Below are 57671 nucleotides of genomic sequence, written 5' to 3' on the forward strand. Positions count from 1 at the left end.
GGGTGCGCAATTCGTGATTGACCGAGGTGACAAAGGCCGTGCGCGCCGCCACCAGACGCTCTTCGGCAGAGATATCCTGAAGCACGTTATAGGCGATGTAATCCCCGTGCAGATGCAGTTTCATCACCCGGCATTGCACCGCCACACTCTCGTTCTCTCCCGAGGGGATCTGAACACGGTGAACGGCCACGTCTTCGTCCATTTGCGAGAAGGGAGGGATCATGCCGCGCAGTTTTTGAACGGCGTCGATATCCGATGAGACGCCCATCAGTTGCCGCGCCTTGCGGTTGGAGCGGTGCAGCTTGTTGTTGTCATTGTAGACGATCAGCCCGTCCCCGACATTCTCGAAAATCGCGTCGAATTCGCTCTGCGCCACGCGAATGCGCTCGCGGTCGCGTTCGGAATTGCGCAGGGCCTGCGCCAATTGGGTCGACTGCCGTCTGGCGCGGATCGCCGCGTTGATCACCGTCAGGAACAGGACCGTCGCAAGGCCCGCAAAGACCACCGTGCGCTGCCAGTAGCTTTGCATGACCGCCTCTTTGCTGCGCGTCACGTCGATATAAAGGTCGAGCGCCGGAATTTCCTTGCGCGCGCGGAACACCGGCGTGTCAGGATCACGCTGGGGCCGCCCCGAGGCAAAGGCGCGCTCTCCGTTGGAGGTCACCACCTCGACGTACATGTCCTGTTGCAGCCCGTCCAACGCGAGCAGCTGGGAGTAGTAGTCCTCGCCCAAGGACGACGCCAGCACCCCGCGCGGTTGACCGTCGATGCCGATCAAGGGCCATGCAATCGGCGTCAGCCGCCGCCCTGTGGCGCGCGATACGATAGGCACCCCGACCGTGTATTCATCAACATCAAGCCCGATCGCTGCCTGAAAATAGGCCCGGTCCCCAAGGTACTGCCCCATCAGAGGTTTGATCGTGGCCCAAAGCACGACCCCATCCGCACCAATCAGCACCAGCGCATCGACCTGTTTGGTCTCTTGCACGGCAGAATTCATCAACGCGCCATATTGCGCTTCGAATTGATCCGGGTCGCTCAGACGCGCGGTCGACAGCTCGTCGATGAGCCCCCACATCCGCACATTCGCAACCGAAAGGGAGGCATCGACCGCCTGCTCATAAAGCTCTGCGAAATGCTCAAGCTCCACTTCCGCGCGGGTGGTGGCGCGGTTGTAGTCGGACCATGTCAGAAACGCGAGCCCCACGAAATAGATCAAAACGACCGTTGAGATCAGCCCCAAAAACAGGGTTTGCGAACGCGAGGAAGGCTCCGCTTCGACTTTATTGGTGGGCTCAGTGCTGACCATTCCTTGGCAGATGTCCTATATCGTTTGCGGCAAGGCAGATCGTGCCCGTCGCGCTTGTTTTTCCAGCACTTTCGACGCCCTGAATGCCCCGCGCAAGCGACGTGGCGACAGCCGCGTCGGAGGGCGGTACGACACAGGCACTGACGCTCAAAGGACGGGATGTCCAGCCTTCTTTCACAGAGGCCGACGCCTCTGCCACGGCAGAGATAAACTGCTGCGCCCGCGCTTCAAGCTGCGCGTGGTCGGCATGAAGCGAGCCGTAGACGAACAGGTCATCCTCCCAATGGGCGAAACCGTCCCGTGCGGGGATATCGACCTTGCCAAAAAGCCCGGCCACAAGGCGCTGAAGCTCTTGCCGCTGGCCACGCGCCGCGTCTGATTGATCGCGGTCACCGTCGATCCGAAACACGATCAGACCAAGGTCTTTTTGCATCGCGGGGGACAACGACATAAGGTTGCCCTGAAAGCCGCCCTTGCTGCCAATAAGGCTGGGCACCGTGGCCTCTGAAAAGCTCTGCACGGCACGGCGGCGCGCGCCCCGGTTTTCGCCCGACCGGCGGCGGTCCAACTCTGATTTCAGGCGCAGGCAACTGCGCATCCGGGCCTGAAGCTCGATCTGGTTGAAGGGTTTGGTGACATAGTCATTGGCCCCCGCCATGAAGGCTTCGGAAAGGGAGCCCATATCTGTCCGGCTGGTCAGCATAATGATCGGCACATCGCTCCATCTGTCTAGGGCGCGGATACGGGCACATAGTTCGATACCATCGATATCGGGCATCATTATGTCCATCAGGATCAGGTCTGCGGCGGCCTCATCGCTTTCGATCGCGTCAAGTGCCGCGCGGGGATCGATGAAGCTGACGACATCGTCGAACCCAAGCTCCGAAAGCGTGGCATTGATGAAATCCTGCGCGATGTCCGAGTCGTCAACTGCGATAATTCGTGGGCTCATGATTTTAATTCCACTCGTTAATTCTTTCAAAAACAAGCCATTGGCTGTTTTGAAAAACCTCCTCATACCCCGGCAGCTGCGATAGTCTCAACTGCGGGAACCTGCGCAGAATTCTGTCTGCTGTGATCTGCCCCTCGGCCTGCCGCGGGACGACGATATAGTTTGTCCGCGGCACGCCCCCCTCAAGCGCCCAGTCGTAGGCAGGCTCTCCGGCGATCACCAGCCGGTCGATATTCCCCAAACCGACCACGATCTGAGGGTTTTTTTCAACATCTACCATAATTTCAGACTTGTCGCGCAAGAATGAAACAACTTCCTGCGTGGGGCGCGACGCTGCGTTCTCTTTCCCAAGCATGGCATTGGTCCAAACGCGGGTTTCGTTATGGGCGACATGGCGCATGACAAGCGCAGAGGTCAGCAGCGACAGCGCCATCAGGGCGATGGCAATGGGTTCGCGCAGCGGCAGGTTGGGCCAGAAGCGGATCGCGGCGACCAAGACGCCCAACATGGGCGCCAGCGCCATGGCCGGGTCGCCTTCGACGTGGAAGAACGTGTTCAGCGTATACCCGCCCAGCACCGCGCCCACGGCGGCCAGCAGCGGCATGAACAGGCGCGGGATCAGGATGTTGCGCAGGATCGCGACAATGGCCGCGGGGCCAAGCCCGGCCAGAATGACCAAATGCTCGCGCAGGGTCAGCGGCGTCGCGGTTTCCGACAAAAGCGGGATAAGGCGGCTGTCGAAGATCATGCTGACAAACATCAGCGACACCACGGCGGCAAGCACCGGATAGAACATCGCCACAAGATACCCCGTGGAAGAGGCTGCAATCATGCTGGGCCGCGCCGCCACGATCATGAAGGGCATCGCGCCCAAGCAGAGCATCAGACCGTAGCTGTCCGAAAGCGCCACCACCAAAAGCCCCACGGCCACTTTCATCATGTCCGGCGCGTTGCCGGTCAGCCGCAGATTGACGATGCCGCGCGCGAACAACCATGTGCCCAAGATACAGAACATCGTTTCAGGCCCATCGGCCAAGGCGCGTAGGAAGAAAGGGTTCAGCGCCAGCAGAAGCACGACCACAGCCGCGGTCACAGCCGAAAACTGCCCCGTATCGCGCAGATTGAGGAACCACATGACCAGCAGCCCCGCCCCCACCAGCGCAGAGAGCACGAAGGGCACTGGCACCTGTGTGTCAGGCAAGACCGCCTGCCCCAACAGTGACAGCGCATAGGGCACGGGCGGATAGAAGGCATCCGTCGCCTTGAAATGCACCGGCCCGTCGATTTGCACGATGGACTTGGCCCAGAGGTCGGTCACATCCATCGACATAAAGCCATGCGCCTCGGTCCAGCCGAGGCTGAGCAAGAGCATCAGCGCCAGCACGACAAAGCCAAAAGACCAAGAAGCCGCGCGGATCATTGTGCAGCCTCCGTCGCTTCGGCGCTGGCTTCGGCGACCTCATTGGCGGTGTGTTTGGACAGGCCGTGCTGGGTCTTCTCCCAGTAGAACGGGTTGAAGATCAGTTGCGACAGCGCCTTGTAGGACGCCACGGTCATCAGCACCCAGTAGCCCACAACCGTGATCCCCCAAGGGGCCAGATCGGTCCACCTTCGCCGGAAGGGCGCGACCATCGTGAGGTAGATCAGCAACCCGTTGCCCGCCAAAAGGTTGACCAGCGACAGGTAGAGCACCGGCAGCGGGAAATAGGGGGTGATCACCTCGGTCCCGAAGATCAGCCAGATGGCAAAGATCGACCAGAACACCGGGTTCAACAGGCCCGACAGCACCGTGCCCCCGATGAAGAAGATAAAGCCAAAGACCCCCGCACTGCCCACCGATTGCCACAGGTGGATCGGCCTGCGGCTGTGCACAAGGAAGGTCTGCATATAGCCTTTGATCCAGCGCGAGCGCTGGCGCACCCAGTTCGGGATCGAGACATTGGCCTCTTCAAAGGTCGTGGAGTCGATGACGCCGACGCGGTAACCCTTCTGCGTCAGGCGAATGCCCAGATCGGCGTCTTCGGTCACGTTGAAGGGATCCCATGCGTTCAACTCGCGCAGCACGTCCATGCGGAAGTGGTTCGAGGTGCCGCCCAGCGGGATCGGCACGCCCAAACGCTCCAACCCCGGCAGCATCAGGTCGAACCACAGCGAATAGTCCAAGGTGAACATCCGCGTCAGCCAGTTTTCCCGCGCGTTGTAGTAGTTCAGGCGGCACTGAATGCAGGCGGTATTGGGCGCGGATTGGTTGAAGGCGGCGATGACCTTTTTCAATTGATCCGGCTCTGGCTTGTCCTCGGCGTCAAAGATCACGAGGAAATCGCCCTGCGCATAGCGCAGCGCGAAGTTGCAGGCCTTGGGCTTGGTCTGCGGATGCGAGGCCGGGACGCGGATGATCTCGAACACGCCTTCGAGGTCCAGCTTGCGCGCCGCGTCGATCGTCTCGTGGTCGCCCTCTTCCAGCACGATCTTGATGTCGAGCTTGGCCAGCGGGTAGTCGAGATTGCGCAGCGCTTGGGCAAGGATCGGCAGCACCTCGGGCTCGCGGAACATCGGCACCAACACGGTATAGATCGGCAGGTCTTCGTCGCGCAGCAGCGACGCCTCAGCCGCGATGGCCCGCGATGAGGTCTCCTGCGCCGCACCGCCCAGCCAGACAAGCAGCGCCTTGAACAAGAAGTTTCCGGTGTAGAAAACGGTCAGAAAGACGTTCAGCACGATCAGCGTGATCACTGGCGAAAACGCCAGCCCCAGCAACAGGGCCGAGACCAAGAGGTAAATCACCAAGATCTGCGGCGGGGTCACGACATTCTGCGCCGACATGTCGGGGTCAAGCTCTGCCAAAGCAAAGACCGCCTCATGGGAATGTTTCTCGCGGAAGGCGCGTTGTAGCTGCCATGACACATCGAAATGCGATGCCACGACGATGGTCACGCCGGTGCCGTAAACCTCACGGATGTGCAACAGTGTGCGCGGCCCGGGCCGCGAGGTGGCCACCGTCAGGGTGCCATCCTCTGCCCGGCCAATCGGCACCGTCATAAACTGGTTCATCACAACCGGATCATACTGCCGGATCAGATCATCATCGGCGCGGTCTTCGATCAGATCGACCAGCGTCAGCCCGTGGTAAAAGGCGATCTCCCGGTAGAGTGTCTGCGTGGTCAGCCAGCGCCGCGACAGTAGGACCTTGACCAGAGAGACGTTCCAGTCTTCGGCCAAATCCTCTGCCGCGTCGAGCTGTTCAGCCGTCAGCGCGCCACGGTCAAGCAGCAGCGAACCAATGGCTTCGCTTTCGGCATCCAACGCCACGGTGACTTACGTCTCGTCTTTGCCGCGACGCGCGCGGTAGACGCGCTGGAAGACGATCAGCACAAGCAGCGTCACCAGCACCCAGATGGCCCCAACGATCCAAGGGCGGTACTTGGCCAACATCTGCGCAAGGCTGGTGCGGTCAGGGTAGACGACATCAACCAACGGGCTTCGGTCAGTGGCAGTGGCAAGGATCACCCCGTCCTGCCCGATGAGAGCCAGATCGCCCCGGTCCAGCATCATGGGCCGTTCGGGCGTCAGTTCCGGCGTCGGGCCATTGCCCGGACGCAGCCACAGACCACGGGTATCGCCACGGGTGACGATCTGTACCACACCAAGGCGCGACAGGTCTTCGCCCGAATAGATCAAGTTGTCTTGACGGTCGCGCAGCTCAATGCGGCCCTGATCAAAGGTGATCAGCGGGTCGCCATCTCCGGGGTTTTGCTCAGAGATCACAAAGAAAGGCTCGTCCCCTTCAAGCGCGTCAACCGAGGCGCGGGGCAGGATGGTGGCACGGTCCGGGATCACGCTGCCCGCAACGCCTGCGAGCCACGGCAGGGTTTGCGCGAAATCGAGCGAAATCGCGGGGTCGAGCACGACCTGAACGCCATTGCCGAACTCTTGTCGCAGGGCAAAGAAATCCTGATCCTGGGGCGCGGCATCGGAAAGCAACAAGGCGCTGCCGGGCAGGATTTGCGCGGGATAGCCCTGCGGTTTGAACCGGCATTCGCCGCCCGTGGGCTGACGCTGGATCGACACGCGCAGCAGGTTGTCGCGCCCCAGCAGGCCGCTGGGCACAGAAAAGGTCAATTGCTCGGGCTTGCCACTACCAAGGGGGCGGTTGCCCAAAAGCGTGTCATTCAGAAAGACCGAGGCCGTTGCCCCGCGCCCTTCGGGATCAAGCGCTGCGGCCAGATGCAGGTTAACACCGGCCACGCCCTTGCCCGCCGGAAGATCCGAGGACTGGAACGGAACAAAGAAGTCTTCGGTCGAGACCACGGCGCGCGGGGTGAGATCGGCCTGCAAAGCAGAGAGCGGCAAGCGGTCATCGAACGGAGCCTGAGCCCCCGCCACATCGACCACGGTCGCATCCGTGTTCGACAGGGCCGACCATTCCGACATCATCTGCCACAGCCCCACCTGCGGATCACTGCCGCGCAGGTTCAAGACCGGCAGGCCCGCTTGGGTGTCCACGGCCATCTCACTCGCCACGCCAGAGGCGGTCACGTCAAGCTGGATGACACCTTCGGACCATGCGCCCGTCGGGCTTGCCGTTTCGTCGCCAAAGATCAGTCGCCCTGCCTCGGCGTCAAACAACGCCGCGGCGCGGGTCGCGGCAGCCAGAGCGGCGAGGGAATCGTTTCCGTTGATCGCAAGGCGCGTATCCGCAGGACGCAGCCCCGCGAAGGCAGCCGATGTGTCGATTTCCGAGGGGTCCAGTTGCAACGTCACGGAAGACGCCGCCGTAATCTCAAGGAAATCCCCCGAGGCGCGCTCGTCCACGCAGACCCGATCACTGAGGGCGCCGGAATAGGACAGGCCCACGGCGATAAACCCGCCTGAGACATCTTCGGGGCTGAGCGGCACGGGCAGGCTCAGGCGCCCTGCCCCATTCGGCAGCGCCTGCGATGTCACGGGGCGGCCCGCGACCGAGACCTGCAAATAGCGGTCCACGTCGGTGGTGGAGGCGTGTTCAAGCGCTAGCTGCAAGCTGCCCGAATTCAGCGCATCCGCGTCGGGCAGCGGAATATAGATCGTCGCGTTTCCAGACAGTTGGCGGAAAGAAATGCCGTTTTGAAACCCAAGCTCCGCCAGATCAAAGGTCCGGGCGATCAGCCCCTCTTGAACCAACTGCGCGGGGGCATTTGCCGTTTCCTCTCCCGTGGTCGTTTGAGCGTGAACTTGAAACGGCAGCAAGGCCGCCAACAAACCAATTGCGGGATACTTCATGGAAAGGCTTTCTTAGATTTTTTCGACGACGCTATTGGCATCGGCCAGAGCCGTCTCAATTATACGAACATCATCGGCTGACAAGGGCGAAGAGGACTCATCGGCATCTTCGGCGACGCGCAGCCCCTTGCGCAGACAGTCTTCAATTTCAAGGTAATCCAGCATCGCGGCGTTCCCGGCCAGATCGTGCAGCATGCGGTGGACCTTGCGCGCTTTCGTCTCGCGCGGATCGGCCCCGTCCGTCTCGCGCAGCGCGTCAGAGACGGCCTGCAAGCGATCCGGGATCCCTTCGATAAAGCGTTTTCGCGTGGCGGCAACGCGCTGTTCATATGTCTCGGTAGGTGCCACAGATTGTCCTTCGTACCAGCCCGCAGCCGGGCATAGATCGCGCGTTTATATTATTGTTCGAAACCTGTCAGAATTATGGCCCAGCGGGTGAATTTCTACGTTTTTAAGAGAAAAAAGCGAATTTCGGGCCGTTGAATTTGGGCAGCCTCTGCGCCGCCCGCCGACCCGCTTCGCAGGACGCCGCCCCAGCCGAGATAGAAGACGGGCGCGACATGTCGCGCCCGTCTCTTGGTATCAGCTTTCCAGCGCTGCGAGGATCGCGTCAGGGGTGATCGGCAGATGCCGTACCCGCGCGCCAGTGGCGTTGAAGATCGCGTTGGCAACCGCCGGCGCGATGACCGTGGTGCCCGGCTCGCCAAGACCAACGGGCACTTCCGTGCTCTCGACAAAGGCCACTTCGACATCCGGCACATCAACCATCCGCAACGGCGTATAGGACCCGAGGTTGAGGTCAACGACATTGCCGTCTTCGATCCACGTGCCTTCGTGCAGCGCCATGGACAGGCCCCAAAGCGCCGCGCCTTCGCATTGCGCGCGCGCCCCGTCGGGGTCGACCACGGTGCCACAATCGAAGGCCAGCCACATCTTCTCGACAGCGACCTCGCCCGTTTCGGCATCCACCGCCAGTTTGACCGCGGCTGCGGTCCACGTCGGCATGCTGCGCGATTGGCCAAAGGTGGTGGCGATCCCGATTGCCGTGCCCTCGGGCAGGTCGGTCTTGCCATAGCCTGACATCTCGGCCACGCGCTGCAAGACAGCCGCCTGACGCGACGCACCGCCCACCGCATTGGGCGCAGAGCCCGCGTTGATGCCTTCGGCCTTCAGGTGATCCAGACGGAACTGCAACGGATCGGCATCAACTTTATGCGCGGCCTCATCCATGAAGCTTTCGACAGCAAAGTTGGTCCAGCCCGGCCCGACCGAGCGCAGCCAACCGGGACGGAAGGTCGCGTTCGCCAGATCGTTCGAGATCGCCCGCACACGGTGTGCGCCAACGGTATACCAGTGATCGGCACCGTCGATTGCAAAGGGATCGTAAGGCTCTTCGTTGACACCTTTGGGCATGAAGCCCGGTGCCATCACCTGCGTCGGCCAACCGGCGGCGGCATGGTGTTCCATGCCCGTGACGGCTTTGCCATCGTCAAACGCCATGCGCAGTTTTTGCACCGAAGGCGAGCGGATGCTGTCGAACTGGGCGTCTTCCTCGCGGGAGAAGACCAGCTTGACGGGCTTGCCCACAGCTTTGGAGGCAAGTGCTGCAGGGACGATGTAGTCGCCATTCAGACGACGGCCAAAACCACCACCCAACATATAGCTGCGCATGACGATCTTGTCGGCAGGCACTTCAAGCGCCGTGGACAGCGTGGGCAGGATCAGCGATTGCCACTGATTGCCCGCGTGTGTTTCCCAAATGCCATCGGCGTTCTGGAAGACGGTCGCGTTCACTGGCTCCATCTGGAAGTGCAGCACGGACTGCGTGGTGTACTCGGCCTCCAGCGTCTCGGCAGCGGCGTCGAAAACGGCGCTGGTCTCGGGCTGTTCGGTGTGCAGGATCGACCCGGCATCGCTTCCGATCAACTCGCGGGAACGGGCTTGGATGTCATCCTCGGACACATCTGCCGTCTCGCCTGCGGTCCAATCGACGCTGATCTCATAGGTGGCCATCCGCGCGGCGTGAAGTGTTTTGCCCAGCACCACGACCCAGCCCGGTACGGTGCCCGACGGATCATCCAGCACCACGGTCTCAAGGTAGCCTTTAACCTCTTTCGCGGCGCTGTCATCGACAGAATTGACCTTGGAGCCATAGCGCGTCGGCGGCAGCATCGGCACGCCGTAGACCATGCCATCGACCTTGGCATCCAAGCCATAGATCGCCTGACCGGTGGTTTTCGTATCCAGATCAAGCGGATGCACGTCCTGGCCCACAAGGCGCAGATCGGCATGAGGTTTCAGCGGCAAGGCTGCCAATTCGTCTTCGGTAAAGCTCCGGTCGAGCCCTTCGGCCACCAGATCGCCGTAGCTGATGCTTTGCGTACCATCGGTCACGGCACCGTCGCGCGCGGTCAGGCCAGAGGCGTCAACGCCCCATTTGGCCGCTGCCGCTTCGATCATCGCGGTGCGCCCAGCAGCGCCTGCCTGACGGTAGACCGGCCAGCTTTGCCAGATCGACCAGCTGCCGCCGGTGACCATCAGGCCCCATTTCTCGGCTGAATCGACGTGGGTGATGTGCACATCTTCCCACGCCACTTCCAGCTCATCCGCCAGAATACGCGCGATGGCGGTGCCGACGTGTTGGCCCATTTCGGCGCGGATGATGTTGACGTTGACCTGACCCTCGGCGTCGATCCAATACCACATCGACGGCTCGAAGGGCTGGCCGTTGGGTGCGATCGGTGTGCCGTCCGGCACGGCGGGGTTCATCGCGGCGTTCGACGCCTGCGGAAAGCCAAAGGCAACGCCCGCGGCGGTCATGGATACCAGAAACCCACGGCGGGTCATCTGCGATTGATTGTCAGAGCCTTTCAGGCGGGACATAAGATTAGCCATTGTCGGAGCCTCCCATTGCGGTGGCGGCGTCGCGCACGGCTTGGCGGATACGGGGATAGGTCATGCAACGGCAAAGGTTGCCGGTCATCACCGCGTCGATGTCTTCGTCGCTGGGGTTCGGCGTGTCTTGCAGCAGCGACGCCGCCTGCATGATCTGGCCCGACTGGCAGTAGCCGCATTGCGGCACGCGCAGGTTACGCCATGCTTCTTGAACGGGGTGCTTGCCTTCTTCGTCCAGCCCTTCGATCGTGGTGACCGACAGGCCCTCTACATCCGCGAGATAGGTGATGCAGGACCGTGTGGCGGTGCCGTCGATATGCACGGTACAAGCGCCGCAGGCACCGATGCCGCAGCCAAACTTGGTGCCGGTAAGACCGATTTCATCGCGGATCGCCCACAACAGGGGCATATCCGGGTCTGCGTCGACAGAGATCTGCCGCCCGTTCAATTCGAATTTTATCATGAAGTGGTTGTCCCTTGGGGTATGCTTTGCCTGAGGGGAGCGCACGTATAGCTGCCCTGACGTGAGGGGCTGTACATAAGTCTAATGCCCGGCAATGACAGCCGCAGACTGCTACAATCACGGAATTGTTAGACCGGGCAACCGCGCGCAAACCCCCGCCTTAAGGTAGCCCCTGCGCGCGTCTTAGACGTGCTGCCCGCCATTGATCTCAATCTCTGTCCCCGAGACATAAGAGCTTTCTTCGCTGCATAGAAAATAGATCGCCCGCGCGACTTCCTCGGGCTGGCCAAGGCGGCGCATGGGAATGCTGCGCACGATCTTATCGGTGCCTTCGCTGAGGATCGCGGTTTCCACCTCACCCGGTGCGATTGCATTGACCCGAACGCCAAGCGGGCCGAAATCATGGGCCATCTCACGGGTCAGCGCGGCAAGCGCCGCCTTTGACGTGGCATAGGCCGCACCGGCGAAGGGATGCACCCGCGACCCGGCGATAGAGGTCACATTCACCACCGATCCGCGCCCAGCAGACAGTTCATCCTGAAGCCCCCGCGCCAGCACCACGGAGGCGAAGAAATTCACATGAAACACCTGCCCCCATGTCCGCAAATCGGTGTCGAGCGTGCTGAGCCGCGCGCCATCTTCACCCTTGGGGGACACGCCCGCATTGTTGACCAATGCGTGCAGGGGGTTGCCGTTCAGCAGCCGCTTGACCTGCGCGACGGCCTCGATCGTCTGGTTGGGATCGCTGAGATCGACCTGAACATGGTCCTGCGCCCCACCGGGCCAAGGGCATTCGGGCGAAAACGCTTGACGCGAACAGCCGATCACCCGCCAGCCCTTGCCTGCGAAAGCCTTGGCCGTGGCATGGCCGATGCCCCGGCTCGCCCCTGTCAAAAGCAGCGTCTTTTGGTCGTGAACCGCAGTATCCATCGCTTGATCCAAATCTGGCGTAACGCCTGAAATAGCGCCCTAGTCGGCAGCCGCCAGCGCGCGTTCATAATCCTGCCCCGGAATAGCGTCGAGCAGGCTGCGCGTATAGGCGGTATCGGGATCGTGCAACACTTTGCTGACCGGCCCGGCTTCGACGATCTGGCCCTTTTGCATGACGATGATCCGGTCACAAATCCGCGCCGCGACGCGCAGGTCATGGGTGATAAAGAGCATCGACAGGTTCAGCCGTGTTTTCAACTCGGCCAGCAGATCAAGCACCTGCGCCTGAATGGACACGTCGAGCGCCGAGACGGCCTCATCCGCGATGATGATCGACGGCTCCAGCGCCAGCGCGCGGGCAATGCCGATCCGCTGGCGCTGCCCGCCTGAGAACTCATGTGGGAAGCGTTTCATCGCGCTTTCGTCCAGCCCGACCAGTTCAAGCAGTTCACGCGCTTTGGCCTTTGCCTCTTTATCCGGCGTACCATAGGCGATCAGCCCTTCGGTCAGGATACGCGAGACACGGGCGCGCGGGTTGAGCGACGAAAACGGGTCTTGAAAGATCATCTGCAACTTGCGCCGCTGCGCGCGCAGTTCCGCGCCTGACATATGCGCGATGTCGACGTCATCCATCAGCACGCGGCCCCCGTCGGGATCAAGCAGACGCACCAGACAACGCCCGACGGTGGATTTGCCCGAACCGGACTCTCCGACGATGCCAATCGTCTCGCCTGCGTAAAGCTCAAAGCTCACGTCTTGGACGGCCTTCACCACCCGGCGTTTACCAAAGAGCGTGCCGGAGCCGGTCGAAAAGGTCTTCTGCAGCCCTTCAACCTTCAGCAGCGCTTTGCGCTCGACCTGCTTGGGCGCATCGGTCTGGGTCAGCCGGGGGATCGCGTCGATCAGGGCGCGGGTGTAGGGGTGCTTGGGTTTTAGCAGCACCTCCTGCGCGGGGCCTGCCTCAACGATCTCACCTTTTTTCATGACAATGACCCGGTCGGCGATATCGGCCACCACGCCAAAGTCATGGGTGATGAAGATCACCGCCATGCCGCGCTTGCGCCGCAGGTCTTCGATCAGCGTGAGGATCTGCGCTTGGGTGGTCACATCAAGCGCCGTCGTCGGCTCATCCGCGATCAGGATGTCCGGCTCCAGCGCCAAGGCCATTGCGATCATGACCCGCTGCCGTTGCCCGCCAGACAGCTGGAAAGGATAGGCCCGGATCGCCGCTTGGGGGTCTGGAATACCCACCTCTTCCAGCAGCTTCAGTGCACGGGCACGGCGTTCGGCCTTGGCAAGCGCGCCATGTGCCTCAAACACTTCGGCGATCTGCGCGCCGACCCGCATCAGCGGGTTCAGCGCGCTAAGCGGCTCTTGAAAGATCATCGAAATACGGCTGCCACGCAGGCTGAGCATCTCTTTCTCGGAAAGGCCAAGGATCGACTGCCCATCAAAGATGATGCTGCCCTTGTCAGGCACAACCCCCTGCGGCAACAGCCCCATCACCGCATTGGCCGACATAGATTTGCCCGACCCGCTTTCGCCGACGATGCAAAGGATCTCTCCCGGCGAAAGATCAAAATTGATGTCCTTCGCGGCATAAAGCCGGTCGGCCCCAATCGGCAGGGCGATAGACAGGTCACGGATGCTAAGCAGGGTCATTCGGATTTCCTCGTCAATCGCGGGTTCAGCGCGTCGTTCAGGCCTTCGCCGATCAGGTTCAGCGCCAGCACGGTCAAAAGGATCGCCATCCCCGGCAGGAAGGACAGCCACCATGCGGTGCGGATCACGGTGCGCGCGGCACCGATCATATAGCCCCAAGACATGATGTTCGGATCGCCCAGCCCCAGAAAAGACAGCGAGCTTTCCAGCAAGATCGCCTGCGCCACCATCAGCGAGGCCAGCACGATGATCGGCGGCAGCGCGTTGGGCAGGATATGGCGGGTGATGATCTGAAGGTTGCCGAGGCCCGACAGGCTCGCCGCCTCGACAAACTCGCGGGTTCTGAGCGACAGCACCTCGCCGCGCACCAGACGCGCCACTGGGGGCCATGACACGATGGAAATCGCGATGATCACGAAAGTCAGGCTGGGCTGAAAGATCGCCAGCAGCACGATCGCAAGCGCAAAGCTAGGGATGGTCTGAAAGAACTCGGTAAAGCGCATGAGCGCATCATCAATCCGACCTGCGAAATACCCCGCCGCTGCGCCAACTGGCACGCCAATCGCCAGCGCCACGATGGTTGAGACCAGCCCGACCAGCAGGCTCACATAAGCCCCATGCGCCAGCCCCGCCAGCACGTTGCGGCCAAGGGCATCGGTGCCCAGCATCAGCCCGTCTTGGGTGAATGGCGGCAAAAATGGGCGCTGCACCATTTTCCACGGACTTTGCGGGAAAAGGATGGGCGCAAGGATGGCAGCGGCGATGACGAAGGTCAGGATGACCAGACCAATGACCGCGCCCCGGTTATAACTGAAACGTTTCCAAAAGCTCATCATGTTGTCAGCCTTATCCGCGGATCAACAATGACATAGATGACATCCGTGATCAGGTTGAACACCAGCACCATGGCCGCCGAGATGTAAAAGACCCCGAGGATCACGTTGTAATCCCGCTGGTTGATCGCCTCGAACATCAGCCGCCCAATGCCGGGCCATGCGAAAACGGTCTCGGTCAGGATCGCCCCGCCAAAGATCTGCCCCGCCTGAAGCCCCGCAAGCGTGATGACCGGCAAAAGCGCATTGCGCAGGATGTGCCGCCGCTGGATCACACCGCGGGTCAGCCCTTTGGCGCGGGCGGTTTTGACGAAATCGAGCCGCGAGACCTCGAGCATCGAAGCCCGCGTCATGCGCATGTAGATCGCCATGAAGAACAGCCCCAACGTCGAGGCCGGGAGCACAAGGTGTTTCGCCACATCAAGCACATGGGCCATACCGGTATAGCCCGCGCCAATGGTTGAGTAGCCAAAGCCCGGCAACCATTCGAGCCAGACGGAAAACACCAGCGTCGCCATCAGCGCCACCCAGAACAGCGGCGTGGCATAAAACAGCAGCGCGAAGGTCGAAATAAGCGTATCACCCCACCGCCCCTGCCGGGCGGAGGCCGCGACACCGGCGGTCACGCCCAGCACCAGCGACAACACAAAGGCCACGCCGGTCAGCAACAGCGTCGCAGGCAGACGGTCACCGATCATCTCGGCCACCGGCATCTGTTGGCGGAAGGAATAGCCCAGATCAAGCTGCACCGCGCCTTTGATATAAAGCCACAGCTGCATGTAGAGCGGTTGGTCCAACCCGAAACGCGCCCGCAGATCCGCTAGGAATTTCTCGTCTGCCGCCCCGGCTTCGCCCGCCATGACCGCCGCAGGGTCACCCGGTGCCGCATGGATCAGCAGGAAATTGAAGACAAGGATCGCCAGCAGGATAAACACCGCCTTGACCAACCTGCCCAATATGAAACGTATCACGCTATCCGCCCCGTGTTATTCTAAAATGCGCCCGAGCCGCCGAAGCGGCTCGGGCCTTGAGCGTTGTCGCTCTTTTTATTTGTCGATCCACACGTCGCGGAAACCGTCGTTTACACCAAAGGCGGTGTTGACGGGGTTTTTGACGTCACAGCGGTAGATCGTGGGGAAACCCAGTTCCAAAAGCCAGATGTTCGGCACGTCCTCGACGATTTTGTCTTGGATTTCCTTATAGGCGGCCTTGCGCTCTTCGGGGCTGGCCATCAGCGCCGCTTCGGCGAACAGCTTGTCCGTCTCGGCATTTTGATAGTTTGCCACGTTGTTCCAAGGCGAACCGGGAGCGGCATTGTCGCCCATATAGGTCCGCGAAACACCAAGTGCCGGATCGCCGTATTGGTAGAGGTAGGTAAAGGCGAGATCATAGTCCCGGTCCGCGACCTTCTGGTTCCAACCCGCTACGTCCGACGGGACAATCTCGGTCGTCATACCGATCTCGCTCAGGTTCTGTTTGACCGCTTCGGCCCAGCGCTGCCAAGTCTCACCATAGGGCAGACCAAGAATGCGGATGGTTTCGCCGTCATAGCTGCTTTCTTCCAGCAGGGCCTTGGCCTTTTCCGGGTCAAAGGTGATGTCCGGTGTCTCACCATCATAGAACCGTGTGGAAGACGACAGGGGCCCGGTCGAGACCTTGCCCAAACCATTCCACAGCGCGTCCTTGGCGAACTGGCGGTCGACGCCATGCATGATCGCCTTGCGCACCTTCACATCGTCGAGCGGCTTGTTGTCGTTGTTCACCCACATCCAAGACAGCGGGCCAAAGTATTCCCAGCCTTTGTCGGTGATGCAGGTGTTGTCCATCGCCTGAATGCGCGCCACGTCGAAGTTTTCGACCGAGCCGCCGGGCAGCACGTCGACCTTGCCGGTCTCATAGGCCACCGCGCGCGACGCCGCGTCGGGGATCACGTGATAATAGACTTCGTCGACGTAGGGCTTGCCCTCCATGTAGTAGTCTTCGTTCTTCACCAGATGGATGAAGCTGCCCTTTTCCCATTTGTCGAATTTGAAGGGGCCGGTGCCGATGGGCGTGTTATTCGCCTCATTGTTCGCGAAATCCGTGCCCTCATAGATGTGCTTTGGGATCATCGGCGCGGTGCCGGGCTCAAAGATACCAATAAAGGGGCCGAAGGGCTGCTTTAGGTTAAAGACAACCGTGTGATCGTCGGGCGTCTCGATGCTTTCAACATGCTCCATATAGGTCCGCATTCGCGAATGGCTTTCGCGCAGGAACTTATCCATGGAGAATTCGACATCCGCCGAGGTGAAAGGCTCTCCGTCATGGAAAACCACGCCTTCGCGGAGCTTAAAGGTATAGGTCTTGCCGTCCTCTGAAATCTCCCAAGATTCAGCCAATTGGCCTTCGGGCTTCAGATCGAAATCATAGCGCAGCAGGCTTTCATAGATATCGCCGCCGACCATCTGCGTCGGGCCGTTCTGCACGAGGCCGATCATCAGGCTGGGCGGTTCGGGCTGGATCACGACGTTCAGCGTACCGCCGGACTTTGGTTCGCCATCCTGCGCGGCCAGTGGTCCGGCCAGCGCCAGCGCCAGAACGGCTGCGGTTAGTTTAGTGGTGTGTAGCATGTAAATCCCCATTGGTTTTGCTTTGACTCGCCCAGTGACAGCGTCCGATCTGGTGTCGGCTTCTTGCAGTCGCTTGGGTGATGGCCGCGCGATGCGCAGCGCTTGAATTGCTCATTCGTCTACGGTGAACGATTGGATGTATCTGATGATCCCCTCCTTTGCGTCATCTATGTCTGCGCGCATCTCCGCGGCAGCCGCCGCAGGATCGCGATTTTCACAGGCGGCAATGATCGCCTGATGATGCCGGACCAGCCCCAGTTGCTCCCGCGCATAGTACCCGGCAATCAGCGGCCCCATGCGCAGCCACAGCCCGCTGAGTATCGCCAGCAGAATGGGCATCTCAGCCGCCTCCACCAATGCGAAATGGAACTCCTGATTGTACTTGACCGCCTGCGGCCAACGCCCAGCTACGGCTGCGGCCTCATTCCGCTCCACGATCTTTTTCAGGCGGCGGATTTCCTTGGGGCCCACCATCTCGGCGGCGCGGCCTGCGGCGAACCCCTCCAACTCGCGCCGAATGCTGGCGATCTCGAAATACTGCGCCTCTGTCAGCACCGGCACGCGCACGTCGCGCATGCTGCGCTGGACCAAAGCCTCGTCCCGCAAGAGCCGCTGCACCGCGTCGCGCACGGGCGTCGAACTGGTGCCCAGCCGCTCTGCCAAGCCGCGGATGGTGACCTTTTCATTCGGGCGCAACTTGCCTTCTACCAAGTCCTGACAGACCCGATCATAGATCGCATCGCCCAATGAAACTTGACTGATCTCGGCCATCGCGCCCTCGTCCTTACCGACCGAACCGTGGCCAGTTTTGATGCATGATGCATCATTTCTATTGAGCCTGCAAATTAAAACTGCAATGCTCCGCCGCAACGACATCAGACCACAGGGAATGTGATGAAAGTCTTTTTCGACGAACGCCAGCTTGGCCACGCACCGACCCACTACTTTCGGCGCGGCGCGGCCATGCCGCATCAAGAACAGCCACAACGTGCTGAAATTCTACGCGATATGTTAATCGACGAAGGGTTTGAGATCACCAAACCCCAAGACCACGGGCTTGCCCCGATCAAGGCCGTGCACAACCCTGACTATGTCGACTTCCTGCCAGACGCCCACGCCCGTTTCGTCGAAAGCGCAGGCCCAGAGGCGCTGGCCATTCCCACCATGCACCCCGGCGTGCGGCGCGGCAAAGAACCCAAGGACATTCACGGCCAATTGGGTTGGTGGATGACCGACACCTCGACCCCACTGACCGAAGGGTCATGGGACGCCGCCTATTGGTCGGCCCAAACCGCCGTCCAAGCCGCCGAGACCGTGGCGGCCGGTGCCCGCGCCGCCTATGCGCTCTGCCGTCCACCCGGCCACCACGCGATGCGCGATTGCGCGAACGGGTTTTGCTTTTTCAACAACGCCTGTATCGCGGCGGAGCACCTGACCCGGACCTACAAAAAGGTCGCGCTGATCGATATCGACGTGCACACCGGCAATGGCTCTCTCGACATCCTCTACGAACGCGGCGACATCTTCTTCTGCTCGCTGCATCCCGATCCGGCCACCTACCCCACCTTCTACCTCGGCCACGCCGATGAAACGGGCGAAGGCGACGGGGCGGGCAAATCGCTGAACCTGCTGCTGGAACAGGGCGCGAGCCAAGACGAAGTGCTGGCCTTGCTCGACAAAGGCATCGCCGCGATCCGTGATTTCGGAGCCGAGGCGCTGGTGATCTCACTGGGCTTTGACATGGCCGCCGATGATCCGCTGGCCGCCGTAAATGTCTACCCCGAGGGCTTTGCCGAAATGGCGCGGCGCTTGGCGGCGCTCAACCTTCCCACGGCATTGATCCAAGAGGGCGGCTACCTTGGCCCTTCCCTTGCCGATAACGCAAAATCATTTCTCACGACATTCCGCGAGGCCACAGCATGAGCAAGACACCCAAAGAGATGAATGGCGCTGAAAGCGTTGTCCGCAGCCTGCACGCGGGCGGGGTGGAGGTCTGTTTCGCCAATCCCGGCACCTCCGAGATGCAGTTTGTCGACGCGCTGGACCGCACTAAGCTGATGCGCTGCGTCTTGGGCCTGTTTGAGGGTGTGGTGACCGGTGCCGCCGATGGCTATGCGCGCATGGCCGGGAAACCGGCAGTGACCCTGCTGCACCTCGCCCCCGGCTTTGCCAATGCCGCCGCCAATCTACACAACGCCCGCAAGGCACGGGTGCCGATGGTGAACCTTGTAGGCGACCATGCGCTGCGGCACCAGAAGTATGACGCCCCCCTCTCGGCAGATGTCGAAGGCGCCTGCGCGCCCTTCAGCGATTGGGTCCGCTCGGGCCGTGATGCGGGCAGCTTTGCGGCGGATGCGATGACCGCCCTCGCCGTGGCGCAGAGCAAGCCCGGCAAGGTCGCCACACTGATCGCCCCTGCGGATATCGGCTGGGATGCGGGCGGCAAAATGGCCGATGCCGTGGCCCCCGCCGCCCCTGCCACGCTGGATGAACGCGCTCTTAACGCGGCAATCAAAGCCTTGGAAAGCGGTGAGAAAACCGTTCTGCTGGTCGGCAGCGCGGTGCTGGAAAGCCAAGAAGCGATGGCCTTGCTGCACGGCATCGCCGAGAAGACCGGGGCCGATATCCTTGCCCCGACCTCGAACCGCCGTCTGGAGCGGGGTCAGGGGCGCTTCATGGTCAACAAGATCCCCTACCCGATCGACGCGGCGCTTCAGTGCCTTGCTCCCTACAGCCGCGCAATCCTGATCGAGACCCCGCCCCCCGTCGCCTTCTTTGCTTATCCCGGTAAGCCCAGCCTGCTGCTGCCGGTAGACTGCCATACCGTCACATTGGCGGCGGTTGATGGTAACGGGTCTGAGGCCATCGCCGCACTGGCAGACCGCATTGGCGCGAAACCCGCCACCCCGCGCGACCACGCACGGCCCGCCGCACCGCAGGCGGGTGGCATCAGCTTGCAAAACCTCGGCGCGGCCTTGGCGAACGCGCTGCCCGAAGATGCGATTGTGGTGGATGAAGCCGTATCCTCTGGCGGGGCCAGCTTCCCCGCAGGCGACAGCGCCGCGCCAAACTCTTGGTTGGCCATCACCGGCGGGTCGATCGGCATCGGTATCCCGCTTTCTGCCGGGGCCGCCATCGCCTGCCCTGACCGTCCGGTGATCACGCTGCAAGCGGATGGATCGGCGATGTACACGATCCAAGGGCTTTGGACCCAAGCGCGCGAGAACTCCAACGTCACCACGATCATCCTCGCCAACCAGTCCTATGAAATCCTCAAGGGTGAGCTGCACAACGTCGGCGCCCAGCCCGGCCCCGACGCGCTGAGCATGTTGAACCTTGACCGCCCTGAGCTGGACTTCGTCGCGATGGCCAAGGGCATGGGCGTGCCGGGCAAACGTGTTGAAGACATCACCGAGCTGATGCGTGCCATCGAAGATGCGGCGAAAGAGCCCGGCCCCTTCCTCATCGAAGCGATGCTTTAAACCCCTCGAAAGGACACGACATGACCCTCGATCCTGATCTGAAATCCCGCATCCTTCAGGCTGTCGAAGACGGTTTCGCTGAGCAAGTGAGCTTTACCCAACAGCTGGTGCAAACCCCTTCCCAACGCGGCCATGAACATGCGATCCAAGACCTCCTGTTTCGCAGTTTGCAGAGCCGTGGCTACGCCATGGACCGTTTCAAGATGGACCGCGCCGCGATTGAGGCGCATCCCGGTGGCTCAAAATACTCAGAGGATCATTCAGACGCCCCCATCGTCGTGGGCATCCACCGTCCGCGCGATGAGACGGGCCGCTCGCTAATCCTGCAATCGCATCTGGACGTGGTGCCCGAAGGTCTGCACGACATGTGGGATGATCCGCCCTACTCGGCCAAGATCGACGGCGATTGGATGTATGGCCGGGGCGCGGGCGATATGAAGGCGGGCGCCGCGGCGAATATCTTCGCGCTCGACGCGCTGCGCCGCATCGGGTTGCAACCAGCGGCAACCGTCTATGTGCAGTCCGTGGTCGAAGAGGAGTCCACCGGCAACGGCGCGTTGCAGACCTTCCTACAAGGCTACACCGCAGATGCGGTTTTCATCCCCGAGCCGGAAGAGGAAATGTTGGTGCGCGCCAATACCGGCGTCATCTGGTTTCAGGTGCAGGTGCGCGGCGTGCCCGTCCATGTGCGCGAAATGGGCGAAGGTGCCAATGCGATCGACGCGGCCACCCGCGTGATGACCGCCCTGCGCGAGATGGAGGAAGATTGGAACGCCGAGAAACGCGAGCACTCGCATTTCGAAGACGAAGCGCATCCCATCAACCTCAACATCGGCAAGATCGAAGGCGGCGATTGGGCGTCTTCCGTGCCGTCATGGTGCAACATCGATTGCCGCGTCTCCATCTATCCGGGCCGCAGTGCCGAGGATGCCGCGCGCGAGATTACCGAGCGCGTCAAAGCCTTTGCCCAGACCGACAGCTTCCTGTCCAACAACCCGCCCGAAGTGGTCTTTAACGGCTTTCACGCCGAAGGCTATGTGCTGGAGCCGGGCAGCGAGGCCGAAGCGGTGCTGGAACGCGCCCACGAAGACGCCATCGGCGCGCCGCTGCAGTCCTTCATGACGGCGGGCTATCTCGATACGCGGGTCTATGCGCTGTATAACAAAATTCCCGCGCTCTGTTACGGGCCGAAGTCGCGCAACATCCACGGGATCAACGAATCCGTCAGCCTGAGTTCGGTCAAGAAAATCACCCAAGCCATGGCGCTGTTTATCGCTGAATGGTGCGGGACCGAGGACATCACCCCATGACCGAGGCCGGGATCACGCCTCAGGGCGGCTTGCCCCCCTTCCTCAGCGGCGTGCTGGTCGAAGAGAGCGGCAACAAGACCGATCTTCTGGCGCAAGACCCGCCCGCCTTTGACGCGGCACTCGCGGCAGAGGTTGCCTTGCAACGCTATGGTGTCTCGGGTGAGATCAAGCCACTGGCGGCGGAAAAGGATGCAAATTTCCTGATCACCCTGCCAGGCGGCGAAGAGGCGTTGCTGAAGATCACCAATGCCGCCGAAGAGCGTGCGGTGACCGATATGCAGACTGCCGCGTTGATGCATCTGGCCGCCGCTGATCCCGACCTGCCCGTGCAGCGTATTTGCGCCAGCCTGAGCGGCAAGGCCGCCGAGGTTGCCACGGCGGCTAACGGGCAAAAACATGCCGTGCGTCTAATGACCTTCCTTGGCGGCACCGTCCTTAGCAATGCCACGCCGCGCCCCGGCCTGCACCGCGCCTTGGGGGATTTTCACGCGCGGGTCACCCTTGGCCTGCGCGGTTTTTTCCATCCGGCGGGGGGGCATTTTCTGCAGTGGGACATCAAACAGGCGGGCCATCTGCGCCCGCTGCTGGCGGATGTGCAAGACGCCGCCCTGCGCGCCCAACTGGGGCGCACCCTCGATCACTTTGATGCGGAGGTCGCGCCCCAGCTTCCACATCTACGGGCACAGGTCGTTCATAACGATTTCAATCCGCACAATATTCTGGTCGATGGACCAGAGGCCCAGCATCCCGTCGGGCTGATTGATTTCGGTGACATGGTGCATACGCCGCTGGCCTGCGATCTGGCGGTGGCTTGCTCCTATCAACTTGGCCAAGGCGCTGAGCCGCTGCAAAACGTTTGCGAGATGGTTGCGGGCTTTGCCAACCGCCTGCCGCTGGAGCCGGATGAGATCGCGCTCCTGCCGAGCCTGATCCGTCTGCGCCACGCCACCACATTGGCGATCGGCGCCTCCCGCGCGCGGCGCTATCCCGACAACGCCCCCTATATCCTGCGCAACGCCGCCGCCTCGCAACGCGGGCTGGCCGCGTTGGACCATGTCGGCGATGCCGCCGCGATCGAAACACTGCACCGCGCTGCGGGAACGGAGTGATCCCATGACTATGATCAACGCCTACGACAGCCCTCAGGCGGATGCCCTGAGCCAAGCCGACCGCGCCCTGATCGACCGCCGTGCCAAGGCGCTCGGCCCCGCTTACCGACTATTCTATGACCAGCCACTGCATATCCAGCGCAGCGAGGGCGTTTGGCTCTGGGACAAGGACGGGCGCAAATACCTTGATGCCTATAACAACGTCGCCTCGGTCGGCCATTGCCACCCCCGCGTGGTCGAGGCGATCACCCGGCAGTTGGGCGTGTTGAACACCCACACCCGCTATCTACATGAAAATGTTGTGGCTTACGCCGAACGGCTGCTGGCCACGATGCCCGAAGCACTCGGCCATGTGATGTTCACCTGCACCGGGTCCGAGGCGAATGACATCGCCCTGCGCATCGCCCGCAGCTATACCCGGCGCGAGGGCGTCATCGTCACCCGCCTTGCCTATCACGGGCTGACCGAGGCGGTGGCCGAACTCTCCCCCTCCTTAGGCGATTTCACCCCGCGCAGCCCGCGCATCCGGCTGATCGACGCGCCCGACACGCTGCGCATTCCGGCAGCCGAGCAAGGGGCCAAACTCGCCGCCGATCTCGCCCAAGCGATTGCCGAGATGCGCGCCGACGGGATCGAGCCTGCGGCTTTCATTGTCGACACCATCTTTTCCAGCGACGGGCTGCACCCTGATCCCGCGGGGTTCCTGCAACCGGCGGTCGACCTGATCCGCGCCGAAGGCGGGCTTTTCATCGCTGATGAGGTGCAACCCGGTTTTGCCCGCACGGGCGACGCTTTCTGGGGGTTTCAGCGCCACAGGCTGGTGCCTGACATGGTCACCATGGGCAAACCGATGGGCAATGGCTTCCCCCTCTCCGGGACCGCGATGCGGCCAGAGTTGGTGCAAGAATTCGGCGAAAAGGCGCGGTATTTCAACACCTTTGGTGGCAATCCAGTGGCCGCGGCTGCGGGTATGGCGGTGCTGGACGTGCTCGCGGATGAAGGGTTGCAGAACAATGCCGCCACGGTCGGCGGGGCCCTCAAGAACGGCCTGCAGGACATCGCGACCCGCTACCCTGAGATCGGCCATGTGCGCGGCGCGGGGCTGTTTCTGGCCGTTGAATGCGTCACCTCGCGCGCGACCAATACCCCCGACGCTGTCCGCGCGAAATTCGTGGTGAACCACATGCGCCAAAATGGCGTATTGATCAGCGCCACCGGGCCGGGGGCTAATGTGCTGAAGATCCGCCCGCCCCTTGTGTTGCAGCAGCCCGAAGCCGCATTGTTTCTCGACGCGGCAGAGGCCGCCTTTGCCGCAGCGCGCGCCGCGGGTATATAACCCGCCAGCGCCCTACTCCGCCTCCCGCAGGGACCGCTCCCGCGCGCGGGCCTCTGTCAGCCATTCCGGATCCATCTGCGGCACCGAGGTCAGCAGCCGTTTGGTATAGGCCTGCTTTGGCGCGCCGAAAATCTCATCCCGCCCGCCCTGTTCGACGATCTGGCCGTTCTTCAGCACGATCACCTTATGGGCAATCGCCTCAACCGTGGCCAAGTCATGGGTGATGAACATAAAGGTCAGGTCCAGCTCGGTCTGCAAACGCACCAGCAGCCGCAATATCCCCTCGGCCACCAGTTGATCGAGCGCACTGGTCACCTCGTCGCAGATGATGAATTCAGGCTCGGCGGCCAACGCGCGGGCGATGCCAACGCGCTGCTTCTGACCGCCCGAAAGCTCGCTGGGTTTGCGGTCGAGGAAAGCGCGGTCGAGGTCGACCAGATCCATCAGTTCCTCCACCCGCGCCCGAAGCACCCGCCCCTTGCGGCCCGTGAATTTGCGCACCGGGCGGGACAAAATCTCGCGGATATTGTGGCGCGGGTTCAGCGAGGTATCCGCCGATTGATAGATCATCTGGATATTGCGCAACGTCTCGGCCCCGCGTTTGGCCAGTTGCGGCTCAAGCAGCGCATCGTTCCAGAAAAACTGCCCCGAGGCGGGGGGCAGCAGCCCCGCGATCACCCGCGCGAGAGTGGATTTCCCCGACCCGCTTTCCCCCACCACCGCCGTTGTCTGGCCGCGCGGAAAGGTGAAGTTGAGATTGTCCAAAACCGTCATCGGCCCATAGGCCGCCGAAACCCCTTCGCAGCGGATCAGCGCGGCAGCCTCCCCCGCCTCGGCATCGGGGCGGCGAAACGACCGCACGGCCCAGAGCGACCGGGTGTAATCCTCTTGCGGGGCGTCCAACATGGTTTTGGTTGGCGCGGTCTCGACCGCCTCACCATCCTTCATCACGCAGATGCGGTCGGCCATCTGGCTGACCACCGCCAAATCATGCGTGATGTAAATCGCCGCCGTGTCATATTGCTCGACAATATCGCGGATGGCGCCCAGCACTTCGATCTGGGTGGTGACGTCCAAGGCGGTCGTCGGCTCGTCAAAGATGATCAGATCGGGGCGGCAGGCCATGGCCATGGCCGTCATCGCCCGCTGCAACTGGCCCCCCGACACTTGGTGCGGATAGCGAAAGCCGATCTCTTCGGGGTTGGGCAGTTGCATCTGGCGGTAGAGGGCCACGGCGTCCTGCTCTGCCGCGTCGCGGCCAGAGACACCGTGCAGCCGCGGCGCTTCGGTATATTGGTCGATCAGGGTCTTGGCGGGGTTAAAGCTTGCCGCGGCGGACTGGGCGACATAGGCGATCCGCTTGCCGTGCAGGCGGCGCAGCTGGCCGCCCGCCATGCCGATCAATTCGGTCCCATCGAATTCGACGCTGCCCCCGGCAAAGCGCACCCCGTCGCGGACATAGCCCATCGCCGCCAACCCGGCCGAGCTTTTGCCCGCCCCGCTTTCACCGACAAGGCCCAGCACCTCCCCTCGGTCGAGTTCAAGATCAAGCCCTTTGATGATCACATTGGGCCGCGCGCGGTTGCCTGCCTCAAGCCGGAGACCGCGAATGTTTAGAAGATTTCCCATATGGCTGCCCCTGCTCGGTTAACTTTTCAGACCGCTGGCGCGGTGCAGCATCCAATCGACGATCAGGTTGATCGCAACGGTCAGCAAGGCGATGGCCGCCGCCGGGATCAACGGCGTGATATCCCCGAAACTGATCAAGGTGGCGTTTTCCTTTACCATCGACCCCCAGTCCGCCGTGGGCGGCTGGATACCAATGCCAAGAAAGGACAGCGCCGCGATAAAGAGGAACACAAAACAAAAGCGCACCCCAAACTCGGCGATCAGGGTCGACCAGATGTTGGGCAGAATCTCGCGCCGTAGCAGCCACGGCGTGCGCTCTCCCCGCAGCCTTGCGGCTTCGACGAAATCAAGGCCGACCACATTCATCGCCGCAGCCCGCGACAGCCGGTAGACCGGCGCCACATAGATCACCGCGATCACCCCGACCATATTCGGGATCGACGGGCCGACGATGGCCAAGAGCATCAGCGCCAAGATCAGCGGCGGCACGGCCATCAGCACATCGACCAAGCGTGACAGGACTTCGTCCAGCCAGCCGCCTTTGAGCGCGGCCAGCATCCCCAGCGTTGACCCGACCGAAAAGGAAATAGCCGTGGTCAGCAGCGCCAGCCCGACCGTGTTGCGCGCGCCAAAGATCATCCGCGACAGCATATCGCGGCCCAGATTGTCGGTGCCCAGCGGATGCGCCGCACTCCATGGCAAATAGGCATCGCCCACCACCTGCGTCTCGCCGTAGGGCGCGACGATGGGCGCGAATATCCCCGTAAAGGCGACGATGGCCAGCACCACCATCCCAAATATCGCCGAAGGAGGCGCGGATTTCAGCAAAGATTTCATCGTTATCTCCCGTGCCGCAGACGCGGGTTCGACATGATCGAGATGATGTCGGCCAAGACGTTGAGCGTGATATAAACAGCGGCAAAGAACAGCCCCACCGCCTGCACCACCGGGAAATCCCGGCTGGAGACCGCATCGACCAACAACTGCCCAAGACCGGGGTAGGAAAAGACGACCTCTACCACCACCACGCCGACCACCAGATAGGCAAGGTTCAGGGCCACGACATTGACGATCGGCGCCAATGCGTTGGGCAGCGCGTGCTGCACGATAATGCGCCAGCGCGGCACACCTTTAAGGCGCGCCATCTCAATATAGGGCGAGGCGAGCACGTTGATGATGGCCGCCCGCGTCATCCGCATCATATGGGCGACAACCACCAGAATAAGCGTCAGCGCGGGCAGAAAGCTGCGGTAAAGCGCGTCCCACAGCCCCGTGGCGCTGTCGATCCGCGCAAGTGTCGGAAAGACGCCCGCCTTGATCGACAAAAACAGGATCAGAACGTAGCCCACGAAAAACTCGGGCATAGAGATCGCGGAAAGCGCGGTCAAATTGACGCCCCGGTCAAACAGCGTGTTGCGCCACAGCGCCGCCAAAAGGCCAAGGATCACCGCCAGCGGCGCGGCGATGACGGCGGCATAGGTGGCCAGAAACATGGTATTGGCAAGCCGCGGCCCCAAAAGCTCGGACACCTCGCGCCCCGAGGCCAGAGAGGTGCCAAAGTCTCCGTGCAGCACGCCGCCGAGCCAATCGAAATAACGAAGATGCGCAGGCTGATCGAGGCCGAGTTCGGCGCGGAAGGCCGCAAGGGTCGACTCGGTCGCTGATTGGCCAAGGATCTGCTGCGCCAGATCGCCGGGCAAAAGCTCGATGCCAACGAACATCAGGGCGGATACGACAAAGAGGGTCAGAATGCCGAGGGACACTCGGCCGATAACAAGCTTCTGAAGCCGGGACATTTTAAAGTTTTCTCCGGCCCGGATCGGGCCATTGGTGCGGGAAACGGACGGCCCCTTGGGGCCGCCCGGATGAGGCTGTGGCTTAGGACATCCACCAGCGTTCGATGAAGCGCTGGCTGTCGAGATCCCACATCTCGGACACTTCCTCAGGCATCTGAACGCTTTCGCTCATGGCCGAGACATATTGACCAAAGGCCGGGATCAGCGCGCCGCCCTGCTCTTTCACGATCTTTTGCATCTCGCCGTACATCTCGGCGCGGCGGGTCTGGTCCAACTCGGGCCGCGCTTGCAAAAGCAGTTCGTTAAAGCGTTCGTTGTCCCATTTGGTCTCGTTCCACTCCGCATCGGCGGCATAGCCGGTCGAGAACATCAGGTCGGGCGTCGGACGCCCGCCCCAATAGGAGCAGCAGAAGGGCTTTTGCAGCCAGACATTCGACCAATAGCCATCATCCGGCTCACGCTTCACGTCGATGTTCAGCCCCGCAGGCCGCGCGTTTTCGGCAAAGAGAACCGAGGCATCTACCGCCCCGTTGAATGCCGCATCCGAGGTCGACAGCGTCACATCAAGGCTTTCAAGCCCCGCCTGTTTCAGGTGGTACTTCGCCCGCTCTGGATCATAGGTGATCTGCTCAAGGTCGTCGTTGTAATAGGGCATGGAGCGCGAGATCGGTTGGTCATTGCCCACGGTGCCATAGCCGCGCAGAACCTTTTCGATCATATCTTCGCGGTTGATGCCGTATTTCAGCGCCATCCGCACGTTCATGTCATCGAAGGGCGCCGTGTTGGTCTGCATCGGCATGATATAATGCAACGTGCCGTCTTGGGTGTGGATCTTCACGTTGGGCGCGCGGCCCAGCAGGTTGATCGTCTTGAGATCGGGCCGGTCGATCAGATCAACCTCGCCGGTCATCAGCGCGTTCATCCGCGCCGCCGGATCGCCGACTTTGAGGATCACGACCTTGTCGAAATGCGCGCGGCCCTCTTTCCAGTAATCATCGCGGCGCGTCAGTTCGACCCGCACGCCCGGCTCGAAGACGTCGATCACATAGCCGCCGGTGCCGATGCGGCTGTTGGGGTCGATCGTGCCATCGCCGGTGTCTTGGCGAATCCCGAGGTGGTAGTCATTGAAGATGAACGGGAAATCCGCGTTCCCTGCGGCCAGTTCAAAGATCACGACCTTGTCGCCATCGGCGCGGATGTCGGTGATCTGCTCAAGCAGTGGTTTGATGCCGGATTTGGATTCGGGGCCCATGTGGTGACGGATCGAGGCGATCACGTCATTCGCCGTCGCCGTTTTGCCGTCCGAGAATTGCGCGTTGTCGCGCAGGCGGAAGGTCCATGTGGCGGCATCGCTGCTCGCCTCAAAGCTCTCGGCCAGGTCGGGCTGGGCGGTGCCGTCGGGGGCAATTTCCGTCAGAGTGTTAAAGACCGCATAGCCGCTGGCGAACATGAAGTCGTTGTTGAAGGTCGCAGGATCAAGGCTGTCGGAGGTCGAGCCTTGGGTGAAGCCAACCCGCAGCGTGCCACCCTTTTTGGGCTGAGCCTGTGCCCGCGCGCCCTGTGGCAAGATCAGCCCTGCCCCCATCGCAGCCGCGCTCCCGGCTAGAAAGCTGCGACGGCTCGGTCCGTTTTGACGTTTTGTGAAATTGGTCATTGTATCCCCCTATGTTTGTTTTCTTGGTCAAACGCTCTGACAAAGCGCTCGGCGTAATGGTCGGTTACGCGGCGTTTACCGCCGCCCCTCGCAGAGGCATGAGCCAGTCGCCCCGCCTGCTATCGCGGTCGAAACATCGCCGCCGCCGAACGGCAGCGCGTCTCTGCCTGCAATGCGATCAGCCGCGGCAGTGCGCCCGCCGCAACGATCTTGGCCATAGGCATAGCCGGTTCCATCGCCGGGGTATAGATGCCCGGCGCGCCTGTCGCGCAGTTACGCTACGGCTAGAGAGGTTTTTCGGAGAGAACAAGGTCTTGTGGCCGGGCTAGCAACGCGCCGCGCCCGCCGATCCTTACCGCGAGCGCCGCAAGACCGGGGGTCTGATCTAGCCCCGTCTGCGGCCCCCTCAGGGGGGATTTCGCCCGAAATTAAATACGGGGCGATGCGAGAAAACAGCGCGGGATTTCCGCACTGCTTTCGCGTTCACTTCTCTTTCTTCACCGCCTTTTGCGGGTTCTTTGGATCGAACTCCTCAGGGCGGTGCGCCGCGCCTTCGTGGTCATCCTGCGCATTGTGGCGCTCCCGGTGGGGCGGGCGTTTCTCTTTGGCGTGATCTGGCTCGTTTGGCATGACGTTCTCCTTTCGGGCTATTTATGCGGCCGCGGCCTGCATTCGGGGCTTCATCGACACAGAGGCCAATTGTCTGTCGTGCGGGGCATGGGGCAAACTGGTTTATCCCCCAACGAGCGTGCCGCCGTTCGGGTGCAGCACCTGCCCGCTCATATAGGACGAATCCTCGCAGGCGAGGAACAACAGGGAGGGCGCGACCTCATTCGGCTGACCGGGGCGGCCAAGGGGGGCGTTCTGACCAAACTCCTCAACTTTATCGGCGGGGAATGATGCCGGGATCAGCGGCGTCCAGATCGGCCCCGGTGCCACGCCATTGACCAAAATACCCTCGGGCGCGAGCTTGCTTGCCATGGCGCGCAAGAAAGACAGGATCGCCCCCTTGGTCGAGGCATAGTCAATCAGCAAATCCTGCCCTTTATAGGCGGTGATCGAAGTGACACAGATGATCCGCGCGCCCTTTTTCAGGTGCGGTAACGTCGCCTGCGTCATCAGGATCATGCCAATGATATTGGTGCGGAACGTGCGCTCAATCTGGGCTTCTTCGATATCCTCAAGGCGCTCCTGCGCGTGCTGTTCGCCCGCGTCATTAACCAGAATGTCGATCTTGCCAAAGGTCTCCATCGTGCGGCGCACGGCATCGTTGCAAAAGTCTTTCTGGCCGACATCGCCCTCCAGCAACAGCGCCCGGCGGCCCTCGGCCTCGACCAACTCTTTGGTCTCTTCGGCATCGCGGCTCTCATTGCGGTAAACGATGGCGACATCCGCCCCCTCGCGCGCATAGAGCAGCGCCGTGGCGCGCCCGATCCCGCTGTCCCCCCCGGTGATAAGCGCAACCTTATCCTTGAGCCGATCCGAGCCGGGGTAGCGCGGCGTGTTATCGGGTGCGGGGTCCATCTTATGTTCTTGACCGGGCTGGCTTTGCGGGCTGTCGAGGGCATCAAAATTCTGATCTGTCATGGCGCATTCCTATCTGTTGCGGCCCCAAAAAGCGGGGCGTTCAAAAAAAACTAGGGCTACAGAGGGCCAATGTTCGCCTCGTGGGTATGGTTTCACCACGGGGCAGAGATGAGAGAAAACTTGCGCATCATGAGCGCCTGCCTCGGGTGCCAATCGGGGGGCTGCGCCCCTACCGCGTGCCGTCCTTGGCGCATGTCCGACTTGCGCCGCGTAGCTAGCCTGTCGCCATGCGGTTTGCGCATCACATTCGCGGCCAATCCGCCGGTTTCGCGTTTAGGTTCTAAGCGTAAACCGCCCACCTCCAAAACGAACCCCTAGTCGCGTGCCTTTTCCAGCAAGGCGACCAATTCACGGAACTTCTGGCGTTGCTCTTCGCGGTCGCCCGATAGGATCGCCTCTTCCATACAGTGGTTGGCGTGATCCTCGATCACCAATCGCTCGACCGCGCGCAGGGCCGAGCGGACCGCGGCGGTTTTCACCAGCACGTCCACGCAATAGCGCCCCTCATCGACCATCCGTGTGACGCCGCGCAACTGCCCTTCCAGCCGCGCCAGTCGCTTAAGGATCGCTGCCTTGTTCTGCTTTGCTTCCACGTTTGGTGCCTCCACCTATCGGAACTAAGACGACCGTGGCCTGTTAACATACCATATGGGGGTATCCAGAGCCGCTTCATTCGCATTTTGCTGGTGCGTTGCAAAGGCCTGCATTGGCTTGGGCGATCATAGCCCCCCGCGCCCTTGATTGCCACAGTGCGCGCCGCGCTCGCGCAGGAATTTGAGAGAGGAGATATCCCATGTCCTACTGGCGTTTCGCCGCAATGATCTCGACTTCGACCATCGTGATGTTTGGCCTGATGTACCTGAACACCTACGCATTTGAGCATGTCTTTTTCAGCGAAACGCGGACCTACATGGCGCTGCTGATGGGCGCTGTGATGGCAGTCATCATGCTGAGCTTCATGTTGTCGATGTATTCCAACAAGGCCATCAACATCGCCATCTATATCGGCTCCATCGCGGTCTTCGCCCTGACCCTTTGGCTGGTGCGCAGCCAAGTTACCGTGGGCGATACCAGCTATATGCGCGCCATGATTCCGCACCATTCGATCGCCATTATGACCTCGGAGCGGGCAGAACTTTCGGACCCGCGCGTGCGTAAGATGGCAGATGGCATCATCGCCGCACAGCGCAAAGAGATCGCCGAGATGCGCAGCCTGATCGCCGACATCGAAGAGAACGGCGACGCGGTAGATCCGGAACTGGGCGAGGCCGAAAGCCAGCCCGAAGTCGGTACGGTGGACGATGCGCTATCCTCCGCAGAGGTCGCAAAAGTCGACCCGGCGGGGCTGACCCCTGAGGATGTCGAAAGCTTGCTTAGCAGCGCCGCCACCTGTCAGTTTGGCCGCACGAACGAAGGCGACCCAAGCCTCGTGATGGCGGGCAATGCCGGGGGGATCAAACTCTCGGGCACCTTGATTGAATTGCAATCCGATGAGGCCATTGACCAAGCCGCGCTTGCCGATGGCGCCCGTTTCACCGCCGATGGCGTTGACGTGACCGTCACCCCCCTTGCCGGGGCGGATTGGACCGATACCGAAAGCAACCTGCGCCGCTCGGAAGCCGAGATGAAATTTCATCTCGACCGCGGGCTGACCGTTGGCTACCGCGGGTTCTTGGACTGCACGAACGAGATGTGACCTTCGCCAAGGGGGGGGCTGCCGAACCGGGTGGGCCTCCCTTTGACTTTCGCGGCTCTGTTGCAAAGGTCGAAGATTTAATTGCAATCCTTCCAGCGCTGGACGCGTTGACAGGCTTCGTGACTTGCGACACTGCTAAGGCCATGCGTGCTCCGGCAAACATATCACACCTCTGCCGCGCCCTGCTGGGTGTGGTTCTGGCCTGCGGTTTGCTGCTGCTTCCGCCCTCTTCGGTTCATGCCGAAAGCGGCATGCACGAAAGCGCGCAGGCGGCGCATCACACGGGCCACCAGATGAGCGCAGCGTCAGAACTGCAACAGGATGTTGCGGCGTTGCCTGATCTGAAAGACATACCAGAAAGTTTCGAAGGCGAGCCTTGCTGTGGTGGCATTTGCCTGACGGCGGCGCTGACCACTTCGCAGGACGCCAAGATGACGGCGGTGCGATCCGTTGAATATGCCAGCGTGTCTCACTCTGTCGCCTCTGGCCAGCCCACGGGCCAATTGCGTCCACCTCGAGCCTGAGTTGATCCCGGCCCCCTGACGGCCTTTGCATCCGCGGTTTCGAGCCGCGGGTAAGATCACCTCTTTCTCAGGCAAAATACCAATGAAATTACCACTGATCGCTGGGACGCTGTCCCTGACCCTTGGCGCCTGCGCCACGGCGCTCCCGCCCCTTCCTGATGTCACTGCCGCCTATGTGCAGCAGCCCACGCCTCTGCCCCAAGTCGCCGCGATGACCGCCGCCGACAACAGCGCACGTGGCAGCGCTGCCACCGCCGAGGAACAGCCCTTCTCAGGCTACCGCCGTCGCAGTGTCGTCGAACCGCTCGATTGGCGGCGGCTGAATGCGGAACAGGCCCCCAAGCCGGGCGCAATGCAAGGGATGAACCACTGATGCGTTGGAAACTGAAAACCGCCGCCGTCATTACGCCTCTGATCTTGGGTGCCTGCACGGCCCCGGTGCTGCCGGTAAATTACTCGGCCCGCGATGCCGGTTTTGCCGCCGTTGAGGCGCGCACCTCCAAGGCCATCGGCAAGCGCACCGTCTGGGCGCAGTCGCAGTCCGAGACCGTCGCCGCCTCTAAACAGGTCCGCGCCATGGTGCAGGGCAAGACGATCAATGCCGAAACCGCGGTGCAAGTCGCGCTTTTGAACAACAAAGGGCTTCAGGCATCCTATGCGCAGATCGGCCTCTCGGCAGCGGAAGCATGGCAACAGTCCACGCCCGAGAACCCTGTCGTTTCCATCGGTCTTTTGGGCATCGGTGCGCCCGAGGTCGGGCTGTACCGCGCTTTGGAGAGCATGATCGCCGTTAACCTGCTGGACGCCCGTACCCGCAAACAGCGCATCGCCGCTGCCGAGGCGGAATTCCAGCACGCGCAGATGCAAGCGGTGAGCGACACGTTGGCGCTGGCCAATGACACGCGCGAGGCTTGGGTCAACGCGGTCGCGGCGTTTGAAACGGTCAGCTACCTCAAACGTGCCGCCGTAACCACGGATGCGGCGGCGGAACTGGCGCAGCAGCTGGGCAAGACCGGCGCGCTCAACAAGGCCGCGCAGGCCCGCGAGCAGGCGTTCAACGCTGAGATGGCCGGGCAGTTGGCGCAGGCGCGGCTGGACGCGCAATTGGCCAAGGAACAGCTGACCCGGCTTATGGGTCTCTGGGGGCAGGACGTGGCTTATTACGTGCCTGATTCCCTTCCGCGCGTTCCAAATACGGTAAGTGGCCACAGGGGCATCGAACGGCTGGCGCTGGCCAATCGTGTTGATCTGGAAGTCGCCCGGCTGGGGTTGGCAGCAACGGCGAAAGCCTACGGCCTGACCGATGCCACCCGCACTCTGACGGACCTCGAAGTCATCGCCGGGGCCGAGATTGAGCGTGAAGAAGAGGACGGAGAAGTCGAGACCAGCATCGCGCCGCAGGTCGAGTTCGAGTTCGTCATCCCAATCTTCGACAGCGGCAAGGCGCGGCTGCGCAAAGCTGAGCTCAGCTATCTCCAAGCGGCCAATGTGCTGGCCGAACGGGCGGTGAATGTCCGCTCCGAAGCACGTGCAGCGGCCACGGCCTACCGCTCAAGCCACCAGATTGCGCGGCACTACTCAGACGTGGTGCTGCCCCTGCGGCGCACCATCGATGAGGAGGCATTGCTCAGCAACAACGGCATGATCACCAGCACCTTCGATCTGTTGAACGACGCCCGCGAAAAGATCGGAAGCCAGCTTGAGGCGGCCAATGCCAAGCGTGAGTTTTGGCTGGCCTCTGCCGGTCTGACCGCCGCGATCTACGGCGGTGGCAGCGGCGGCGGTGGCGCCGGCGGAGAGGCACAGATTGCCGCCGGTGGCGGCGGCGGACATTGAGACAAGGAAGCAATCACATGATGAACAGACGTCAACTGCTGGGGGCCGGTGCTGCGGGAGCGACGCTCGTATCCTCCAAAGCATGGGGCCAGACCATGAACATGGGCCTGCCCGAAGCCGCGGTGATGGACAGTGCCCTCACCCAGACCCCCACCCGCCCCACCAGCGGGCCGGACTACAATCCGGTCGTAACGCTCAATGGGTGGACTTTGCCGCACCGGATGAACAACGGGGTTAAGGAATTCCACCTTGTTGCAGAACCGGTCGAGCGCGAATTGGCCGACGGGATGGTTGCGCGTCTTTGGGGGTACAATGGCCAATCCACCGGCCCCACCCTCGAAGCCGTCGAGGGCGACCGGGTGCGCATCTATGTCACCAATCGCCTGCCCGAGCATACGACGGTGCATTGGCACGGGCTGATCCTGCCCTCGGGCATGGACGGCGTCGGCGGCCTCAGCCACCCCGGCATCCCGCCGGGCAAGACCTTTGTCTATGAGTTCGACCTGACCAAATCCGGGACCTTCATGTACCACCCACACGGGGATGAGATGGTGCAGATGGCGATGGGGATGATGGGCATGTTCGTGGTCCACCCCAAGGATCCGGACTTCATGCGCGTGGATCGGGATTTCCTGATCATGCTCAACGCTTTCGACATTGATCCGGGCACCTACATTCCGCGCATCATGACGATGACGGATTTCAACCTGTGGACTTGGAACAGCCGCATTTTCCCCGACATTGACCCGTTGGTGGTCAATCAAGGGGACAAGGTGCGTGTGCGCGTGGGCAACCTCACGATGACCAACCACCCGATCCACATGCACGGCTATGACTTCAAGGTCACCTGCACCGATGGCGGCTGGGTGCCGGAATCGGCGCAATGGCCCGAGGTGTCGATCGACATCCCCGTGGGCGCCATGCGCGCCTATGAGTTCGTGGCCGACCATCTGGGCGACTGGGCGATCCACTGCCACAAGTCACACCACACGATGAATGCGATGGGCCATGACGTGCCGACGCTGATCGGCACCAGCAGTTCGAACATGACACGTCAGGTTCGCCGCGTGCAGCCAGAGTTCATGCCCATGGGCACGGCGGGCATGGCGGATATGGGCGAAATGTCGATGCCCCTGCCCGACAACACCGTGCCGATGATGGCCGGTTGGGGGCCGCATGGCCCGTTGGAAATGGGCGGCATGTTTTCGGTCGTGAAGGTGCGCCAAGGCATCGACGCGGACGACTACGAAGATCCCGGCTGGTACGAAAACCCGCCGGGCACCGAGGCGTATGAATGGACGGGCGAGCTGCCAGACTTCGCGCAGAACCACAGCCCGAAAACCCAGATCACGCCAAAACCAACCTCCAAGGGCTAAGCGGCCCTTGGACCATAATCACCTCAAAAACCATACAGGAAACACCATGAACAAACTTCTTCTCTCGACCGCCCTCAGCCTTCTCATCACCGCCCCGGCCTTTGCCGCAGGCACCCATGGCGACGGCCACGGCGATGACGGCCACGGCGACATGCACAAAGAAATGGCCGTGGGCATGCCCGGCAAGGCCGAGGCCGTTGACCGCACCGTCGACGTGACCATGCGCGAAACCGACGATGGCGAGATGATCTTTGAGCCCGCCGAGTTCGACATCAAGAAGGGCGAGACGATCCGCTTTGCCGTCACCAACAAGGGCGAGATCGAGCATGAGTTCGTGATCGACACGATGGAAGGCAACGCCAAGCACAAGGAAGCCATGGCCAAGATGGACATGGAGCATGACGACCCAAACTCGGTCCGTCTCGACTCCGGCATGGAAGGCGAGGTGATCTGGACCTTCGCCAACGAAGGCAGCTTTGAATTCGCCTGCCTGATCCCCGGCCACTACGACTCCGGCATGCATGGCCCGATCACCGTCGCACAGTCCGATGACGCGCCAGAGGCGCCCGCGGTCTACTCCACCGGCAAGATCAAAAAGGTCGACGCCAAGGGCAAGAAGGTCACCATCATCCACGGCCCGTTGGAAAACCTCGACATGCCGTCGATGACCATGGTGTTCAAAGCCGATGAAGCGCTGATCGCCAATATGAAGGAAGGCCAGAACATCGAATTCGTGGCCGACCGTGTGAAAGGCAAGCTGACCGTCACAGCGATGAAGTAAACGCCGCCAGCAGGGCCGGTGACCGGTCTGGCCCTGCTCTTTCCACAAAATAACAAGGCAGTTCGAGCAATGAGAACGCGTGGAACCATCGCCCTTTGGGCCATCGCTGCACTACAGGCAATTGTGGCAATCTTCTTTTCCGTCTGCTTCTTGCTGGACGCTGTTGGGCTGGAACCTGAATTTCTGATCTGGCAGAGCCATGAGTATCAACAGACCGTGCTGGCCATTGGGTTGAACCTCGGCGTGGCACTTGGCTGGATCGCCCTTAGAACAAGCCTGCAACGCGCCCGGCTCGCCGAAGAAAAGATGCGCCGTTGCACCACGGAGTTCTCAATGGTGATGTCGCGGCATTTCACGGATTGGCGTCTGACCCCCGCCGAGCGGGATGTCGCGGTGTTTTTGGTCAAGGGCCTGAGCACCCGCGACATTGCGGACCTGCGCGGCACCTCCGAAGGCACGATCAAAGCGCAGACAAACGCGATTTATCGCAAGGCGGCCGTTACCGGGCGCACCCAGTTGCTGAGCACCTTCATAGAGGACTTGATGGATGACGCATTGATGACCGTGGCATTGGGGAATGATATGAACAACCTGAGCACCAAATTGAGCGAGGCAGCATGAGGGGCGCGGACAGATTGGCGCCACACGGATGTGTTATGGCAGCGAAACCGCCCGTCCGGGCAATGCTGGCAACGGCAGCGACACCTCATACGTTCCATCGCGCGAATGCGCAGGCTTTGATGGCGGCACTGATGACTTTAGATTTCGATAAGGCATGACATGAACAGAAGACAGTTTCTCGCCAGCGCTTCGGCCATGGCACTCCTGCCCGCGCCGGGATCGGCGTCTCCGGCCCCTCAGACGTTGAAAGCCGAGGAAATTATTCAGCAGATCCTTCCCGAAGGCGAAGGCACCACCGCAATGCTGGGGTTCAACGGCTCGATGCCGGGACCTGAGATCAGGCTTAAACGGGGTGCGCGGGCATCGATTGAGGTTGAGAATGCCCTGCAAGAGGGCACCGCCGTTCACTGGCACGGCATCCGGTTGGAAAACCGGATGGACGGCGTTCCGGTGTTGACGCAAGACCTGATCAACCCCGGTGACAGCAAGACCTACAGTTTCGTGCCGCCCGATGCGGGGACCTACTGGTACCATTCGCATTATATCTCGCAAGAACAGGTGGCCCGCGGCTTGATGGGGCCGCTGATCGTCGAAGACGACGCCCCCCTCGATCTGGATCATGACATCACCGTGATCTTGTCCGATTGGATCATCGACGAAGATGGCAGCCTTGTTGATGAATTCACCGACATGCATAGCGTGGCCCATGCGGGCTATATGGGCAATTTCGCCCGCGGCTTCCTCTCGCGGAGCGACGTGCAGCAAGGTGATCGCATCCGCCTGCGGCTGATCAATGCGGCGACCAATCGTATTTTCCCCTGAGCATCTCCGGCGTCTCGGGTTCGGTTGTCGCCTTGGACGGCATGGCACTGCGCCAACCTCGCGCGTTCTCTGACCTCGTTCTGGCGCCGGCTCAGCGGGCCGATCTGATCGTCGATGTCACCGGCCCAGTCGGCTTTGACATGCCCACGCGACAGGCGCCTTACCGTCTGGCAGAACTGTCCGTCTCTGGCGAGAATACGGATCGGCAATCGGGGCCTCTGCCGACCTTGGCGGCACCGGACCTCCCGGCACCGGGTGCCCCCTCCCAGCACCTGACGCTGACCATGATGGGCGGTGCCATGGGCGGTCGGCACGGCGGTGCCAACATCTGGTCCTTCAACGATGTCTCGGACCTGCCACAGGAGCCCTTTGCCGCCATCGAACGCGGCGAAACGGTACGGATCACCTTCGTGAATGATACCGCCTTTCCGCATGGCATCCATCTGCATGGCCATCATTTCTATGAACTCGCCGCCGATGACAGCCTTGGTGATCTGCGCGACACGACTTTGGTGGCGGCCGGTCAAAGCCGGGATGTGCTTTGCGTTTTTGACAATCCGGGCCGCTGGCTGATCCACTGCCACATGCTAAGCCATGCCATCGGAGGGATGCGAACATGGGTAGAGGTCACATGATCCGATATTCACTTCTTGCCCTTGTCTGGGCAACCACGGCGCAGGCGGGCCACGAGCTTGAGGGCCGCGACATCGATGCGGGGCGCACGCTCTATGCCGAGACCTGCGCGGCTTGTCATGGCGCCAATCTCGAAGGCCAGCCTGACTGGCGGACACCGGATGAGGACGGCATCCTGCCAGCGCCCCCTCATGATGCCACAGGCCATACCTGGCACCACGACAATGCCCTGCTCTTTGAATATACCAAGCGCGGCGGCAGCGCCGCATTGGCCGCGCGCGGGATTGATGATTTCGCTAGCGGAATGCCCGCCTTTGAAGGGGTACTGTCGGACGCGGACATCTGGGACATTCTCGCCTACATCCGATCAACTTGGCCGCCCCGCGAACAGGCCGCTCAGGCAGGTCGCAACCGGCCACATTGAGGCCGCAGCCTCAGAACGCCAGCTCCAGCGGTGGCGTTGATGACCCAGACCAAGTGCGCATGCCACAGACCTTTGCGGTGCTATGGCATGCGCAGCCGCCCCTACCCCTTGGGCTTCTCGCCTGCCGCTGCAAAGGCAGCTTCAAGGTCGGCCTCCGTCGGGAAGCCGATCAGTACTCCCGCCCGCGCTTCGTTGAGGTCGGCTCCGCGCCGTTCAATTTCAGCGTCGGACATCGTGGTGCGCTGGCTGATGCGGCGGGTCCATTGAAAGAACAGGTTTTGCAGCCGTTCGCATTCTTGCGCGGAATGCGGATCATTGCCCAGATCGTTGAACTCATCCGGATCAGCCTGCAAATCGAACAGCATCGGGCGGAAGCCTTCGGCAAAGACGTATTTCCAACGTCCATCAAATAGCATCGTCAGTTTGGCCTCGGCAACGCTCACGCCCAGACGACGACGCGCCTGCCGGAAAGAGTAGTCATATTCGGAGACGACAAATTCGCGCAGGCGGTCCGCCTTGCCCTGCATGAGCGGACGCAGGGACTTGCCCTCGATGATATGCGGAACGGCGGCGCCATCGAAATAGTCGAGGATGGTCGGCACCACATCAATCGCTTCGACCAGCGCGTCTGACACCGTGCCGCGTGTGGCATCCGCCTCTTTGCTGGGGTCGACAACGATCAGGGGAATGCGTGCCGAAGGGTCGTGAAACAACTCCTTCTCGCCAAGCCAGTGATCGCCCAGATAATCGCCATGATCCGAGGTAAAGACGATCATCGTCTCATCGGTCAAACCCTTGGCGTCCAGAAACGCCATCAACTCGCCCATCTGATCGTCGATCTGTTTGATCAACCCCATATAGGCGCCGATCACTTTCGTCCGGGTGATGTCATTGGTGAAAGCTTTGGACACCCGCTCTTCCATAAAAGCCCCAAACACCGGATGCGGGTCCGTCTGTTCCGCGTCGCTGCGCAGCACCGGCTGATGGGTCTCCGGCGGGTACATATCGTGGTAGGGTTCGGGCACGATATAGGGCCAATGCGGTTTGATATAGCTAAGATGCAGGCACCATGGCGTGTCGCCCGCCTCTTGAATGAAGTCCATCGCACGGCGGGTGATATAGGGGGTCTCACTCTCTTCATCCGAGGCGCGGGCCTTGGCGTCTGAATTGTCGAGGAACCAGCCGCTCAGGATGTTGCCGTCTGCATCCTCGCCACTGTTGGCGACGCTGTCCCAAGGGTTTTCATCCTCCCAGCCGCGGTCCTTCATGTACTCATCATAGGCTTTGTTGCGCTTGCCGTAACTGGTGCTTGGGTGCAGCCCGTCGTCGCGCTCATAAGGCTCGAAACCACATTCGGACACCAAAGCGCCGATGGTGCTGTCGGGGGCCAAACCGAGGCGTTTCATCCCCTCAGCATCGGCGCTCATATGGGTCTTGCCGCAGAGGGCCGTGCGCACGCCCAGCGGGCGCAAATGGTCGCCCAAGGTCATCTCGCCTACTTTCAGCGGCACGTTGTTCCACGTCGATCCATGCGAACTGACGTAGCGGCCCGTGTAGAAGGACATGCGCGATGGGCCGCAGATCGTCGACTGCACATAGGCGCGATCAAACCGCACGCCGCGTTTGGCCAAGGCGTCAATATGCGGCGTATCAAGCCCCCGATGCCCTGCGCAGGACAGGTAATCCCATCGCAGTTGATCACACATGATGAAGAGTACGTTTTTTGTCATGATGGCGTCCGGGTCCGAGGTATATTTAAGCTGTAGCAGAGGGGACCGGGGCTGAGTGCGCCCCGGTCCTTGAGGTCAGGCTTTCGCCGCGTCAGGGATGTCGACCCCCAGTTCGGTCAAGGCACGCAAAGCGCCGGGGTGCAGCGGCAGGTTGATGTCTTGCACAGCGCCCTCTGGCGTGATCGCCCGCAGCCAAGGCGCACTTTCGCCCGCCTCTTTGACACCGTCATAGAAGGCTTTGGTCATCTGATAGATCATCTCTTCGTCCGCGCCTTTGTTGGTTACGATCCCAACGATTACGCCCAGTGTCGTGACATCCCCCTCATTGGCCTGATTGTCGCCATAGATGCCCGCAGGCAGCGTGGCCGCGCTGAAGCCCGGGCGGCCAACGAGCGCCTGAACGCCTTCGGTTTCAAGCGTATCGGCAGGAATACCAAGGAAGCGGATCTTGTTGGTCACCGCGATTTGGGTCAGCGCAGGGCTGGGGGCGTTGGTCGGGTTGCAGTACACGTCGAGGTTGCCGTCTTGGAAAGCCGCCGCCGCCGCATCCCAGCCGAGTTTGACGGCTTCGTAGTCGGTGCCTTCTTCCAGCCCGGCCACGGCTTTGAACAAGCGCGCCATGGTGGTGTAGGCCGCCCCTCCGGGGGGGCCGAGGAACACACGTTTGCCAGCGATCTGATCCATCGACGTGATGCCGGAGGAGTCGTAAACCGCGATGTGATAGACACCCATCGGGAAGTTCAGCACGGTGCGCAGGTTGTTGACCAGTTCAGGCGCCTGTTCGATCTTTTCATACATGGCCGCCTGACGGCGCATCAGCGCGTGAATGACGGGCGACGACATGCAAAAATCGCTGCGTCCCATCGCCACTTCCAGCACATGGCGCGTGGCCGCGCCGGTCGCGTTCAACTGAATTTCATAATCCGGCAGCGCGCCGTTCACGATGCTCGCGAAGGTGGTCATCACGAGGTTCGGGCTGGTGCCCGGCCCCAGCGTCGACATGCGCAGAATATCTTTCGCAAAAGCCCCACACGGCAAAGCGGCAAGCGCGGCGGCACCTGTGGCGGTGCCTAGAAAGCCACGGCGTGAGAATGTTGGGTTGGTCATAGGTTGTCCTCCTCTGGATTATGAAACTTCGGGCGTCATGAACGCTCCGAACCGAACGGCGGACCACAGCGCCACGGTGGCTGCCACGGCAATCCACGACACCAGCGGTCCGAAAAACAAAAGCGCAAAGGCAATCCCGAGGCCCAAGGGCGCGTAGCCCGCCTTGCCTTTCGCCGGATAGCAGGCGCGCGAGATATGCAGCACCGCCAAGGTGACGAACAGGATCGACTGCGCGGACTGCGCCAGCGGGTAGCCCGTCCCCAGCAGCATGGCCGGCTGGTAAATAAACGCAAAAGGGATCACGAAACCGGGCATTGCCAGTCGTGACGCCTCGATCGCCGTGCGCATGGCCCCTGCCTTCGCGATGGGGGCCGCGGCAAAGGCCGCAAGGGCCACAGGCGGCGTCACTGCAGAAAGCACGCCGAAATAGAGCACGAACATATGCGTGTGGATGATCGGCACGCCGAGCCGTTGCAGCGCGGGCCCCATGACCAGCACGATGATCAGATAGGCAGGCACGGTGGGCATCCCCATGCCCAAAAGCAGGCATGCCACGGCCATCAGCAACAGCGAAATCGCCAACTGCCCATCCGCATAGCTCGCCACCAAAGACGCGAACCGCAGCCCGACGCCGGTCAGGTTCAAAATACCGATGATGATACCAACGGCGCCCACGATCACCACAAGCTGGGCCGAGATCAGCCCCGCCGAGCGAATGAACCTGCCCCAAGAGGATAGATCGGTCAAAAGGCCCGGCTTGATCGCGAAACCAAGCACGACGGCAAAGGCTACGCCGATAAAGCCTGCATAGGCCGGAGAAGAGCCGCCGACCATGGCCACGACGATGGCTGTCAGCGACAGCATAAAGACAATGATCTGCGCAAGCTCACGCCAAACGAAGCTGAGCTTTGGCTGTTCGGAAACGTCCAGATCCATGCTCCGCGCCGCACTTGAGGTCGCCATGAACAACCCGACGTAATAGAGGATTGCCGGAACGGCGGCGGCCGCGCAGATGGTCAGATAGGGCTCACCGGTGACATCGGCCATGATAAAGGCCACGGCCCCCATGATGGGCGGCGTGATCTGCCCCCCGCTTGAGGCCGCGGCTTCGACCGCTCCGGCAAAATGCGCTTTGAACCCGCGTTTCTTGATCAGCGGTATCGTTATGACGCCGGTGCCGACGACATTGGCCACCGCGCTGCCGGAAATCGTGCCGAACAACCCGCTGGCAATTGTCGCCGCCGCCGCTGGCCCCGAACGGACCCGCCCGGTCGCCGCAAGCGCCAGCTTTACCAGCACCCGGTCGATCGTGAGGAACTCAAGGAAAGCGCCGAAAATAATAAAGATCAGGATGGTCGAAACGACCGTCGCCATGGGACGGCCAAACACACCGTCAAAGGAATACCATAGAACTTGGATCAACTCTTCTGAGGTCATGCCCGCATGGCGCATGAACCCCGGCGCATATTGGCCAAAGGCCCCATAAAGCAGCACAAGGGCCGCCACGCTGGCCATGACCATGCCAACAGACCGGCGCGTGAGTTCGATCACGGCGATCAGCCCCAAAGTGCCCAACCAAATGTCGGTGGAGGTCAGAAAATACAGCCCGGTTTCGATCTCTGCCGCTGCGCGAAAGTACTGAAAGACCGCGACCCCCAGTAGGGCCGCCGTAAGCAGGGCCAAAGGTTTTTCAGCGACAGTCTGGCCACGTTCCATCTGGGTCAACAGAATCAACAACCCTCCGACCAGCAGCATCCCGACGCGCAGATAGGACTCGCTGAACACGCCAAAGACGGAAACGTAGAAAACGACGGCGATGATCAGACCCGATAGCGCAAAGTTCAACCCGGTCACGGATTTTGAAAGCAGGTTTTGCATCGGTCCTCATCCCCCCTAAATGCGACACTCCGGCAAAGACCTCCTCCGCCCCTGCCGCGATTGCGCAAAAACTAGACAGCGATGGGTTAACGGTCCAACATGGATTTCACCAGGTGGAACGCTATGACGAAATTAAACCGCTCCGTTGAACGCGGGCTCAACATCCTCGAAGTTATCTCCAGCAATGGCGTGTGTTCCTTGGCCTTTCTGGCCGAGCGGACGGGCTTGCCCAAGCCGACAATCCTGCGCATCTGCGCCACATTGGTCCAACAGCGCTGGCTGACCCAAAGCAGAAGTGACAGCCGCTACAGGGTCGGTTCCCGTTTCCCGCGGGTGAATTCCCGCCCGACGTCGATAGACACGCTGGTCGAAGCAGGTGCCTCTGCGATCCTTTCCCTTTCTGATGCCACGGGACTTGGCGTGGACCTTGCCGCGCCCATCGGCAATGGCCGGGTCGAGATTGTGGATACGACGCGGAACTTTTCCAGCCATGGTATCTTTCCCGATTGCATTGGCTACAGGCCCTCGCCTTTTCGTTCTGCACTGGGGTGCGCTTTTCTGGCTGCACTGGAGCCTGAGCAGGAGGCAGAGTATTCCGCCCGTTTGGCTGTCCACACCACCGGCAAAGACCGCAGCGCTGCCCTGGCGCTGCCTGCTAAGTTGCGCGAGGTGCGCGCGCAGGGTTTCGCCATCCGAGAGGACGGCTATTGGGGGCGCGCGGTGGATTACGGCGGCATTCCAAGTGCGATTGCCGTCGCCATAAGCTCTCAGGGTCATACTGTCGGCGCGGTTAGCCTGATTTGGCTGGCCGAACAGCATAGCGTCGCCGCCATCGCCAAAGCGCATTTGAAAAAACTGAACGAGACGGCAGAGGAGATCGGCAAGCTCTACGCGGCCAACGTCGGCTAATTTGCGTTGACCCGTCGTTCGGATCTCGCCCGTTTGTTCATCTAAAGCACCCTGCAACCGGGTTGTGCGCCGCCAATACGGACAGTCTGTAGGGGAGCAAATCCGACAGGTTGAAGTCATCCGATGCCATCCGGAACGGCTCCCCCCCGTGATCGTTGCACCTCAAATCTCCTTGACGAATTGTCCCACGTCCTCCTATTCGTTGCAATTGTAACGATTCTGAAGCGGCGGTTCTGGCATGGTTTATGGCCAACGCATGAAGGATCGAAGGGAGGGGAAAATTGATGACTGGCACTGACAAATGCGGGTTTAATCCGGGCGGCGGGGACAGGCCCGGCTGTATGTCCGGCGGCGACTATTTCGAAACCAAACCGCTCCCCGGTGCCCTGCCCCAAGGCAGGAACACGGTGCTCACAGATGTGCAAACCCAGCTTTCCAAAAGAGAGGCTCAGCCTCAGGATGATTACATCGTTTGCTGGGCGGATATGGAAATGAAGTGCGACAGCACGCCGGGTAATAAATAACGCGATGCTTACGCTTTATTCCTACTGGCGCTCGACCACATCTTATCGCGTTCGGATAGCGCTGAATCTCAAGGGCCTGCCCTATCGTGTGGTTCCGGTGGACCTCGTGGCCGGGGACCAACGCAGCCCAGACTATGCAGCCAAGAACCCCATCAAAGGGGTGCCAACATTGCTCCTTGAAGACGGGCGGGCGTTGACCCAATCGCTGGCAATCATGGCCTATCTGGACGAGATCGCGCCAGACCCTGCCCTTTTGCCCGCGCCCGCGTTTGAGCGGGCTCAGGTACTGGCCGCCGCACAGGTGATCGCGACGGACATTCATCCGATCAACAACCTCAAGGTGGTCAGCCACCTGAAAGCCCATCATGGGCTGACCGCGGATGAGGGAACGGCATGGATGCGCCATTGGATGACCGAAGGGCTCCACGCCTATCAAGCGCTGCTGCCGGACGGCCCGAAATTCAGCTTTGCCGATCACCCGCTGCTTTGCGACCTTTGCCTTATCCCGCAGCTTTACAACGCCCACCGGTGGGGCGTCGAGATGACACCCTTCGCGCGGCTGCTTGAGATCGAACAGGAGGCCCTGCGCCTCCCGGCCTTTGACGCCGCACGACCCGAAAATCAGCCGGACGCCTATTGAAGGGCAGCTCATGCGTTCATGGGCTGAAAGCGGCGATACCGCTGGGACTGATGCTGCGTGGCTCAATGGACGACCGGGGCGACACCTCGAACGCCTCCGGCGAACTTTAAAAACAGGCGGGCATCTACCTGAAGCAATCGACAATGGCCCTATCCCGCCTATTTTCAAATCTCACCGAATAGAGCTGTCGTAACTTTGCTGGTGGTCGCCTCCTAGCCGCATCGAATACCCTCGCTCAAACAGTCTTTTTCTTCTGGAGCATCCATGAGCACCAAATATTTCGCGCCACACGGGGGACATCCCGGGCAAGAGCAGCTTCTCACTGATCGCGCAGTTTTCAAGAATGCCTATGCGGTCATCCCAAAAGGTACGATGCGGGATATCGTCACCAGCTTTTTGCCCTTTTGGGAGGATACGCGCCTGTGGGTCATCGCGCGCCCGATGAGCGGCTTCGCCGAGACATTTTCGCAATACATCATGGAGGTACAGCCCGGTGGCGGTTCTGAAAAGGCTGAGTTGGATCCGGAAGCCGAGGGCGTATTATTCGTTGTGGAAGGCGCGGCCACTTTGCGTGTCGCGGGCGAGACTTACGAGCTGAGCCCGGGCGGTTACGCATACCTGCCCCCGTCGAGCGCCTGGACCCTGCGAAACGAAGGCGATGAAGTCTTGCGCTTCCATTGGGTGCGCAAGGCATATGAGGCCGTCGAAGGGTTGGATATGCCCGATGTGCTGGTCCTGAACGAAAACGACATCGAACCGACGCCCATGCCGGGCACAGATGGCAAATGGTCGACGACCCGCTTTGTCGACCCATCCGACCTGCGCCACGACATGCATGTCACGATTGTGACATTCGAACCGGGCGGCGTTATTCCGTTTCTTGAGACACATGTGATGGAGCACGGGCTCTATGTGTTGGAGGGCAAAGCCGTCTACAATCTGAACAATGACTGGGTCGAAGTTGAGGCTGGTGACTACATGTGGCTCCGCGCTTTTTGCCCCCAGGCATGCTATGCGGGTGGCCCGGGGCGGTTCCGGTACCTGCTTTACAAGGACGTAAATCGCCATATGGCGCTCCGTCCCGGCGCCGCGTCACACCCTCAACATCAGCGCCTCAAGGCTGCGGCCCAGTAACGCTGCCCCCGATCGCGAGGCTCAATTGGTGAGCCGCCTTGATGACGGGGCGGCTCAATTCTTCGACCTCGGACGCGCCGACCCTGCTTGTTGGCCCGGATATCGAGATTCCCGCGACAGCTTCGCCATTCATGTCGAATACCGGCGCCGCGATACAGCGCATGCCTTCGTTCCTCTCTTCATTATCAACTGAAAAGCCGCTTTCCCGAATGGCTTCGAGATTCTGGCGCAGGGCCGTCGGATCGATGATCGTATGTGCGGTAAACCGCGTCATCTGCCCCTTCGAGAGTAGTTTGTCCAAACGCTCTGGTTCCATATATGCGAGCAACGCCTTGCCAATGCCGGATGCATGCATCGGGGAAAGGCTGCCGGGCGGGAAAAAGGCGCGGATGTTCGCATGTGTCTCCACTTGGCTTAAGAACAGAACCGCCTCTTCTTTTCCGACGCCGATATTGGCTGTTTCACCGGTCGTTTCCATCAGCTTTCGCATGATGGGTCGCGCTCGATCGACAAGACTTGTGCGCCGAAGGAAACGCGCGCCGATCACAAACGCGCGCGGACCAATGTACCAAACCTGCTCTTCGTGATCGAATTCGACCAGCCCCCTGCCCTCAAGGGTTACAAGGATACGGTAGACGGTTGCTGGCGATTGGCGCATCTCATCTGCCAGCTTAGAGAGCGGCTTGCCCTGTGCTTCGCTGAGATACTCAAACACCTCCATGGCACGGTCGAGCGATTTGATCGTGTTCTGCGCGGTCTTGTCCGTCCAGCCACGGGGCCTTCCGCGTGCTTTCCGACCAGTTTCTGAACCATTGTCTTGAGATTCCATAAGAACCCTTCGTTTCTACGTGAAAGACGAAATCACCATGTGAAAAATATAACGCACTGACAACACTCATCTTTAAGCACGAACCCAAAAACTGAAACCCTATTTCAAAAAAATATCGGTTCCGGCTGGTCCCGTCTATTGTGAAGTCAACAACGGAAGGAGACCGTCCATGAGCTTTCAAAATCCCGTTTTCATCCCGGGCCCGACCAACATTCCCGAGAGCCTGCGCAAGGCTTGCGACATGCCTACGATCGATCACCGGTCACCGCTGTTTGGGCAAATTCTGCATCCCGCTCGTGCAAGTGTTCGCAAAGTCCTCAAAAGCGACAACGCAGAGATCTTTATTTTTCCGTCCACCGGCACGGGGGGGTGGGAAACTGCGCTGACCAACACGCTGTCATCGGGTGACAAAGTGCTTGCGGCACGCAACGGTATGTTCAGCCATCGTTGGATCGACATGTGCCAGCGTCATGGTCTTGCTGTGCAGACCGTCGAAACCGCATGGGGCGCAGGGATCCCGGCGGATCGCTACGAAGAGATCCTGACCGCTGACAAAAGCCATGAGATCAAGGCCGTTCTCGCCACGCATAATGAAACGGCCACCGGTGTGAAATCAGACATTGTGGCCGTGCGCCGTGCGCTGGACGCATCGGGCCATCCAGCGATGCTGTTGGTGGATGGTGTTTCATCAATTGCCTCAATGGATTTCCGTTTTGACGAATGGGGCGTGGATGTTGCCGTGACCGGGTCACAAAAAGGCTTCATGCTGCCCGCTGGCCTCGCCATCGTTGGCTTCTCACCCAAGGCGATGGAGGCCACCAAAACCGCCACTCTGCCCCGCACGTTTTTCGACGTACACGACATGGCCAAAGGCTACGCGAACAACGCCTATCCCTATACGCCTGCTGTAGGGCTGCTGAACGGTCTGAACCAAGCCTGCAACATGCTGCTGGCCGAAGGTATGGAGAACGTGTTTGCCCGGCATTATCGGATTGCGGAGGGTGTGCGCGCGGCGGTGGGCGCTTGGGGCCTTGATCTTTGCGCCACCGACCCGTCGGTTTACTCCGACACTGTCAGTGCCATTCGGACGCCCGAAGACTTCAACGCCACCGATATCGTGACACATGCCGCCAACAAGTATGGCGTGGCCTTTGGCGTGGGTCTTGGTGAGGTTGCCGGCAAGGTGTTCCGGATCGGCCACCTCGGCAGTCTGACGGATGTCATGGCACTCTCCGGCATCGCGACCGCAGAAATGTGCATGGTCGATCTTGGATTGGACATCAAACTCGGCTCCGGGGTCGCGGCGGCCCAAGAATACTATCGCGGCCATACCGCAGCAGCGCAAAAAGACGCTGCGTGATGAAGGATTACCAAATGTACGTCCCGACTTACGAGGACATGTTGGACGCCCACGCGCGGATCGGCCCCTATATTCGCCGCACGCCGGTCCGCACCTCGGACTACCTCAACGAACTTGCCGGTTGCGAGCTGTTCTTCAAATGCGAGAACTTTCAAGAGCCGGGTGCCTTTAAGGTGAGGGGCGCCTCGAACGCGGTGTTCGGGCTCAGCGAAGAGCAGGCGGCCAAAGGTGTCGCAACACATTCCTCAGGCAACCATGCATCCTGTCTGTCTTATGCCGCTATGAAGCGTGGCATTCCTTGCAATGTGGTGATGCCCCGCACAGCACCTCAGGCAAAGAAGGATACGGTGCGCCGTTTTGGCGGTGTCATTACCGAGTGCGAGCCGTCGACCAGTTCCCGCGAGGCAACCTTTGCCGAGGTGCAAGCTGCGACGGGGGGTGATTTCGTACACCCCTACAACGATCCCCGAGTGATCGCCGGACAGGGCACATGTTCGAAAGAATTCATTGAGCAGACGGATGGCCTTGATGCTGTGGTGGCGCCAATTGGGGGCGGTGGCATGATATCGGGCACCTGCCTCACCCTCGCGACCCTCGCGCCCGAAACTCAGATCATTGCGGCCGAGCCGGAACAGGCAGACGACGCTTACCGCAGCTTCAAGGCGGGCCATATCATCGCGGACGATGCCCCCAAGACCATTGCCGACGGCCTTCTGGTCCCGCTCAAGGACCTGACTTGGCATTTTGTCTCAAACCACGTGTCCGAGATCTACACGGCATCCGAGCAAGAGATCATTGAGGCGATGAAGCTGACCTGGAAGCATCTGCGCGTGGTCATGGAGCCATCCTCTGCTGTGCCGCTCGCGACAGTTCTCAAGAACCCCGAAGCCTTTAGGGGCAAGCGCGTGGGCCTGATCATCACGGGCGGCAATGTCGACCTCGACAAACTGCCGTGGCTGAACGCCGCCTGATCTTAAATATCGACTGAAAAACGAAGGAGCACGGACATGAAAGATATGACCAATCTCGACGAATTCGAAGTGGGCTACGATATCCCGGCAAAACCGGGCATGGACGAGGCCGACATCCAAACCCCGAGCCTTGTGCTCGATCTTGACGCGCTGGAGCGTAATATCAAGAAAATGGGAGACTACGCCAAGGCGCACGGCATGCGCCACCGGACCCATGGCAAGATGCACAAATCGGTCGATGTCCAAAGACTTCAAGAAAAGCTCGGCGGTGCATGTGGTGTCTGCTGCCAGAAAGTCTCAGAGGCCGAGGTTTTTGCGCGGGGCGGCATTAAAGATATTCTCGTCTCGAACCAAGTACGCGATCCCGCCAAAATCGACCGCCTCGCCCGTCTGCCCAAGCTGGGCGCCCGCACGATCTGTTGCGTTGACGACCTTGCCAATGTGGCCGATCTGTCATCGGCGGCGCAGAAACATGGCACCGAGATCGAATGTCTTGTCGAAATCGATTGTGGCGCGGGGCGCTGCGGTGTGACCACCACGCCTGACGTGGTGGCGATTGCCAAGGCCATCAACGGTGCCGAGGGGCTCAAGTTTTCCGGCTTGCAAGCTTATCAAGGCGCAATGCAGCACCTCGACAGCTATGACGAACGCAAGGAGAAGATTGATATCGCCGTGGCGATGGTCAAAGACGCGGTCGATACGTTGAAGGCCGAAGGTTTGGACTGTGACATCGTCGGCGGTGGCGGCACTGGCTCCTACTATTTCGAGTCCAACTCGGGTGTGTATAACGAACTGCAGTGCGGCTCCTATGCCTTCATGGACGCGGACTATGGGCGCATCCTCGACAAAGACGGCAAACGCATCGACCAAGGGGAATGGGAGAATGCCTTTTTCATCCTCACAAGCGTGATGAGCCATGCAAAGGCGGACAAGGCGATCGTCGACGCTGGCCTCAAGGCTCAATCCGTTGATAGCGGCCTGCCAGTGATCTACGGGCGCGATGATGTCGAATATATCAAGTGTTCAGACGAACATGGGGTCGTGATGGACCCAAACGGCGCGTTGAAGGTCAACGACAAGCTGAAGCTGGTTCCGGGTCACTGCGATCCGACCGCCAACGTCCATGATTGGTATGTTGGTGTTCGGAACGACAAGGTTGAATGCCTCTGGCCAGTTTCGGCACGCGGTCACGCCTACTGATCTAGCGATGTAAGACAACGGCCCCATGTGTCTGCTTTCTTCCCGGCGGGCACAGGGGCGAACTGATTTGAAGCGTGTCAGAATACTCTTTTCCGCCGCAACCTGCGGCGCGACGTTCTCAAGCCACTGGCGAACCTCTCGGAGTCTTCTGAAACGAAATATTTGGAGAGACACATGCTGATCGTACCTGAACGTGAGATCGCCAACCTAATGACCCGCGAGGCAGCTTTTGATGCTATCGAGAAAGTCTTTGCCGCAATGGCCTCCGGCGACGCCTACAACTTCCCCGTCGTTCGCGAAGCGATTGATCACGAAGATGCGCTATACGGGTTCAAAGGCGGATTTGATCGCGCCGGGTTGAGCTTGGGATTGAAGGCCGGTGGATACTGGCCGAACAATCTTGAAAAACGCAACCTGATCAACCACCAGTCCACCGTATTCCTGTTCGATCCTGACACCGGCAAGGTCAAAGCGATGGTCGGTGGCAATTTGCTGACAGCGTTGCGTACGGCGGCGGCTTCGTCGGTTTCAATCAAACACTTGGCACGTGAAAACGCGACCGTCATCGGCATGGTAGGCGCAGGCCACCAAGCCACCTTCCAGCTACGTGCCGCATTGGAGCAGCGAAAGTTCGAGAAGGTGATCGGCTGGAACTACCACCCAGAGATGCTGCCCAATATCGAGAAAGTCGCGCATGAGGCAGGGGTTCCCTTTGAAGCCGTCGATCTGCCCGGCATGACCGAAGCCGACGTCATCATCTCGATCACCTCCGCCTTTTCACCGTCTTTGATGGCCGATCACGTCAGCCCCGGAACCCATATCGCCTGTATGGGCACCGACACCAAAGGCAAACAGGAGGTCGAAGCGACCTTGCTGGCACGGGCCTCGGTGTTCACCGATGAGGTTGCCCAGTCCGTGAGCATCGGCGAGGCGCAACATGCCATTGCTGAAGGGCTTATCAAGGACACGGATGTTGCCCAGCTTGGCGCGGTCATTAATGGGACCAATCCGGGCCGCACCTCGGATCATCAAATCACGCTGTTCGACGGGACAGGCGTGGGCCTTCAGGACCTCGCGGTGGCGGCCAAAGTCGTTGATTTGGCCGTTGAACAGGGCGTCGCAATCGACGTGGACTTCTAAGCCAAGGCACATTGAGCTGGCCCAGAAACCGAAAGACTTTCTTTCAGCGCACAAACGGTAGGTTTCATGTTTTTGCCAATATCCCTGCTGTTTGTGGGGGCAGTTCTTGTGTTGAATGGTCTTTGGATGTCTGGGCGCATCTCGGATCGAGAGATTGTTGTCATCAACTTTGCCACAGCGGCAATTACCGCCACAGTCGCCGCTGTGTCACTCGTGCGCGCCACGACCGGGGATGAAATCCGCTCTGTTGCCCTGACGCTGCTGTTCAGCGCGACCTACCTTTGGGTGGCGGTTAACCGGTTGAATGGCGCCGATGGCCGCGGTTTGGGCTGGTTCAGCCTGTTTGTCTCTCTTTCCGTGTTGCCTCAGGCCTTTTTTGCCCTCGCCTCTGCGGCGAAATTCATTGATATCTGGCTGGGCATTTGCTGGCTTATTTGGTCGGGTCTTTGGTTCATGTATTTTGTCACTTTGACGTTGAAGAAACCGGTTCAAGACCAAACAGCAGTTGCCACACTCCTAAGCGGCGTGCTGACTGCCTGGCTCCCCGCCCTTTTCCTGATGTACGGAGCTTGAACGTGACCCGCCAGCTAAGTGTCTTTATCAACGGTTTTGGTCGCATCGGCAGGACTTTGCTGCGCCAGATTTTACAAAATGAAAGCCAGTCCGCCGTCAAAGTCGTTGGCATCAACGATATCGCGTCCCTCGAAACTTGCGCGTACCTGCTGCGCTACGACAGTGTTTTCGGTCCTTTACCTCTCCAAGTGGAAACGGGAGATCGCCAGATAACAATTGGCGGTCGCCCCATCCCATTTACCTGCGAACCGGACCTGCGGGCCTTGAATTTACGCGGTGTGGATGTTGTTTTGGAATGCACCGGAAGGGTCAGGGATAGAGACTTCGCAGAAGCAGGCATCGACGCTGGGGCGTCGAATATTCTGATTTCCGGCCCGTCCGAGGTCGCCGACCAGACGGTTGTCTTGGGCGCCAATGAACAAAAACTTGGCGATGCGCGGATCGTGTCCAATGCGTCCTGTACGACCAACGCGATCGCTCCCCTCCTCCGCACGATTGATCTAGGGCTTGGAATTTCCAGAGCACATGTCACGACCATTCATTGCTACACCGGGAGCCAACCGACTGTTGACCAGCCCGGTGCCAGTCTTGAAAGAAGCCGTGCTGCTGCTGTCTCAATGGTTCCGACAACAACCAGCGCGCTTAATCAGATCTTTAACGTATTGCCAGAATTACAAGGCCGGCTCAGTGTCAGCGCCGTCCGGGTTCCCTGCATCTCAGTTTCGGCAATCGATGCGACGCTGCAAATCTTGGAAAAGCCCGAAGGTTCTTTTGTCGAGTTCTTGCGCGAAGCCTTTGCAGGCTCAACCCTCATTGGTCTGACAGAAGACCCCTGTGTTTCGACCGATTTTCGGAGCCGCCCTGAATCTCTGGTAATCGCTCTTCCCGAAACGCAATCAATCGAACAGCGCCAGCTGCGCGTCTTTGGCTGGTACGACAACGAATGGGGCTTCTCTGCGCGCATGCTTGAAATGGCGGAACGCCTCGCGGCGAGAAGCCGGTGATCTGCTGGGCATGACGCACCTCTGAAAGGTTAAAGATATATTCCAGAAGAGGGCCGCGCTCTGTGAGCGATGTCTGAACCTTGGGTAAACCAGGCGCTGGCGAGCTGCACGCTGGCACAGGTGCAGCTCGCCTGCGGCCTTTGGACGTGGCATCGCCTAGTGTTCTGGAACCCCCATGTATCCTTTATCGGTTTGAGCCATCCCCTTTGACGCTGCTCTCCGCTGGGCTGGCCAAGTCCCGAGATGAACCCGGCGATCCCGGCACGTATTTCTTTCAACCCTAGCGCTTACCCGCGAAAAAATGCGGCGCAGAGACCTGCGCCGCATTTGCTTTTCCTATCTCACCGCGAAGGCGACATCAGACGCGGTCACTCTGCGCGAGTGATCCGCTCCCTTGTCCTGCCATACCGCCAGAGACTTCCTCGGTGGCTTCACCCGAAAGCTCTTCGGGCAGCACCAGATTAAGAACGATGGCGATGAGGGCCGCGGGCAGAATGCCCGAAGTCCCTAGGACTTTCAGCGTGCCCGGCAGATACTGTAGCGCATCCGGCTCAAGCTGCAGGCCCAGACCAAGCGACAGCGCGATGGCAAAAATGACCATGTTGCGACGGTTCCAGTTCACGTCGGACAGCATCGAGATACCAGCCGCGACCACCATGCCGAACATCACGATGACACCACCGCCCAGCACTTCGATCGGGATAGAAGAGATCACCGCACCGATTTTGGGAACAAGACCGCATAGGATCAGAAAAATCGCCCCGATTGTAACGACCATCCGGCTCATCACACCCGTCATGGCGATCAGACCTACGTTCTGACTGAACGACGTATTGGGCAGCGCGCCGAACATGCCCGAGATGGCCGTGCCGATCCCATCTGCATAGGTCGCCCCTTGGATTTCGCGGTCGCTCGCCTCGCGGCCCGCGCCCCCCTTGGTGATCCCGGAAACATCGCCAACAGTCTCGATGGCCGAGACGAAGGACATGGCGCAAAAGCCGATGACCGCGGCGGCCGAGAATTCAATGCCAAAGTGTAGCGGGTTCGGCAGCGCAAAGCTTGACGCTTGACCTACGTTGCCAAGATTGACCTGACCATGCGCAAAGGCGACGACATAGCCAACCAAAAGACCGATCAGAACGGCCGACACAGAAAGCATGCCGCGGGTAAAGAACTTCAGGCCAAGGGTCACCAAAATCACGGTACCTGCCATGAACCAGTTGAGCCCGGAGCCGTATTCTTCGGTGCCGATTGCAGGCACACCCCCTGCCGCATATTGAACACCGACCTTGACCAGAGCCAGGCCAATCATGGTCACGACCAAGCCAGTGACCAGCGGCGGCAGTGCAAAACGAAGTCTCCCGATGAATAGCCCCAGAAAAGCATGGAACAGGCCACCGGCGACGATACCCCCCATCAGGACCGCAATCGCGTCCACGCCCTTCCCGGCGACAAGCGGGATCATAATTGGAATAAAGGCAAACGATGTGCCCTGCACGATCGGCAAGCGCGCGCCAATCGGACCTACGCCGATCGACTGAAACAGCGTCGCGACCCCGGCAAAGAACATGGACATCTGTATCATGTAAATCATTTGCGGGAAGTCAGGGCTGTTTGAGCCAAAGCCGAAACCTGCAGCGCCGCACACGATGATCGCCGGAGTGACGTTCGATACGAACATCGCCAGCACGTGCTGAATCCCCAGCGGCACCGCTTTTGTGAGCGGCGGGGTGTAATTTGGATCGCGGAGTTGGTCCGGCGTTCCGATGGATGCATCAGACATTATAATTGTCCCTCCCTATGGATGCGTGAGCCGGCGCTTTTTTTGCCGAGTTATTTATTATCGCTCGATGATGAATGGCTCATCGAACCAATGTTCTTCCAGATTTGGCCCCTCGCTGACGCGGTCGACGACCATGAAAAGCCCCGGATCGGACAGCGGACACAAAACCCCGTGCCAGACGTTGCGCCCGATATTCACGCCCTGCCCCGGCCCAGCAATAAAGGCCCGTGGCGCAACCGGAGCACCGTCTTTATCTTCGGCTAGCACGACCAGATATTCGCCTTCCTGCATCGGCAGAAAAGCTTGGCTGCCCAAAGGGTGACGCTCCATCATGTCCATTTTGAAAGGCATGGAGAACGATGTGGATTGAAAGATGCTGACCCCTACGCGACCATCAACGTCGAGGGTCGCCCGATCATGAAAACGTCCGCAACGCCCTTGGTTTATCAACTTATCGGGGGTGTCTGATGCGTCGATCAGTTCTGCGAGCCCCGCAATGGCATCGGAATTAATTGTGGTTGCCGTCAAAACGTTGCTCATGATGCAAACCTCTCAATCAGGCGCAGTTCTGCAATTCGCTCAACCTGTCGGCAGGCTTCGGAGAATTCGGTATCGCGGTTATTTTTGATACGGCGGTGAAATGCTTCGAGAATGCTCGATTTGGTGTTGTCCTTCACGGCGATGATGAAAGGAAAGCCGTGCCGCTCAACGTATTCAGCGTTGAGGTTCTGGAAGGTCTCCCGCTCTTCGTCGGTCAGCAAATCCAGTCCGGCACCCGCCTGTTCGGCAGTGCTTTCCTTTGTGAGGCGCCCTGCTGCCGCTAGTTTTCCCGCTAAGTCGGGGTGGGCGGTCAGCACACCCAGCCGCTGTTCTTCGGATGCGTTACGGAACACACGCGCCAGTGCGTTGTGAATGCCAGCTGCATTGTCATGGGTCGCACCAAGCTCAAGATCAAAGGCACCCTCGGCAATCCAAGGGCTGTGTTCGAACATGCCACCAAATTCCGCGACAAAGGTTTCCCTGTCCATATCGGATGGCGCGGTCCCCTCGGCAGGCGGGTGCAGGCTTGCCCAGTGATCGGCGATCTGTTCCCGCGTGGCGAACCAGACCCCGTCGTGTTTCGCGAAATGCTCCAAGGCGCGTTTCAACGCCATTGCGCGCCCCGGACGCCCGATAAGACGACAGTGCAAACCGATCGAAAGCATCTTGGGCGCACCTTCGGCCCCCTCGGCATAGAGCATGTCAAAGCTATCCTTGAGATAGCTCTCAAACTGATCACCGTTCGTGTATCCCGCTTGAATCGCGAAACGCATGTCGTTGCAGTCCATCGTGTAAGGCACGATCAACTGGTTCTTACCGCC

General features: G+C 60.6%; 53 protein-coding genes (2 of these 53 cut by a window edge). 25 read left to right on the top strand and 28 right to left on the bottom strand.

What is annotated here, in order from left to right; genetic code table 11:
* From J3456_RS06220 to J3456_RS06285, 14 genes are all read right to left on the bottom strand, one after another.
* Positions 1–1309 carry the 5' portion of an ATP-binding protein gene (locus tag J3456_RS06220; RefSeq protein WP_349579369.1) on the bottom strand. The gene continues 695 nt to the left of window position 1, outside the view, so the window shows 1309 of its 2004 coding nt (coding positions 1–1309); the start codon lies at positions 1307–1309; the stop codon falls past the left edge of the window.
* On the bottom strand, positions 1296–2261 hold the full coding sequence (locus J3456_RS06225) for a response regulator (RefSeq protein ID WP_349579370.1): 966 nt from the start codon (positions 2259–2261) through the stop codon (positions 1296–1298). Before J3456_RS06225 ends, J3456_RS06220 begins: the two co-directional genes overlap by 14 nt.
* 4 nt (positions 2262–2265) lie before the next feature.
* Positions 2266–3681 (bottom strand): hypothetical protein, encoded by a 1416-nt coding sequence (locus tag J3456_RS06230; protein WP_349579371.1) that lies wholly within the window; start codon positions 3679–3681, stop codon positions 2266–2268.
* Positions 3678–5570: a glycosyltransferase family 2 protein gene (locus J3456_RS06235; RefSeq protein ID WP_349579372.1), complete on the bottom strand. Its 1893-nt coding sequence runs from the start codon at positions 5568–5570 to the stop codon at positions 3678–3680. Before J3456_RS06235 ends, J3456_RS06230 begins: the two co-directional genes overlap by 4 nt.
* A gap of 6 nt (positions 5571–5576) precedes the next feature.
* Entirely contained in the window at positions 5577–7520 is a 1944-nt protein-coding gene (locus tag J3456_RS06240) for a hypothetical protein (protein WP_349579373.1), read from the bottom strand.
* Positions 7521–7532: 12 nt separating this feature from the next.
* Complete coding sequence (locus J3456_RS06245; RefSeq protein WP_349579374.1) at positions 7533–7868, bottom strand: hypothetical protein; 336 nt, start codon at positions 7866–7868, stop codon at positions 7533–7535.
* Between the two features lie 234 nt (positions 7869–8102).
* The gene (locus tag J3456_RS06250) at positions 8103–10415 is read right to left on the bottom strand and encodes a xanthine dehydrogenase family protein molybdopterin-binding subunit (protein ID WP_349579375.1); all 2313 of its coding nucleotides are present in this window, start codon (positions 10413–10415) and stop codon (positions 8103–8105) included.
* Positions 10408–10878, bottom strand: coding sequence for a (2Fe-2S)-binding protein (locus J3456_RS06255; protein ID WP_067940853.1), 471 nt, complete (start codon positions 10876–10878; stop codon positions 10408–10410). Before J3456_RS06255 ends, J3456_RS06250 begins: the two co-directional genes overlap by 8 nt.
* A 183-nt stretch (positions 10879–11061) precedes the next feature.
* Positions 11062–11808 carry an SDR family NAD(P)-dependent oxidoreductase gene (locus tag J3456_RS06260; RefSeq protein WP_349579376.1) on the bottom strand — a complete coding sequence of 249 codons (747 nt, stop codon included), beginning with the start codon at positions 11806–11808 and terminating at the stop codon, positions 11062–11064.
* A 39-nt stretch (positions 11809–11847) separates the two neighbouring features.
* On the bottom strand, positions 11848–13470 hold the full coding sequence (locus tag J3456_RS06265; protein ID WP_349579377.1) for an ABC transporter ATP-binding protein: 1623 nt from the start codon (positions 13468–13470) through the stop codon (positions 11848–11850).
* On the bottom strand, positions 13467–14306 hold the full coding sequence (locus J3456_RS06270) for an ABC transporter permease (RefSeq protein WP_243265419.1): 840 nt from the start codon (positions 14304–14306) through the stop codon (positions 13467–13469). Before J3456_RS06270 ends, J3456_RS06265 begins: the two co-directional genes overlap by 4 nt.
* Positions 14303–15274: an ABC transporter permease gene (locus tag J3456_RS06275; protein ID WP_349579378.1), complete on the bottom strand. Its 972-nt coding sequence runs from the start codon at positions 15272–15274 to the stop codon at positions 14303–14305. Before J3456_RS06275 ends, J3456_RS06270 begins: the two co-directional genes overlap by 4 nt.
* 75 nt (positions 15275–15349) lie before the next feature.
* Entirely contained in the window at positions 15350–16924 is a 1575-nt protein-coding gene (locus J3456_RS06280; RefSeq protein ID WP_502989493.1) for an ABC transporter substrate-binding protein, read from the bottom strand.
* Positions 16925–17023: 99 nt separating this feature from the next.
* Positions 17024–17683 carry a GntR family transcriptional regulator gene (locus J3456_RS06285; RefSeq protein WP_349579380.1) on the bottom strand — a complete coding sequence of 220 codons (660 nt, stop codon included), beginning with the start codon at positions 17681–17683 and terminating at the stop codon, positions 17024–17026.
* A gap of 123 nt (positions 17684–17806) precedes the next feature.
* On the opposite strand from J3456_RS06285, the gene J3456_RS06290 reads away from it, so the two are divergent.
* Genes J3456_RS06290 through J3456_RS06310 form a run of 5 tightly spaced genes read left to right on the top strand, consistent with a single transcriptional unit; the run spans position 17807 to position 24149 of the window.
* Complete coding sequence (locus J3456_RS06290) at positions 17807–18835, top strand: histone deacetylase family protein (protein ID WP_349579381.1); 1029 nt, start codon at positions 17807–17809, stop codon at positions 18833–18835.
* Positions 18832–20394 carry an acetolactate synthase large subunit gene (locus tag J3456_RS06295; protein ID WP_349579382.1) on the top strand — a complete coding sequence of 521 codons (1563 nt, stop codon included), beginning with the start codon at positions 18832–18834 and terminating at the stop codon, positions 20392–20394. Before J3456_RS06290 ends, J3456_RS06295 begins: the two co-directional genes overlap by 4 nt.
* Before the next feature lie 20 nt (positions 20395–20414).
* Positions 20415–21704: an ArgE/DapE family deacylase gene (locus tag J3456_RS06300; protein WP_349579383.1), complete on the top strand. Its 1290-nt coding sequence runs from the start codon at positions 20415–20417 to the stop codon at positions 21702–21704.
* Positions 21701–22813, top strand: coding sequence for a phosphotransferase (locus tag J3456_RS06305; protein ID WP_349579384.1), 1113 nt, complete (start codon positions 21701–21703; stop codon positions 22811–22813). Before J3456_RS06300 ends, J3456_RS06305 begins: the two co-directional genes overlap by 4 nt.
* Before the next feature lie 4 nt (positions 22814–22817).
* On the top strand, positions 22818–24149 hold the full coding sequence (locus J3456_RS06310; RefSeq protein WP_349579385.1) for an aspartate aminotransferase family protein: 1332 nt from the start codon (positions 22818–22820) through the stop codon (positions 24147–24149).
* A gap of 12 nt (positions 24150–24161) precedes the next feature.
* Here J3456_RS06310 and J3456_RS06315 read toward each other — a convergent pair whose 3' ends face one another.
* The 7 genes from J3456_RS06315 to J3456_RS06345 form a co-directional block, all read right to left on the bottom strand.
* Positions 24162–25778: an ABC transporter ATP-binding protein gene (locus tag J3456_RS06315; RefSeq protein WP_349579386.1), complete on the bottom strand. Its 1617-nt coding sequence runs from the start codon at positions 25776–25778 to the stop codon at positions 24162–24164.
* A gap of 18 nt (positions 25779–25796) precedes the next feature.
* Positions 25797–26615, bottom strand: coding sequence for an ABC transporter permease (locus tag J3456_RS06320; RefSeq protein WP_206054308.1), 819 nt, complete (start codon positions 26613–26615; stop codon positions 25797–25799).
* 2 nt (positions 26616–26617) lie between these two features.
* Positions 26618–27574 (bottom strand): ABC transporter permease, encoded by a 957-nt coding sequence (locus J3456_RS06325; RefSeq protein ID WP_349579387.1) that lies wholly within the window; start codon positions 27572–27574, stop codon positions 26618–26620.
* A gap of 82 nt (positions 27575–27656) precedes the next feature.
* On the bottom strand, positions 27657–29228 hold the full coding sequence (locus J3456_RS06330) for an ABC transporter substrate-binding protein (protein WP_349579388.1): 1572 nt from the start codon (positions 29226–29228) through the stop codon (positions 27657–27659).
* Between the two features lie 483 nt (positions 29229–29711).
* Positions 29712–29858: a hypothetical protein gene (locus J3456_RS06335; protein WP_162931808.1), complete on the bottom strand. Its 147-nt coding sequence runs from the start codon at positions 29856–29858 to the stop codon at positions 29712–29714.
* A 102-nt stretch (positions 29859–29960) separates the two neighbouring features.
* Positions 29961–30815, bottom strand: a complete 855-nt coding sequence (locus J3456_RS06340; protein WP_349579389.1) for an SDR family oxidoreductase — start codon at positions 30813–30815, stop codon at positions 29961–29963.
* Positions 30816–31129: 314 nt separating this feature from the next.
* Positions 31130–31408 (bottom strand): metal-sensitive transcriptional regulator, encoded by a 279-nt coding sequence (locus J3456_RS06345; RefSeq protein ID WP_349579390.1) that lies wholly within the window; start codon positions 31406–31408, stop codon positions 31130–31132.
* A 200-nt stretch (positions 31409–31608) separates the two neighbouring features.
* On the opposite strand from J3456_RS06345, the gene J3456_RS06350 reads away from it, so the two are divergent.
* The 10 genes from J3456_RS06350 to J3456_RS06395 all read left to right on the top strand — a co-directional run bounded on the left by J3456_RS06350 (position 31609) and on the right by J3456_RS06395 (position 39528).
* The gene (locus tag J3456_RS06350) at positions 31609–32511 is read left to right on the top strand and encodes a DUF6692 family protein (RefSeq protein ID WP_349579391.1); all 903 of its coding nucleotides are present in this window, start codon (positions 31609–31611) and stop codon (positions 32509–32511) included.
* Between the two features lie 143 nt (positions 32512–32654).
* Positions 32655–33035, top strand: a complete 381-nt coding sequence (locus J3456_RS06355; protein ID WP_349579392.1) for a hypothetical protein — start codon at positions 32655–32657, stop codon at positions 33033–33035.
* A gap of 82 nt (positions 33036–33117) precedes the next feature.
* Positions 33118–33408, top strand: coding sequence for a hypothetical protein (locus J3456_RS06360; RefSeq protein ID WP_349579393.1), 291 nt, complete (start codon positions 33118–33120; stop codon positions 33406–33408).
* Complete coding sequence (locus J3456_RS06365; RefSeq protein WP_349579394.1) at positions 33408–34871, top strand: TolC family protein; 1464 nt, start codon at positions 33408–33410, stop codon at positions 34869–34871. The genes J3456_RS06360 and J3456_RS06365 overlap by 1 nt, the downstream gene beginning before the upstream one ends.
* Before the next feature lie 17 nt (positions 34872–34888).
* Positions 34889–36247 carry a multicopper oxidase family protein gene (locus J3456_RS06370; RefSeq protein ID WP_349579395.1) on the top strand — a complete coding sequence of 453 codons (1359 nt, stop codon included), beginning with the start codon at positions 34889–34891 and terminating at the stop codon, positions 36245–36247.
* 46 nt (positions 36248–36293) lie between these two features.
* Positions 36294–37028 carry a copper-binding protein gene (locus tag J3456_RS06375; protein ID WP_349579396.1) on the top strand — a complete coding sequence of 245 codons (735 nt, stop codon included), beginning with the start codon at positions 36294–36296 and terminating at the stop codon, positions 37026–37028.
* Between the two features lie 69 nt (positions 37029–37097).
* Entirely contained in the window at positions 37098–37649 is a 552-nt protein-coding gene (locus tag J3456_RS06380) for a helix-turn-helix transcriptional regulator (protein WP_349579397.1), read from the top strand.
* Positions 37650–37808: 159 nt separating this feature from the next.
* On the top strand, positions 37809–38471 hold the full coding sequence (locus tag J3456_RS06385) for a multicopper oxidase family protein (protein WP_349579398.1): 663 nt from the start codon (positions 37809–37811) through the stop codon (positions 38469–38471).
* A 41-nt stretch (positions 38472–38512) separates the two neighbouring features.
* Positions 38513–39106 carry a multicopper oxidase domain-containing protein gene (locus tag J3456_RS06390; RefSeq protein ID WP_349579399.1) on the top strand — a complete coding sequence of 198 codons (594 nt, stop codon included), beginning with the start codon at positions 38513–38515 and terminating at the stop codon, positions 39104–39106.
* A complete protein-coding gene (locus J3456_RS06395; protein ID WP_269343479.1) occupies positions 39103–39528 on the top strand; it encodes a c-type cytochrome in 426 nt (141 codons plus the stop codon). The genes J3456_RS06390 and J3456_RS06395 overlap by 4 nt, the downstream gene beginning before the upstream one ends.
* A gap of 101 nt (positions 39529–39629) precedes the next feature.
* Here J3456_RS06395 and J3456_RS06400 read toward each other — a convergent pair whose 3' ends face one another.
* From J3456_RS06400 to J3456_RS06410, 3 genes are all read right to left on the bottom strand, one after another.
* Positions 39630–41258, bottom strand: coding sequence for an alkaline phosphatase family protein (locus J3456_RS06400; RefSeq protein ID WP_349579400.1), 1629 nt, complete (start codon positions 41256–41258; stop codon positions 39630–39632).
* 75 nt (positions 41259–41333) lie between these two features.
* Complete coding sequence (locus J3456_RS06405; protein ID WP_349579401.1) at positions 41334–42365, bottom strand: TAXI family TRAP transporter solute-binding subunit; 1032 nt, start codon at positions 42363–42365, stop codon at positions 41334–41336.
* 18 nt (positions 42366–42383) lie between these two features.
* Positions 42384–44243, bottom strand: coding sequence for a TRAP transporter permease (locus J3456_RS06410; protein WP_349579402.1), 1860 nt, complete (start codon positions 44241–44243; stop codon positions 42384–42386).
* Positions 44244–44366: 123 nt separating this feature from the next.
* Here J3456_RS06410 and J3456_RS06415 point away from each other — a divergent pair, with 123 nt between their 5' ends.
* The 4 genes from J3456_RS06415 to J3456_RS06430 all read left to right on the top strand — a co-directional run bounded on the left by J3456_RS06415 (position 44367) and on the right by J3456_RS06430 (position 47450).
* Positions 44367–45152 (top strand): IclR family transcriptional regulator, encoded by a 786-nt coding sequence (locus J3456_RS06415; protein ID WP_349579403.1) that lies wholly within the window; start codon positions 44367–44369, stop codon positions 45150–45152.
* 284 nt (positions 45153–45436) lie between these two features.
* Positions 45437–45676, top strand: coding sequence for a hypothetical protein (locus tag J3456_RS06420; RefSeq protein ID WP_349579404.1), 240 nt, complete (start codon positions 45437–45439; stop codon positions 45674–45676).
* A gap of 4 nt (positions 45677–45680) precedes the next feature.
* Positions 45681–46316: a maleylacetoacetate isomerase gene (gene maiA / locus J3456_RS06425; RefSeq protein WP_349579405.1), complete on the top strand. Its 636-nt coding sequence runs from the start codon at positions 45681–45683 to the stop codon at positions 46314–46316.
* Between the two features lie 264 nt (positions 46317–46580).
* Positions 46581–47450, top strand: a complete 870-nt coding sequence (locus J3456_RS06430; RefSeq protein WP_349579406.1) for a bifunctional allantoicase/(S)-ureidoglycine aminohydrolase — start codon at positions 46581–46583, stop codon at positions 47448–47450.
* Here J3456_RS06430 and bhcR read toward each other — a convergent pair.
* On the bottom strand, positions 47431–48279 hold the full coding sequence (gene bhcR, locus J3456_RS06435; protein ID WP_349579407.1) for an HTH-type transcriptional regulator BhcR: 849 nt from the start codon (positions 48277–48279) through the stop codon (positions 47431–47433). The two genes, J3456_RS06430 and bhcR, sit on opposite strands and share 20 nt — an antisense overlap.
* A 169-nt stretch (positions 48280–48448) precedes the next feature.
* Between bhcR and bhcA the strand changes: the two genes are divergently transcribed.
* From bhcA to J3456_RS06465, 6 genes are all read left to right on the top strand, one after another.
* Positions 48449–49639: an L-aspartate--glyoxylate aminotransferase BhcA gene (gene bhcA, locus J3456_RS06440; protein WP_349579408.1), complete on the top strand. Its 1191-nt coding sequence runs from the start codon at positions 48449–48451 to the stop codon at positions 49637–49639.
* Complete coding sequence (gene bhcB / locus J3456_RS06445; RefSeq protein ID WP_349579409.1) at positions 49639–50610, top strand: beta-hydroxyaspartate dehydratase BhcB; 972 nt, start codon at positions 49639–49641, stop codon at positions 50608–50610. The genes bhcA and bhcB overlap by 1 nt, the downstream gene beginning before the upstream one ends.
* A 36-nt stretch (positions 50611–50646) precedes the next feature.
* On the top strand, positions 50647–51810 hold the full coding sequence (bhcC, locus tag J3456_RS06450) for a 3-hydroxy-D-aspartate aldolase BhcC (protein ID WP_349579410.1): 1164 nt from the start codon (positions 50647–50649) through the stop codon (positions 51808–51810).
* Positions 51811–51984: 174 nt separating this feature from the next.
* Positions 51985–52950 carry an iminosuccinate reductase BhcD gene (gene bhcD / locus J3456_RS06455; protein ID WP_349579412.1) on the top strand — a complete coding sequence of 322 codons (966 nt, stop codon included), beginning with the start codon at positions 51985–51987 and terminating at the stop codon, positions 52948–52950.
* Between the two features lie 66 nt (positions 52951–53016).
* The gene (locus tag J3456_RS06460; RefSeq protein ID WP_349579413.1) at positions 53017–53523 is read left to right on the top strand and encodes an AmiS/UreI family transporter; all 507 of its coding nucleotides are present in this window, start codon (positions 53017–53019) and stop codon (positions 53521–53523) included.
* Between the two features lie 2 nt (positions 53524–53525).
* Positions 53526–54527 carry a type I glyceraldehyde-3-phosphate dehydrogenase gene (locus tag J3456_RS06465; protein ID WP_349579414.1) on the top strand — a complete coding sequence of 334 codons (1002 nt, stop codon included), beginning with the start codon at positions 53526–53528 and terminating at the stop codon, positions 54525–54527.
* Between the two features lie 358 nt (positions 54528–54885).
* Here J3456_RS06465 and J3456_RS06470 read toward each other — a convergent pair whose 3' ends face one another.
* The 3 genes in view from J3456_RS06470 to puuE are tightly spaced (at most 57 nt apart) and all read right to left on the bottom strand, a layout consistent with a single transcriptional unit that may run on beyond the window.
* Positions 54886–56310: a uracil-xanthine permease family protein gene (locus J3456_RS06470; protein ID WP_349579415.1), complete on the bottom strand. Its 1425-nt coding sequence runs from the start codon at positions 56308–56310 to the stop codon at positions 54886–54888.
* Between the two features lie 57 nt (positions 56311–56367).
* Positions 56368–56850, bottom strand: coding sequence for an ureidoglycolate lyase (locus tag J3456_RS06475; protein ID WP_349579417.1), 483 nt, complete (start codon positions 56848–56850; stop codon positions 56368–56370).
* Positions 56847–57671, bottom strand: the 3' portion of a protein-coding gene (gene puuE / locus J3456_RS06480) for an allantoinase PuuE (protein WP_349579418.1). Its footprint extends 588 nt past the window's final position; 825 of the gene's 1413 nt are visible here — the last part of the coding sequence; its start codon lies beyond the right edge, outside the window — the gene reads right to left on this strand; it ends in the stop codon at positions 56847–56849. Before puuE ends, J3456_RS06475 begins: the two co-directional genes overlap by 4 nt.

This window comes from Sulfitobacter sp. NFXS29 (genome assembly GCF_040148765.1).
Taxonomy (GTDB): Bacteria; Pseudomonadota; Alphaproteobacteria; order Rhodobacterales; family Rhodobacteraceae; genus Sulfitobacter.

Excerpts from the sequence above, each read along its gene's own strand:
- J3456_RS06420 (WP_349579404.1), top strand. The coding sequence starts at position 45,437 with ATGACTGGCACTGACAAATGCGGGTTTAATCCGGGCGGCGGGGACAGG.
- J3456_RS06280 (WP_502989493.1), bottom strand. The coding sequence starts at position 16,924 with ATGGGGATTTACATGCTACACACCACTAAACTAACCGCAGCCGTTCTG.
- bhcD (WP_349579412.1), top strand. The coding sequence starts at position 51,985 with ATGCTGATCGTACCTGAACGTGAGATCGCCAACCTAATGACCCGCGAG.
- J3456_RS06320 (WP_206054308.1), bottom strand. The coding sequence starts at position 26,615 with ATGAAATCTTTGCTGAAATCCGCGCCTCCTTCGGCGATATTTGGGATG.
- J3456_RS06340 (WP_349579389.1), bottom strand. The coding sequence starts at position 30,815 with ATGACAGATCAGAATTTTGATGCCCTCGACAGCCCGCAAAGCCAGCCC.
- J3456_RS06335 (WP_162931808.1), bottom strand. The coding sequence starts at position 29,858 with ATGCCAAACGAGCCAGATCACGCCAAAGAGAAACGCCCGCCCCACCGG.
- J3456_RS06240 (WP_349579373.1), bottom strand. The coding sequence starts at position 7,520 with ATGAAGTATCCCGCAATTGGTTTGTTGGCGGCCTTGCTGCCGTTTCAA.
- J3456_RS06265 (WP_349579377.1), bottom strand. The coding sequence starts at position 13,470 with ATGACCCTGCTTAGCATCCGTGACCTGTCTATCGCCCTGCCGATTGGG.
- J3456_RS06400 (WP_349579400.1), bottom strand. The coding sequence starts at position 41,258 with ATGACAAAAAACGTACTCTTCATCATGTGTGATCAACTGCGATGGGAT.
- J3456_RS06225 (WP_349579370.1), bottom strand. The coding sequence starts at position 2,261 with ATGAGCCCACGAATTATCGCAGTTGACGACTCGGACATCGCGCAGGAT.
- J3456_RS06475 (WP_349579417.1), bottom strand. The coding sequence starts at position 56,850 with ATGAGCAACGTTTTGACGGCAACCACAATTAATTCCGATGCCATTGCG.
- J3456_RS06315 (WP_349579386.1), bottom strand. The coding sequence starts at position 25,778 with ATGGGAAATCTTCTAAACATTCGCGGTCTCCGGCTTGAGGCAGGCAAC.
- J3456_RS06230 (WP_349579371.1), bottom strand. The coding sequence starts at position 3,681 with ATGATCCGCGCGGCTTCTTGGTCTTTTGGCTTTGTCGTGCTGGCGCTG.
- J3456_RS06350 (WP_349579391.1), top strand. The coding sequence starts at position 31,609 with ATGTCCTACTGGCGTTTCGCCGCAATGATCTCGACTTCGACCATCGTG.
- J3456_RS06355 (WP_349579392.1), top strand. The coding sequence starts at position 32,655 with ATGCGTGCTCCGGCAAACATATCACACCTCTGCCGCGCCCTGCTGGGT.
- J3456_RS06330 (WP_349579388.1), bottom strand. The coding sequence starts at position 29,228 with ATGACCAATTTCACAAAACGTCAAAACGGACCGAGCCGTCGCAGCTTT.
- J3456_RS06470 (WP_349579415.1), bottom strand. The coding sequence starts at position 56,310 with ATGTCTGATGCATCCATCGGAACGCCGGACCAACTCCGCGATCCAAAT.
- J3456_RS06410 (WP_349579402.1), bottom strand. The coding sequence starts at position 44,243 with ATGCAAAACCTGCTTTCAAAATCCGTGACCGGGTTGAACTTTGCGCTA.
- J3456_RS06325 (WP_349579387.1), bottom strand. The coding sequence starts at position 27,574 with ATGTCCCGGCTTCAGAAGCTTGTTATCGGCCGAGTGTCCCTCGGCATT.
- J3456_RS06415 (WP_349579403.1), top strand. The coding sequence starts at position 44,367 with ATGACGAAATTAAACCGCTCCGTTGAACGCGGGCTCAACATCCTCGAA.
- bhcA (WP_349579408.1), top strand. The coding sequence starts at position 48,449 with ATGAGCTTTCAAAATCCCGTTTTCATCCCGGGCCCGACCAACATTCCC.
- J3456_RS06370 (WP_349579395.1), top strand. The coding sequence starts at position 34,889 with ATGATGAACAGACGTCAACTGCTGGGGGCCGGTGCTGCGGGAGCGACG.
- J3456_RS06305 (WP_349579384.1), top strand. The coding sequence starts at position 21,701 with ATGACCGAGGCCGGGATCACGCCTCAGGGCGGCTTGCCCCCCTTCCTC.
- maiA (WP_349579405.1), top strand. The coding sequence starts at position 45,681 with ATGCTTACGCTTTATTCCTACTGGCGCTCGACCACATCTTATCGCGTT.
- J3456_RS06460 (WP_349579413.1), top strand. The coding sequence starts at position 53,017 with ATGTTTTTGCCAATATCCCTGCTGTTTGTGGGGGCAGTTCTTGTGTTG.
- J3456_RS06250 (WP_349579375.1), bottom strand. The coding sequence starts at position 10,415 with ATGGCTAATCTTATGTCCCGCCTGAAAGGCTCTGACAATCAATCGCAG.
- J3456_RS06300 (WP_349579383.1), top strand. The coding sequence starts at position 20,415 with ATGACCCTCGATCCTGATCTGAAATCCCGCATCCTTCAGGCTGTCGAA.
- J3456_RS06270 (WP_243265419.1), bottom strand. The coding sequence starts at position 14,306 with ATGATGAGCTTTTGGAAACGTTTCAGTTATAACCGGGGCGCGGTCATT.
- J3456_RS06375 (WP_349579396.1), top strand. The coding sequence starts at position 36,294 with ATGAACAAACTTCTTCTCTCGACCGCCCTCAGCCTTCTCATCACCGCC.
- J3456_RS06360 (WP_349579393.1), top strand. The coding sequence starts at position 33,118 with ATGAAATTACCACTGATCGCTGGGACGCTGTCCCTGACCCTTGGCGCC.
- bhcB (WP_349579409.1), top strand. The coding sequence starts at position 49,639 with ATGAAGGATTACCAAATGTACGTCCCGACTTACGAGGACATGTTGGAC.
- J3456_RS06295 (WP_349579382.1), top strand. The coding sequence starts at position 18,832 with ATGAGCAAGACACCCAAAGAGATGAATGGCGCTGAAAGCGTTGTCCGC.
- J3456_RS06430 (WP_349579406.1), top strand. The coding sequence starts at position 46,581 with ATGAGCACCAAATATTTCGCGCCACACGGGGGACATCCCGGGCAAGAG.
- J3456_RS06260 (WP_349579376.1), bottom strand. The coding sequence starts at position 11,808 with ATGGATACTGCGGTTCACGACCAAAAGACGCTGCTTTTGACAGGGGCG.
- J3456_RS06380 (WP_349579397.1), top strand. The coding sequence starts at position 37,098 with ATGAGAACGCGTGGAACCATCGCCCTTTGGGCCATCGCTGCACTACAG.
- J3456_RS06405 (WP_349579401.1), bottom strand. The coding sequence starts at position 42,365 with ATGACCAACCCAACATTCTCACGCCGTGGCTTTCTAGGCACCGCCACA.
- J3456_RS06385 (WP_349579398.1), top strand. The coding sequence starts at position 37,809 with ATGAACAGAAGACAGTTTCTCGCCAGCGCTTCGGCCATGGCACTCCTG.
- J3456_RS06290 (WP_349579381.1), top strand. The coding sequence starts at position 17,807 with ATGAAAGTCTTTTTCGACGAACGCCAGCTTGGCCACGCACCGACCCAC.
- J3456_RS06395 (WP_269343479.1), top strand. The coding sequence starts at position 39,103 with ATGATCCGATATTCACTTCTTGCCCTTGTCTGGGCAACCACGGCGCAG.
- J3456_RS06390 (WP_349579399.1), top strand. The coding sequence starts at position 38,513 with ATGGCACTGCGCCAACCTCGCGCGTTCTCTGACCTCGTTCTGGCGCCG.
- bhcR (WP_349579407.1), bottom strand. The coding sequence starts at position 48,279 with ATGGAATCTCAAGACAATGGTTCAGAAACTGGTCGGAAAGCACGCGGA.
- J3456_RS06310 (WP_349579385.1), top strand. The coding sequence starts at position 22,818 with ATGACTATGATCAACGCCTACGACAGCCCTCAGGCGGATGCCCTGAGC.
- J3456_RS06285 (WP_349579380.1), bottom strand. The coding sequence starts at position 17,683 with ATGGCCGAGATCAGTCAAGTTTCATTGGGCGATGCGATCTATGATCGG.
- J3456_RS06255 (WP_067940853.1), bottom strand. The coding sequence starts at position 10,878 with ATGATAAAATTCGAATTGAACGGGCGGCAGATCTCTGTCGACGCAGAC.
- bhcC (WP_349579410.1), top strand. The coding sequence starts at position 50,647 with ATGAAAGATATGACCAATCTCGACGAATTCGAAGTGGGCTACGATATC.
- J3456_RS06365 (WP_349579394.1), top strand. The coding sequence starts at position 33,408 with ATGCGTTGGAAACTGAAAACCGCCGCCGTCATTACGCCTCTGATCTTG.